General features: G+C 55.6%; 59 protein-coding genes and 3 pseudogenes. 27 read left to right on the top strand and 35 right to left on the bottom strand.

Annotated features, from left to right (window positions below):
* From HBA26_RS16050 to HBA26_RS16040, 3 genes are all read left to right on the top strand, one after another.
* Positions 1 to 696 (top strand): hypothetical protein (locus HBA26_RS16050; RefSeq protein WP_126345616.1); only part of this gene is annotated, 696 nt, incomplete at its 5' end.
* Positions 697 to 907: 211 nt separating this feature from the next.
* Positions 908 to 1,387 (top strand): type VI secretion system tube protein Hcp, encoded by a 480-nt coding sequence (locus tag HBA26_RS16045; RefSeq protein ID WP_041911682.1) that lies wholly within the window; start codon positions 908 to 910, stop codon positions 1,385 to 1,387.
* A gap of 10 nt (positions 1,388 to 1,397) precedes the next feature.
* Positions 1,398 to 1,982, top strand: a complete 585-nt coding sequence (locus HBA26_RS16040) for a hypothetical protein (protein WP_241235451.1) — start codon at positions 1,398 to 1,400, stop codon at positions 1,980 to 1,982.
* A gap of 33 nt (positions 1,983 to 2,015) precedes the next feature.
* Here HBA26_RS16040 and HBA26_RS16035 read toward each other — a convergent pair whose 3' ends face one another.
* The 3 genes and pseudogenes from HBA26_RS16035 to HBA26_RS16025 form a co-directional block, all read right to left on the bottom strand.
* A complete protein-coding gene (locus tag HBA26_RS16035; RefSeq protein WP_126345617.1) occupies positions 2,016 to 2,459 on the bottom strand; it encodes an acetyltransferase in 444 nt (147 codons plus the stop codon).
* 31 nt (positions 2,460 to 2,490) lie between these two features.
* Positions 2,491 to 2,604: pseudogene (locus tag HBA26_RS16030) on the bottom strand (class I SAM-dependent methyltransferase); the annotation flags it as partial.
* A gap of 113 nt (positions 2,605 to 2,717) precedes the next feature.
* A complete protein-coding gene (locus tag HBA26_RS16025) occupies positions 2,718 to 3,242 on the bottom strand; it encodes a lipocalin family protein (protein WP_119916781.1) in 525 nt (174 codons plus the stop codon).
* A gap of 117 nt (positions 3,243 to 3,359) precedes the next feature.
* Here HBA26_RS16025 and HBA26_RS16020 point away from each other — a divergent pair, with 117 nt between their 5' ends.
* From HBA26_RS16020 to HBA26_RS16010, 3 genes are all read left to right on the top strand, one after another.
* Entirely contained in the window at positions 3,360 to 4,085 is a 726-nt protein-coding gene (locus HBA26_RS16020; RefSeq protein ID WP_166720955.1) for a MerR family transcriptional regulator, read from the top strand.
* A 99-nt stretch (positions 4,086 to 4,184) separates the two neighbouring features.
* Positions 4,185 to 4,595, top strand: coding sequence for a hydroxyisourate hydrolase (gene uraH / locus HBA26_RS16015; protein ID WP_048960254.1), 411 nt, complete (start codon positions 4,185 to 4,187; stop codon positions 4,593 to 4,595).
* 103 nt (positions 4,596 to 4,698) lie between these two features.
* Entirely contained in the window at positions 4,699 to 5,658 is a 960-nt protein-coding gene (locus HBA26_RS16010; RefSeq protein ID WP_041911685.1) for a DUF523 and DUF1722 domain-containing protein, read from the top strand.
* Between the two features lie 142 nt (positions 5,659 to 5,800).
* On the opposite strand, the gene HBA26_RS16005 is transcribed toward HBA26_RS16010, so the two are convergent.
* From HBA26_RS16005 to HBA26_RS15995, 3 genes are read right to left on the bottom strand one after another with little or no spacing between them, the layout of a single operon-like run.
* Positions 5,801 to 6,217: an SRPBCC family protein gene (locus HBA26_RS16005; RefSeq protein WP_048960253.1), complete on the bottom strand. Its 417-nt coding sequence runs from the start codon at positions 6,215 to 6,217 to the stop codon at positions 5,801 to 5,803.
* 32 nt (positions 6,218 to 6,249) lie between these two features.
* Positions 6,250 to 7,047, bottom strand: a complete 798-nt coding sequence (locus HBA26_RS16000) for an SDR family oxidoreductase (protein ID WP_048960252.1) — start codon at positions 7,045 to 7,047, stop codon at positions 6,250 to 6,252.
* Positions 7,048 to 7,092: 45 nt separating this feature from the next.
* Positions 7,093 to 8,103, bottom strand: coding sequence for an aldo/keto reductase (locus HBA26_RS15995; RefSeq protein WP_126345619.1), 1,011 nt, complete (start codon positions 8,101 to 8,103; stop codon positions 7,093 to 7,095).
* A gap of 130 nt (positions 8,104 to 8,233) precedes the next feature.
* On the opposite strand from HBA26_RS15995, the gene HBA26_RS15990 reads away from it, so the two are divergent.
* Both HBA26_RS15990 and HBA26_RS15985 read left to right on the top strand, forming a co-directional pair.
* Positions 8,234 to 9,130: a LysR substrate-binding domain-containing protein gene (locus tag HBA26_RS15990; RefSeq protein ID WP_044597397.1), complete on the top strand. Its 897-nt coding sequence runs from the start codon at positions 8,234 to 8,236 to the stop codon at positions 9,128 to 9,130.
* Positions 9,123 to 10,211 carry an AAA family ATPase gene (locus HBA26_RS15985; RefSeq protein ID WP_100171134.1) on the top strand — a complete coding sequence of 363 codons (1,089 nt, stop codon included), beginning with the start codon at positions 9,123 to 9,125 and terminating at the stop codon, positions 10,209 to 10,211. The genes HBA26_RS15990 and HBA26_RS15985 overlap by 8 nt, the downstream gene beginning before the upstream one ends.
* 108 nt (positions 10,212 to 10,319) lie before the next feature.
* On the opposite strand, the gene HBA26_RS15980 is transcribed toward HBA26_RS15985, so the two are convergent.
* The 6 genes and pseudogenes from HBA26_RS15980 to HBA26_RS15955 all read right to left on the bottom strand — a co-directional run bounded on the left by HBA26_RS15980 (position 10,320) and on the right by HBA26_RS15955 (position 14,403).
* Complete coding sequence (locus HBA26_RS15980; protein WP_126345620.1) at positions 10,320 to 10,595, bottom strand: hypothetical protein; 276 nt, start codon at positions 10,593 to 10,595, stop codon at positions 10,320 to 10,322.
* Positions 10,585 to 11,334 (bottom strand): VENN motif pre-toxin domain-containing protein, encoded by a 750-nt coding sequence (locus tag HBA26_RS15975; RefSeq protein ID WP_241235452.1) that lies wholly within the window; start codon positions 11,332 to 11,334, stop codon positions 10,585 to 10,587. Before HBA26_RS15975 ends, HBA26_RS15980 begins: the two co-directional genes overlap by 11 nt.
* Before the next feature lie 74 nt (positions 11,335 to 11,408).
* A pseudogene (locus HBA26_RS15970) lies at positions 11,409 to 12,107 on the bottom strand (AraC family transcriptional regulator); the annotation flags it as partial.
* A 26-nt stretch (positions 12,108 to 12,133) separates the two neighbouring features.
* Complete coding sequence (locus tag HBA26_RS15965; RefSeq protein ID WP_126345622.1) at positions 12,134 to 12,913, bottom strand: MBL fold metallo-hydrolase; 780 nt, start codon at positions 12,911 to 12,913, stop codon at positions 12,134 to 12,136.
* A gap of 122 nt (positions 12,914 to 13,035) precedes the next feature.
* Positions 13,036 to 13,836 carry a lipoprotein NlpA gene (nlpA, locus tag HBA26_RS15960; protein ID WP_028014989.1) on the bottom strand — a complete coding sequence of 267 codons (801 nt, stop codon included), beginning with the start codon at positions 13,834 to 13,836 and terminating at the stop codon, positions 13,036 to 13,038.
* A gap of 147 nt (positions 13,837 to 13,983) precedes the next feature.
* Positions 13,984 to 14,403: a GNAT family N-acetyltransferase gene (locus HBA26_RS15955; protein WP_126345623.1), complete on the bottom strand. Its 420-nt coding sequence runs from the start codon at positions 14,401 to 14,403 to the stop codon at positions 13,984 to 13,986.
* A 186-nt stretch (positions 14,404 to 14,589) separates the two neighbouring features.
* Between HBA26_RS15955 and HBA26_RS15950 the strand changes: the two genes are divergently transcribed.
* From HBA26_RS15950 to HBA26_RS15930, 5 genes are all read left to right on the top strand, one after another.
* The gene (locus tag HBA26_RS15950; protein ID WP_041911692.1) at positions 14,590 to 15,159 is read left to right on the top strand and encodes a helix-turn-helix domain-containing protein; all 570 of its coding nucleotides are present in this window, start codon (positions 14,590 to 14,592) and stop codon (positions 15,157 to 15,159) included.
* A 148-nt stretch (positions 15,160 to 15,307) separates the two neighbouring features.
* Positions 15,308 to 16,429 carry an efflux RND transporter periplasmic adaptor subunit gene (locus HBA26_RS15945; protein ID WP_045260816.1) on the top strand — a complete coding sequence of 374 codons (1,122 nt, stop codon included), beginning with the start codon at positions 15,308 to 15,310 and terminating at the stop codon, positions 16,427 to 16,429.
* Positions 16,429 to 19,539 carry an efflux RND transporter permease subunit gene (locus tag HBA26_RS15940; protein WP_166720954.1) on the top strand — a complete coding sequence of 1,037 codons (3,111 nt, stop codon included), beginning with the start codon at positions 16,429 to 16,431 and terminating at the stop codon, positions 19,537 to 19,539. Before HBA26_RS15945 ends, HBA26_RS15940 begins: the two co-directional genes overlap by 1 nt.
* Entirely contained in the window at positions 19,539 to 20,903 is a 1,365-nt protein-coding gene (locus HBA26_RS15935; RefSeq protein ID WP_126345624.1) for an efflux transporter outer membrane subunit, read from the top strand. Before HBA26_RS15940 ends, HBA26_RS15935 begins: the two co-directional genes overlap by 1 nt.
* Before the next feature lie 121 nt (positions 20,904 to 21,024).
* Entirely contained in the window at positions 21,025 to 21,321 is a 297-nt protein-coding gene (locus tag HBA26_RS15930) for a YicS family protein (protein WP_028014983.1), read from the top strand.
* Positions 21,322 to 21,365: 44 nt separating this feature from the next.
* On the opposite strand, the gene HBA26_RS15925 is transcribed toward HBA26_RS15930, so the two are convergent.
* On the bottom strand, positions 21,366 to 22,316 hold the full coding sequence (locus HBA26_RS15925) for a LacI family DNA-binding transcriptional regulator (protein WP_126345625.1): 951 nt from the start codon (positions 22,314 to 22,316) through the stop codon (positions 21,366 to 21,368).
* Between the two features lie 293 nt (positions 22,317 to 22,609).
* On the opposite strand from HBA26_RS15925, the gene HBA26_RS15920 reads away from it, so the two are divergent.
* From HBA26_RS15920 to HBA26_RS15895, 6 genes are all read left to right on the top strand, one after another.
* Positions 22,610 to 22,924 (top strand): PTS sugar transporter subunit IIB, encoded by a 315-nt coding sequence (locus HBA26_RS15920; protein ID WP_014830072.1) that lies wholly within the window; start codon positions 22,610 to 22,612, stop codon positions 22,922 to 22,924.
* An 11-nt stretch (positions 22,925 to 22,935) separates the two neighbouring features.
* Positions 22,936 to 24,261, top strand: coding sequence for a PTS sugar transporter subunit IIC (locus HBA26_RS15915; RefSeq protein ID WP_028014981.1), 1,326 nt, complete (start codon positions 22,936 to 22,938; stop codon positions 24,259 to 24,261).
* A 17-nt stretch (positions 24,262 to 24,278) separates the two neighbouring features.
* A complete protein-coding gene (locus HBA26_RS15910) occupies positions 24,279 to 25,655 on the top strand; it encodes a glycoside hydrolase family 1 protein (RefSeq protein ID WP_126345626.1) in 1,377 nt (458 codons plus the stop codon).
* Positions 25,656 to 25,660: 5 nt separating this feature from the next.
* The gene (locus HBA26_RS15905) at positions 25,661 to 25,963 is read left to right on the top strand and encodes a PTS lactose/cellobiose transporter subunit IIA (protein WP_028014979.1); all 303 of its coding nucleotides are present in this window, start codon (positions 25,661 to 25,663) and stop codon (positions 25,961 to 25,963) included.
* A gap of 138 nt (positions 25,964 to 26,101) precedes the next feature.
* Positions 26,102 to 27,481 carry a carbohydrate porin gene (locus HBA26_RS15900; RefSeq protein WP_041911699.1) on the top strand — a complete coding sequence of 460 codons (1,380 nt, stop codon included), beginning with the start codon at positions 26,102 to 26,104 and terminating at the stop codon, positions 27,479 to 27,481.
* 147 nt (positions 27,482 to 27,628) lie between these two features.
* The gene (locus HBA26_RS15895) at positions 27,629 to 28,534 is read left to right on the top strand and encodes an EamA family transporter (RefSeq protein ID WP_028014977.1); all 906 of its coding nucleotides are present in this window, start codon (positions 27,629 to 27,631) and stop codon (positions 28,532 to 28,534) included.
* Positions 28,535 to 28,582: 48 nt separating this feature from the next.
* On the opposite strand, the gene nepI is transcribed toward HBA26_RS15895, so the two are convergent.
* Positions 28,583 to 29,773 carry a purine ribonucleoside efflux pump NepI gene (gene nepI, locus HBA26_RS15890; RefSeq protein ID WP_049000261.1) on the bottom strand — a complete coding sequence of 397 codons (1,191 nt, stop codon included), beginning with the start codon at positions 29,771 to 29,773 and terminating at the stop codon, positions 28,583 to 28,585.
* A 207-nt stretch (positions 29,774 to 29,980) separates the two neighbouring features.
* Here nepI and HBA26_RS15885 point away from each other — a divergent pair, with 207 nt between their 5' ends.
* On the top strand, positions 29,981 to 30,979 hold the full coding sequence (locus HBA26_RS15885; protein ID WP_047366712.1) for an aldo/keto reductase: 999 nt from the start codon (positions 29,981 to 29,983) through the stop codon (positions 30,977 to 30,979).
* A 63-nt stretch (positions 30,980 to 31,042) separates the two neighbouring features.
* Here HBA26_RS15885 and HBA26_RS15880 read toward each other — a convergent pair whose 3' ends face one another.
* From HBA26_RS15880 to HBA26_RS15845, 8 genes and pseudogenes are all read right to left on the bottom strand, one after another.
* Positions 31,043 to 32,218 (bottom strand): acetyl-CoA C-acetyltransferase, encoded by a 1,176-nt coding sequence (locus HBA26_RS15880; protein ID WP_028014974.1) that lies wholly within the window; start codon positions 32,216 to 32,218, stop codon positions 31,043 to 31,045.
* Complete coding sequence (locus HBA26_RS15875; protein WP_126345627.1) at positions 32,215 to 32,628, bottom strand: carboxymuconolactone decarboxylase family protein; 414 nt, start codon at positions 32,626 to 32,628, stop codon at positions 32,215 to 32,217. Before HBA26_RS15875 ends, HBA26_RS15880 begins: the two co-directional genes overlap by 4 nt.
* A pseudogene (locus tag HBA26_RS15870) lies at positions 32,615 to 33,836 on the bottom strand (MFS transporter). Before HBA26_RS15870 ends, HBA26_RS15875 begins: the two are co-directional and overlap by 14 nt.
* Before the next feature lie 21 nt (positions 33,837 to 33,857).
* A complete protein-coding gene (locus tag HBA26_RS15865; RefSeq protein WP_059357167.1) occupies positions 33,858 to 34,508 on the bottom strand; it encodes an HAD-IB family hydrolase in 651 nt (216 codons plus the stop codon).
* A 3-nt stretch (positions 34,509 to 34,511) separates the two neighbouring features.
* Positions 34,512 to 34,736, bottom strand: a complete 225-nt coding sequence (locus HBA26_RS15860) for a 2-hydroxymuconate tautomerase (RefSeq protein ID WP_041911708.1) — start codon at positions 34,734 to 34,736, stop codon at positions 34,512 to 34,514.
* A gap of 7 nt (positions 34,737 to 34,743) precedes the next feature.
* Entirely contained in the window at positions 34,744 to 35,577 is an 834-nt protein-coding gene (locus HBA26_RS15855; RefSeq protein ID WP_049137108.1) for a hypothetical protein, read from the bottom strand.
* Complete coding sequence (locus tag HBA26_RS15850) at positions 35,570 to 36,346, bottom strand: AfsA-related hotdog domain-containing protein (protein ID WP_100171145.1); 777 nt, start codon at positions 36,344 to 36,346, stop codon at positions 35,570 to 35,572. The genes HBA26_RS15855 and HBA26_RS15850 overlap by 8 nt, the downstream gene beginning before the upstream one ends.
* Before the next feature lie 10 nt (positions 36,347 to 36,356).
* A complete protein-coding gene (locus HBA26_RS15845; protein ID WP_045260828.1) occupies positions 36,357 to 36,968 on the bottom strand; it encodes a hypothetical protein in 612 nt (203 codons plus the stop codon).
* A gap of 187 nt (positions 36,969 to 37,155) precedes the next feature.
* Here HBA26_RS15845 and HBA26_RS15840 point away from each other — a divergent pair, with 187 nt between their 5' ends.
* Positions 37,156 to 38,076 (top strand): LysR family transcriptional regulator, encoded by a 921-nt coding sequence (locus HBA26_RS15840; protein WP_063155231.1) that lies wholly within the window; start codon positions 37,156 to 37,158, stop codon positions 38,074 to 38,076.
* Here the strand turns inward: HBA26_RS15840 and HBA26_RS15835 are convergent.
* The 11 genes from HBA26_RS15835 to HBA26_RS15780 all read right to left on the bottom strand — a co-directional run bounded on the left by HBA26_RS15835 (position 38,073) and on the right by HBA26_RS15780 (position 48,530).
* Positions 38,073 to 38,525 (bottom strand): DUF1198 domain-containing protein, encoded by a 453-nt coding sequence (locus HBA26_RS15835; RefSeq protein ID WP_045260830.1) that lies wholly within the window; start codon positions 38,523 to 38,525, stop codon positions 38,073 to 38,075. The two genes, HBA26_RS15840 and HBA26_RS15835, sit on opposite strands and share 4 nt — an antisense overlap.
* A 151-nt stretch (positions 38,526 to 38,676) precedes the next feature.
* The gene (locus tag HBA26_RS15830; protein ID WP_126345628.1) at positions 38,677 to 39,681 is read right to left on the bottom strand and encodes an alpha/beta hydrolase; all 1,005 of its coding nucleotides are present in this window, start codon (positions 39,679 to 39,681) and stop codon (positions 38,677 to 38,679) included.
* 161 nt (positions 39,682 to 39,842) lie between these two features.
* Positions 39,843 to 41,234: a hexose-6-phosphate:phosphate antiporter gene (gene uhpT, locus HBA26_RS15825; RefSeq protein ID WP_028014963.1), complete on the bottom strand. Its 1,392-nt coding sequence runs from the start codon at positions 41,232 to 41,234 to the stop codon at positions 39,843 to 39,845.
* A gap of 132 nt (positions 41,235 to 41,366) precedes the next feature.
* Positions 41,367 to 42,677: an MFS transporter gene (locus tag HBA26_RS15820; RefSeq protein ID WP_126345629.1), complete on the bottom strand. Its 1,311-nt coding sequence runs from the start codon at positions 42,675 to 42,677 to the stop codon at positions 41,367 to 41,369.
* Positions 42,670 to 44,175 carry a signal transduction histidine-protein kinase/phosphatase UhpB gene (gene uhpB / locus HBA26_RS15815; RefSeq protein WP_166720953.1) on the bottom strand — a complete coding sequence of 502 codons (1,506 nt, stop codon included), beginning with the start codon at positions 44,173 to 44,175 and terminating at the stop codon, positions 42,670 to 42,672. The genes HBA26_RS15820 and uhpB overlap by 8 nt, the downstream gene beginning before the upstream one ends.
* Positions 44,172 to 44,765, bottom strand: a complete 594-nt coding sequence (uhpA, locus tag HBA26_RS15810) for a transcriptional regulator UhpA (RefSeq protein ID WP_041911714.1) — start codon at positions 44,763 to 44,765, stop codon at positions 44,172 to 44,174. The genes uhpB and uhpA overlap by 4 nt, the downstream gene beginning before the upstream one ends.
* A gap of 82 nt (positions 44,766 to 44,847) precedes the next feature.
* Positions 44,848 to 45,135 (bottom strand): acetolactate synthase small subunit, encoded by a 288-nt coding sequence (ilvN, locus tag HBA26_RS15805; protein ID WP_028014960.1) that lies wholly within the window; start codon positions 45,133 to 45,135, stop codon positions 44,848 to 44,850.
* A 3-nt stretch (positions 45,136 to 45,138) separates the two neighbouring features.
* Positions 45,139 to 46,827, bottom strand: a complete 1,689-nt coding sequence (ilvB, locus tag HBA26_RS15800) for an acetolactate synthase large subunit (RefSeq protein ID WP_126345631.1) — start codon at positions 46,825 to 46,827, stop codon at positions 45,139 to 45,141.
* 106 nt (positions 46,828 to 46,933) lie between these two features.
* Positions 46,934 to 47,032 carry an ilvB operon leader peptide IvbL gene (gene ivbL / locus HBA26_RS15795; RefSeq protein ID WP_126345632.1) on the bottom strand — a complete coding sequence of 33 codons (99 nt, stop codon included), beginning with the start codon at positions 47,030 to 47,032 and terminating at the stop codon, positions 46,934 to 46,936.
* 107 nt (positions 47,033 to 47,139) lie between these two features.
* Positions 47,140 to 47,619: a type VI secretion system tube protein TssD gene (gene tssD / locus HBA26_RS15790; RefSeq protein ID WP_047366721.1), complete on the bottom strand. Its 480-nt coding sequence runs from the start codon at positions 47,617 to 47,619 to the stop codon at positions 47,140 to 47,142.
* Between the two features lie 206 nt (positions 47,620 to 47,825).
* On the bottom strand, positions 47,826 to 48,530 hold the full coding sequence (locus HBA26_RS15780; RefSeq protein WP_126345633.1) for a hypothetical protein: 705 nt from the start codon (positions 48,528 to 48,530) through the stop codon (positions 47,826 to 47,828).
* A gap of 106 nt (positions 48,531 to 48,636) precedes the next feature.
* On the opposite strand from HBA26_RS15780, the gene HBA26_RS15775 reads away from it, so the two are divergent.
* From HBA26_RS15775 to emrD, 5 genes are all read left to right on the top strand, one after another.
* Positions 48,637 to 49,092, top strand: coding sequence for a hypothetical protein (locus tag HBA26_RS15775; RefSeq protein WP_164558229.1), 456 nt, complete (start codon positions 48,637 to 48,639; stop codon positions 49,090 to 49,092).
* A gap of 128 nt (positions 49,093 to 49,220) precedes the next feature.
* Entirely contained in the window at positions 49,221 to 49,310 is a 90-nt protein-coding gene (gene tisB / locus HBA26_RS15770) for a type I toxin-antitoxin system toxin TisB (RefSeq protein ID WP_045260836.1), read from the top strand.
* A 64-nt stretch (positions 49,311 to 49,374) separates the two neighbouring features.
* Entirely contained in the window at positions 49,375 to 49,821 is a 447-nt protein-coding gene (locus HBA26_RS15765) for a GNAT family N-acetyltransferase (RefSeq protein WP_028014956.1), read from the top strand.
* 62 nt (positions 49,822 to 49,883) lie between these two features.
* Positions 49,884 to 50,717, top strand: coding sequence for an EamA family transporter (locus HBA26_RS15760; RefSeq protein ID WP_063437530.1), 834 nt, complete (start codon positions 49,884 to 49,886; stop codon positions 50,715 to 50,717).
* Between the two features lie 175 nt (positions 50,718 to 50,892).
* Entirely contained in the window at positions 50,893 to 52,077 is a 1,185-nt protein-coding gene (gene emrD, locus HBA26_RS15755) for a multidrug efflux MFS transporter EmrD (RefSeq protein WP_039024559.1), read from the top strand.
* Here emrD and HBA26_RS15750 read toward each other — a convergent pair.
* Together HBA26_RS15750 and dsdC are read right to left on the bottom strand one after the other, a co-directional pair.
* Positions 51,980 to 53,068, bottom strand: a complete 1,089-nt coding sequence (locus HBA26_RS15750) for a cellulase family glycosylhydrolase (protein ID WP_063943328.1) — start codon at positions 53,066 to 53,068, stop codon at positions 51,980 to 51,982. The genes emrD and HBA26_RS15750 overlap by 98 nt on opposite strands.
* Before the next feature lie 84 nt (positions 53,069 to 53,152).
* A complete protein-coding gene (dsdC, locus tag HBA26_RS15745) occupies positions 53,153 to 54,079 on the bottom strand; it encodes a DNA-binding transcriptional regulator DsdC (RefSeq protein ID WP_126345634.1) in 927 nt (308 codons plus the stop codon).
* A 203-nt stretch (positions 54,080 to 54,282) separates the two neighbouring features.
* On the opposite strand from dsdC, the gene HBA26_RS15740 reads away from it, so the two are divergent.
* A partial coding sequence (locus HBA26_RS15740; RefSeq protein ID WP_243854845.1) for a gluconate:H+ symporter occupies positions 54,283 to 55,063 on the top strand: 781 nt, incomplete at its 3' end.

Below are 55,063 nucleotides of genomic sequence, written 5' to 3'. Positions count from 1 at the left end.
ATGTATTATAGCGACTCATTAATAACATCAATGGATGCGAATAAAGTATTGGCACTAAAGTTAGATCACGCCTTAACAGGCGTAAAAGATGAAGTATTAAAGCAAGCGCAACTGTTAGATGATGGGGCAACGCGATTAAGCTATCAGCTATCGTGCTTTACTGAAAACTATCAGGATGTATGTTTACGATTACGCAAAGAAGACTCAAGATTTTTGACAGGTATCGTCCAGTTAATAAAACACAGAGACATTATCTATAAGATGCTTTATATTTATATTAAAAGCCTATTAATTAACAAGAGTGAAAAAAGAATACATAACATACAAATAAATCTTATGCGTTTAGGTGTATCAATTTCATCATCGATGCTCTCCAGCCAGGCTTTTATATATTCAGCAACTATTGCAATCTGTAGTAGTGTTCATACTAACATTTGGATGAAAGAAAAGATTACATCGTTTTCTACTTATGCTGTTCTTGGTTTAAAAGTTTATGGCATCGTTGAGCAGGCATCCAGAAGCGCAAACCATCTAAAAAGCTATAATGCTTATTATTATAATCTACTTTATCAGGAAGAACTTGAAATGATGTTTTTCTTGATTGAGCCCATAATAACGAGATCCCCCATGCTTAACCAAGTTTATGCTTCAGACAGCGACATTGCATATGCGATTTCAAGGATGATAAAGGGATGATTAAAGCTATTAAAGACTGGTTAAAAGGCCAATTCATATTCTTCCTGAGAGGCGCAATACCACTTCTATTCGTCATAATATTTGCATTATTTGCCGTAACCTGGTTACCGGAAAAAATCGCAATGAATGCAATATGGTCAATTGTAGTTATTGTAGGCCTCTATATCCTTTTACGTAAAAAGAGATAATTACTATTTAACAGGAGTAAATTATGTCAATTCCCGCACATCTGTGGTTGTTTGATGAAAATGGTTCGCCCATCGTTGGTCCATCATTACTGCCAGCGAGATTAGGATCGTTTGAAATCCGTTCAGTTAACCATCAGGTATGGATCCCTGAGAGCGCGAATACTGGTCGCTTGACAGGCACGAGAGTTCATTCCCCCTTAACCTTGCATAAGGAATTTGATGCTGCAACGCCTGTTTTGTACCGTGCTATGTGTGAAGGAAGAACATTCCAAAAAGCAGTTTTGAAAATGTATCGAATTCTTGACCATGGTATTGAGAGTGAGTATTTCAATATGATAATGGAGAACGTAAAGATCACCTCAATATCACCCCTGCTGCATCCCACCGGCTTGACGAGCACGCATCTAGAAGAGATTCAACTCAGGTACGAGAAGATTACATGGAAGCATTGCGACGGGAACGTTCTCTACACTGACGAATGGAATAACCGTGCTACGTATTAGGGTATCTAAAATGAAAGTACTGCTAATTTTGGCTGCACTCCTTTTCCTTGTTCAAAATGCAGCATCAGCCCAAATGTCCGGCTTCGCAGCCAGGTATTATCAGGATGATGTAACAACACCAGAAGAACCCACAGAAGTGCCCCTCTATCCCACTATTACCATCGGTAAGAAAACCGTACAAATGGAGGTTACTCACCTGTCAGACATCACCGGTTCACCCGTTGAGAAAGACCGTTCCGCGCGCTGGATCTGCCTTCATGACGACGATGGCACGAATTACTGGTTCATCTCGGATAACGGAATGGGGGCAGGATTGTTAACGGCACTAGCCATAGCCAGGGATGGGATTCATAAAGAGTGTGCAAAAACAACGGAACCAGTCAGAGTCTCAGTCGCTAATGTTCCGTTGTTGAATGCTACTCACGGGAATTTAGTTAAACTGTTCGGTCATAAGGAGATCGCCACAAAGAAAGCGATGCTTTTTTATCATGAGACGCCAGTGCAGGATGGATTCATCCAGAGTAATACCGTCTCTTATTCCTTCGATGACGAAAAAGTGCGTGGTGTAATCATCGGGCAAATTACCAGCAACTAGTTCGCAGACTCCCTCTTCCACAGGAACGGGGAGTTAAGCCTGTCCACTCAACCGCATATGCAACAACGGAAACGGATTCCCCTGCCCGTCCAGTTCCGAGCGTCCGACCTGCTCAAACCCCATATGTCGATAAAATGCGACGCCCTGCGGGTTCTGCTCATTCACGTCCACTTCGTTTACGCCAAACTCGGCGATGGCGTGTTTTAGCAACAATTTTCCGACACCCTTCCCTCGGCTCGCGTCATCCACAAAAAGCATTTCAATGCGGTTTTCATCCACGCCCAAAAAGCCGTGAATAACGCCTGCGTCATCGCGAGCTATCACGACCTTGAGGTTAGGCAGATAGGCGTTAAGCAATAACGGGCGCAGCGCCGCAATATCGCTTTCCTGTAAAAAGTGATGGGTGCCGCGAACGGAAGATTCCCAGATCGCGACCAGACGTTCAAAGTGTATGGGGAGTGCGGTTTCTATTTTCATAGGGGGATCATGATTAGAAAACCGAACTATTTCAATCCACTCTTTGCGATCTTTTCACCATCACCCCATCCCTCGGTACCACCACGGTGACGTTTTCCATCGGCACGCCTGCCGCAAGGTGAATATCCTGTAGCTGCTGTAACGCTCCCCACCGGGATGGCAGCTCCGCTCGCCCGTTCATGTCGTCTTTCTCCGTTAGGCTTTTAACGGAAGTCTATCCAGGCGAGCCAGTAATGCCCCTGGAAGAAAGCACGATTTTTACTGCTTCACCCATACCAGCTGATCAACCCGGAAGCCCAGACTGCGCGCGGTGTTCAGGTAATCCTGCTTTACCGCATCCGGGATGGTCGGCGTGCGTGACAGGATCCACAGATAGTCGCGGTTCGGGCCGCTCACCAGCGCGTACTGGTACTTATCGTCCAGCCTGATCACGTTATACCCGCCGTAGAACGGGCCGAAGAACGATACCTTCAGCGCGGCGGTGGTCGGCTCGCCGGTAAAGTAGGCTTTGCCCTCGCTCTCGCTCCACTTGTTCTTCACCGGATCAAAACCCCGGTTAAGCACGCTGATGCCGCCGTCGCTGCGCTCGCCGTAGGTCGCCGTCACCTGTTCCAGACCGCGTTCAAAGCGGTTTTCCAGACGGGCGACTTCGTACCATTTGCCGAGATAACGGCTGGCTTCAAAATTGGTAATAGGCTGCACACCTTTCGGCGGCGTGGGGGATTTACAGGCGACCAGCGTCAGGGCAATCGCAACACCGGTCACAACAGGCCATAGCTTCATGAGAATTCCTTTCATTTGCACGGTTGGAAGTTAAGTGTAGTGCACCGTTTCGGCGCTTCATCCCGTTCGGGAAAATTCGTAGTATATTGAGAGTATTCCTCCACCCTGGACACGGACATGGCTTACTCCATCGGCGAATTCGCCAGACTCAGCGGCATCACCGCCACCACCCTGCGGGCGTGGCAGCGTCGCTACGGTTTACTCAAGCCACAGCGCACGGAAGGCGGCCACCGCCAGTACAGTGATGAGGACGTCCAGCAGGCGCTCAAAATCCTCGACTGGGTAAAAAAAGGCGTCCCGATCGGCCAGGTCAAACCGCTACTGGAACGCCCGACGCCAGGGCGGACCAACAACTGGCAAACGCTGCAGCAGAGCATGCTGCAACGCCTGCAGGACGGCAAAGTCGAGTCCCTGCGCCAGATGATTTACGATGCCGGGCGCGAGTACCCAAGGCCGGAACTGGTCGCGGACGTACTGCGTCCGCTGCGCAGCCAGGTCTCGGCTAACGTCGCCGCCGCCATGACCCTGCGCGCGATCCTCGACGGCATCATCATCGCCTACACCTCGTTTTGCCTCGAAGGCGATAAAAAAGCGCCGGGCGACAATATTCTGCTCAGCGGCTGGCACCTGAACGACCCGTGCGAGATCTGGCTCGAAGCCCTAACGCACACCGGGCAGGGCCACCGCATCGACATTCTGCCAGTTCCGCCAGACGCGCTGGCGCCGGAGATTTTCCCGGAGCGGAAATGGCTGCTGGTCACCAGCGGCAAGCTCACCGCCGGGCGGAAAAAGCAGGTGGAGCAGTGGCAGCAGCAGGTATCGCTTGAAGTGATTATCCTCTGATAATTTTCTCCTGCGGGAATCTTCACGAAAAGTTGAATATTTTCCCGCGCCGCAGATGCTAACGTTTTCCTGTGACGAATAACTCAACAGGAAAACACCATGAAAAAAACTGCCCCTCTGCTGATCCTGGCCTCGATGGCCTTTGCCCCTGCCGCCTTTAGCGCCCCTGCCGGCACGCTAAGCGTCCACATTCTTGACCAGCAAACCGGAATGCCGCCATCAGACGTTACCGTTACGCTGGAGAAGCAGCAGCAGGACAAATGGACCCCGATTGCCAGCGGCAAAACCGACCACGATGGCCGTATCAAATCGCTCTATCCGCAGGATCAGGACATGCAGCCTGGCGTGTACAAAGTAACCTTTAAAACCGCAGAGTATTTCCACGGCAAAAAGCTGGATACCTTCTTCCCGGAGATCCCGGTGCTGTTTACCGTGACCAGCACCAACGAGAAGCTGCACATCCCGCTTCTGCTTAGCCAGTACGGCTACTCGACATACAAGGGCAGTTAAGAGGCATTGATTTTAAAGGATTATAAAAAATAGTTCCGCGAATACTTGGACAAATTAGTCATGTTGTGTAAGTTTTTAGTTATATGAACGGGAGGACAACACCATGACAACGAAACCTGTGCTCGGTATTAGCGGATGTTTGACCGGATCCGCCGTTCGCTTTGACGGCGGACATAAGCGCATGGGCTTCATCATGGATGAGCTGGCCCAGTGGGTGAATTTCAGGCCCGTCTGCCCGGAGATGGCCATCGGCCTGCCGACGCCTCGCCCGGCGCTGCGTCTGATCGTCACGACAGACGGAGAAACGCAGATGCGCTTCAGCCACGCGCCTCACGAAGACGTTACGCAGAAAATGGCCGACTTTGCGGCAGATTATTTGCCGAAAATCGGCGATCTCGCTGGCTTTGTTGTCTGTGCAAAATCCCCAAGCTGCGGCATGGAACGCGTGCGGCTGTATGATGAAAACGGCAACCGGGGCCGCAAGGAGGGGGTCGGGCTGTTCACCGCCGCCCTCCTTGAAACCTTGCCGTGGCTGCCCGTTGAAGAGGATGGACGCCTGCACGACCCGGTGCTGCGGGAAAACTTTGTCGAGCGTGTGTTTGCGCTGCACGAACTTAACACGCTGCGTAAAAATGGCCTGACGCGCCGCGCGCTGCTGGACTTCCACAGCCGCTACAAGCTTCAGCTGCTGGCGCACCATCAGGCGGGTTACCGCGAAATCGGCCCGTTCGTTGCCTCGCTGCACGAGTGGGAAGACCTGGACGCCTTCTTCGTGGCGTACCGGGAAAAGCTGATGACCATCCTGAAAAAACCTGCTTCACGGAAGAATCACACCAACGTGCTGATGCATATTCAGGGCTATTTTCGTAACCAGCTCAACACCCGCCAGCGCGGCGAGCTGCGCGATGTGATCCTGCATTATCGCAACGGACAGTTGCCTATCCTCGCGCCGATCACGCTGCTGAAGCACTACCTGGCCGAATACCCCGACCGGTATCTGATGACGCAAAACTACTTTGATCCCTATCCTGATGATTTGGGTCTGCGTCTGGCAGTCAAGTGATGAAAAAAATGCGAAGGCCCCATTGACCCATAGAGGCCCAAAGCAGTACCCCGTTTAGACGACATCCTCACTGTCGTCTCTTTTTTGCGCTTAACCCATACGATCGGCAAAAAAAAAGCGCCGTAAAACGGCGCTCTGAGGATTATGCGACAAAATTCTTTTTCAACGCTTCCAGCCCATCCTGGTAAATCCCGCTGAACAGGGCCTGGGCCTCTGCGTCAGAAACATTTACCGGCGTGAATTCACCGTACCACTCTACGCGTGAGACGTTGCTGTCGGCCGTTTCATGTACCGTAATGGTGGAAAGATAATCCACCACCGGGAAGGGCGCTTTCATAATCGAGTAGCTGTAGCTGCGCTGGCGGTTATCAAACGCTTCCAGACGTTCAATCACGGTGCCACCATCAGCCGTGGTCAGCGAACGTACGCGCCCGCCTTCAGAGGAGACGCTTTCTGGAATGAACGGTAGCCAGTCTGGCAGGGCATCAAAGCCCCCCATCAGTTGCCACACCGTTTCGGCAGATGCCGGAATTTCAATAGATACTGTTGTATTAGCCATGATTATTCTCTCTTAATATCAGTAATGTAGGATTACATTGCGAGGGTGTCGACAACACCGCCATCCACACGCAGGGCAGCACCCGTGGTCGCGGAAGAGAGCGGTGATGCCAGATAAACGGCGAGGTTTGCCACCTCTTCCACATCCGCGGCGCGCTGAATAATCGAGCTGGGGCGCGCGCTGCGGACAAACTCATCGGCCTGTTCACGTGCGTTACGGCCTGATTTTTCGGCAGCCTCGGCCAGCATCGTTTTCAGGCCATCAGTAAATGTCGGACCGGGCAGAATCGCATTCACGGTGACGCCTGTGCCCGCCAGCCGTTTTGCCAGTCCATGCGAAACCGCCAGGTTAGCGGCTTTGGTGACGCCGTAGTTGATCATGTCACCGGGAATGGCCACGCCAGATTCGGACGACACGAAAATAATGCGTCCCCATCCCTGCTCTGCCATGGCTGTCGCATAGTGTCGCGCCAGGCGGACGCCGGACAGAACGTTGACGTTGTAGAAATGCATCCACTCGTCGTCCGGCACGGTGAAGAAGTCTTTGTCGTTAAATATGCCAAGGTTATTTACCAGCACATCGGCGACAGGCACGGCGGCGATCAGTGCGGCAACACCCTGTTCGGTGCTAAGGTCAGCCACCACACCACGCAGCAGCGCGGCTGGATTTTTTGCTTTAATGCTGGCAATCGCTGTGGCCACGCTGGTTTCCTGACGGCCAACCACCACGACGGTGGCTCCCGCTTGTGCCAGCCCGTCGGCAATGCCGAGCCCGATGCCGGACGTAGAGCCGCTCACCACCGCAATTTTGTCGGTAAGATCCAGTTTCATCATATTTCTCATGTAAGTATTGGGGGCCTGACGACCCCGCGGTGATTAACGAACGGGCAGCGGTGCATTCTCAGCAACCAGACCCTGACGGCGCATCTCTTCCCAGAATGCCGCTGGAATGGTGGCTTTTAGCGCAGCCAAATCCTCAGCCATACGGCCAGGGCGGCTGGAGCCAGGGATCACGGCGGCGACGGCCGGATTCGCCAGCGCAAACTGCAGTGCCGCAGCTTTTACATCCACGTTGAACTGCGCGGCAACAGCCTGAATACGTGCCACCTGCTCATGAATAGCCGGAGAGGCTTTTTGATATTCGAAGTGCTCCCCTCCGGCCAGCACGCCTGAGCTGTAGGGACCGCCGATCACGATATCGACATTGTGCTCCAGCGCCTCTGGCATCAGACGCTGTAAGGCGCGTTTATGGTCGAGCAGAGAGTAACGGCCCGCCAGAAGGAAGGCATCGGGCTTAGGCTCATCCAGCGCCAGCGTCAGCTCGCACGGCTCGACGCGGTTTACGCCCAGACCCCATGCTTTAATGACGCCCTCTTCTCGCAGGCGAGTCAGGGCACGGAACGCACCGGTACGCGCCACATTAAACTGTTCCAGCCAGCTGTCACCGTAGAAATCCTGCGCTGGATCGTGGATCCAGACGATATCCAGACGGTCAGTTTTCAGTCGTTTCAGGCTATCCTCAATAGAGCGCAGCGTGGCATCAGCGGAGTAATCATTGAGAATTTTGTTTTTCAGACCGTGTTCAAACAGACCGCCTTTCTCACCAAAATCACGGGTCGCGGGATCTTCCATCTCGTCGAGCATGATGCGGCCTACTTTGGTGCTCAGCACATACTCGTCGCGAGGATACTGAGACAGCGCTTCACCCATGCGCAGTTCGGAAAGGCCAGAGCCATAAAGCGGTGCGGTGTCGAAGTAACGCACGCCCAGTTTCCAGGCGTCGTGTACGGTGGCCAATGCTTCATCCTCAGGAATGTTGCGGAACATGTTGCCCAGCGGTGCGCCGCCCAGGCCGATGTTTGCAGGTAACAGATTTTTGATACTCATAAGATGTCCTCAGTTTTTGGGTTCAGGTCGGGCGATTTCGCTGTCGCCCTGTGACGCTGATCACAATACCTTGCGAGGTTATGACTTGATAGGACATAATTCGTCTAACTTGAGTCCTTTGAGGTCTGACATGATTGATTTACGACAGCTGAAATATTTCGTGGTGGTGGCAGAAGAGGAGCACGTTGGCCGTGCCGCCGAGCGTTTGCATATCTCTCAGTCTCCGCTGAGCCGCCAGATTGCCCAGCTTGAAGAACGCCTCGGTTTGATGCTTTTTGAACGCAACCAGCAGCGCATACGTTTAACCGCCGACGGGCAAACTTTCCTCGCTGAGACCCGCTCCCTGCTGACCCACGCGAACCGTCTGGAGTCCCTCGGAAAGCGCTTAGGCCGCGGTGAGGATGGGGGGTTGTGTATCGGCTATATTGAAAACGCGATGCACTCCGGTGTGCTCTCTACCGCCTTACGCACACTGCGCCAGTCCCGCCCGGACGTTCATATAGCCCTTTACAGCCAACCACCCGCCACGCAGATCGAAGGGTTGCGTCAGCGCAGCCTCGACTTTTCACTGGTCGACACGCCACCTGCGGAAAGCGAGCAAGACCTGGAATATATTCAGGTGCTGGATGACAAAATGCTGCTGGCATTGCCGCAACATCACCCTCTGGCTCAGGAAGAAGTCCTTTTGCCCGCGCAACTGGCGGATCAGGAGTGGATTGCCGTCATTCACAACGATGATGCTCACTCCCGCGACGAGTTTGTTGCCGCCTGCGTGAAGGCTGGATTTAACCCGACCATTCGTCTGGAGGCGGGTGAACCGCTAACGGCACTGGGGCTTGTGGCCGCCGGGCTTGGACTGGCGCTCATCCAGCACAGCCTGCGTCATAACGCACCGGAAGGGGTGATACTGCGCGAACTAACGTGGATGCCTTACTCAACTCAACTGTGGGCGGCGTGGCATAAGGCCAACCAGCGTCCACTGGTCACGCATTTCAGGGAAATTTTGCGTGGGAACAAAAATGATTAACACCCTGCACATACAAAACTACCGCTCCATCCGCGAGATGTCGCTGGAGCTGGAGCAGCTAAACATCGTCTTCGGGCCGAACGGCACAGGAAAATCCAATATTTACAAGGCGATACACCTGATGCACAGCGCCGCTCAAGGGCAGTTTTCCCAGGCGCTGGCGAACGAGGGCGGCATTCTGAAGGTGTTCTGGGCAGGCAAAACCCGCAGCGACCAGCTGCGGCGGATGAATCTGGCGGTAGAAACTGAGACCTACGAATACGAGCTGCAGGTCGGGTTTGTGGAGAAGCTGCCGTATCCCTCACAGTTTCAGCTCGACCCGGTGATCAAAGAGGAGTCCATCTGGCTGAGCGGCCAGCACCGTCGACCGTCGTCACAGCTGATGAAGCGCAGGAATCAGGCCGTATTTCTGAACAACGTGCATCACGAGAAAGTGACCCACAGCGGCACGCTGTACGAGAACGAATCGGTATTCGGGCAGCTCGGGGAGCCGCATCTTTACCCGGAAGTGTCGCAGATGCGCGAGTCCCTGCGTAACTGGCGCTTTTATCATGAGTTTTCTGTATCAATCGGCTCGGCGATGCGCGCCCCGCAGGTCGGTTTCCGCTCCCCGGTGCTGGCCAGCGACGGCGCCAACCTGGCTGCGGCGTTTCAGACCATCGTGGAGATTGGCGACGAGCTGCTGCTGATGCGCATCCTCGACCAGGCCTTCCCCGGCTGCGTGTTTTACAGCGACAACAGCGGTGGACGTTTTCGCATGATGATGCAGCGCGAGGGGCTGAGCAGGCCGCTGGAACCGGCGGAGTTCTCCGACGGCACCCTGCGCTTTCTGTGCCTGGCGGTGGCGCTGTTAAGTCCGCGCCCGCCGGCGTTTATCGCGTTAAACGAACCGGAAAACAGCCTGCACCCACAGATGCTGCCCGCCCTGGCGAGCTTAATCGCCGAGGCCAGCCGCTACTCGCAGATCTGGCTCACCAGCCACTCGCCGGAGCTGGCGAAGCTGATTGAGAAGCACAGATCGTTTTCGCTGTATCAGCTGTCGATGGCGGAGGGGGAGACGAGGGTGGAGAGGCTGGGGTAGCCTGTAAGAAAAAATCGTCAGGAAGGTCTCGTTTGTAGCGAAGTTATGCCTGGAAAGAATATTTCCCAGGCATATCAAATGTCCATACAACCCGGATGGGCCTGTCAATTAGTGGCGATCTATTGAGGATGATCTTCTCGCTTTGCGTTCATCTATCTTTGCAAAGAGCCATACTCTGGCACCTGCGGCGACGCCAACAATAGCGCTCACCACAGACAAATAACTTAATGATTTTGATGAAAAATCAATCTTTCCAGAGCTTATAAACTCGATCAGCACATTGTTTACAATAAAAATAAATGCAAAAAAACATACGCCGTAATAAAGGGTACTAAGCAGAAAAACCAAAAACGTAGCCCGATGAAACGTCTTTTTATTTGCCATTAACTTTATCCTTAACTTTATCGCCGATTAACTCCCCTCCCAAACCACCAATCAGGTCATTAACTTCCCCAGGGAAAGGTGCCAGCTCACCGAATTTACCGCCAGCCCATGAACCTAATGCTGAACCAATAAGCGATCCCGTATCTGGGCCATCAGTAAAGAATGCCCCTCCCATAGCTATGCCGACGTTTTGCCAGGTATTCCTGCCCGGAGCAAGCATTCCTCCTACGCCAGCACTAATGCTGCTTTTATAATCCCATGATTTATTTTCATTGCCAGGCTGACTCAGACTAAACCACTGGTACCCTCCGTTGGCGATTTCCGCAATCACTCCCCCGCCAACAACTTTACCCACGGACGCCGCAGGTCCTAAATACCAGGCAGCTCCGATCATTACCCCATCCTGGTAACCTTCGACAATCACTTTTGTGATATTAGCGCCCTCAGGTAAGTCGCCTTTCGCCAGTTTATCCAGACCGGTCTGTTTTTCTTCTACAGATAAGCCCTGGCTTTCAGCATATTGATTCCATGACCCCACGGCGTTCATGTAATTATCAAGGCCGGAGGGGAGCGGAATGGAGGTTGCATTATTCTCAGCCGCGTTCTTTCCCCCTTGCGCCCCAGCAGCTGCCGAAGCCGTACTCCCTCCCGCCAATCCACCCGCCATCCCCGCCGATACGGAAGCCAGCGTAACGATCGTCTGCTTTTGATCTTCACTCAGTTTCGACAGGTCTTTCACATCCGGATAGAGCAGGCTGGCTATCGCATGCGCAGCCAGCTCCCCTGACGCGGCCCCCGCAACTCCCGCTGCACCAGCGAGTCCAGACTATGCGGTTCGGTGATGTGCTGCTGCAGGTAGTCGATCAGGCAGTTAATACGTGCGTCACGGGTATCTTTCGGAACCGGCTGGGCGATGAACTGCGCCTGCCCGCCCTCGCGGTGGGGCGGGACAATCATTCGACGGGCAATCTGGTTGGCGACGACGCTGCCAAAACGCTGGCGAATGATGTACAGGCAGCAGTCCAGCGCAGCCGCGGTACCGGCAGAGGTGATGATATTGCCGTCATCCACGTAGAGGGCATTGATATCCAGCTGGACGTTCGGAAAGAGCGACTGGAAATGATGTTCAAACTCCCAGTGGGTGGCGGCCCGTTTACCGTCGAGGATCCCCGCCCAGGCCAGCACAAACGATCCCAGACACAGGCCGACAATTTCCGCGCCGTTGTCTCTCGCCAACACCAGGCTGTCGAGCAGCGCCTGAGGCGGCCGTTCAAGGACGTGCTGCCAGTAGGGAACGACAACAATGTCGGCCTGCCCGATGGCGGTGTAATCCTGCGTGGCGTTGAGGGCAAACCCGTCTTTCGAGGTAAGAAACCCCGGCGTTTCGGCGCAGATCGTCACGTTAAAGCGCTTTTCGCCGGAGACCGAATCACCAAACAGAATGCAGGGAACGGAGTAGTGGAACGGGCTGAACCCGTCTACCGCGACAATCGCGACGTTGATTAGCGACATCTGTCTCTCCTTTCCCGTTAACGCACTCAGAATATAACGGTTTCGCCATCCTGGGGAATGCTCACCACATCGCTCACCTGGTTGGCTTCGACGTACTCACGCAGCGCGCTGCGGGTCAACAAGCAGTGGTTAATCGCCTCCATGTGGCTCGCGACGATTTTAGCCTGCGGCAGCAGGAAATGGACGTTAAGCACATCTTCCTGTCCCATAATAATGGGCCCAAAGCCGATGGCGTGGGCATAACCGGCGTTCAGTACCACCACATCCGGCTGGTGTTTTTGCAGATCGGCTGCCACCTCTTCGCGCCAGATGGTATCCCCGGCAAGATAGAGCGTCTTCTCATCAGGATGACGCAGCACCACGCCACAGGCCTCGCCCAACCGCTCCGCCAGTTCTGGCACGGCGTAAGCGCGGTCGGTCCCGTGCTGGCCGCCGTACGTTTTCGCAATCCGAACCTCCCCGAAGGTGGTCTCGTCGGTCATGATCGTCAGGTTGGTAAATCCCTGGCTGCGCAGCAGCGCGGCGTCACGATCGTTTTGCACGTAGATCGGTTTGTCTTTGGCGATCAGCTCTGCCGCGGTGCGATCCCAGTGATCGTCATGGGTATGGGTGACGATCACCGCGTCAGCGTCCAGCAGCGTATTGACGTCGACGGGAAGTTCGACCGTCGGGTTACGGCGTTCGGCATGCGCCGTACCGGGAAAGCCCGGATAAGCGCCTTTCGGGGCCAGCATCGGGTCGATTAAAAGGCGTTTTCCGGCGTAGGTAATCAGCAGGGTGGCATTGCGAATTTGGGTAATGTTCATGGGCTATCCTCCGGTTGGTGTGATAAGGAGGATAGCCAGCCGTCACAATTGGTGCTGTGGGCTAAAGGGCGATTACCGATGGTATCGGGCCATTTTCATCACCGCGTTTTCTGCCGGCACCTTTACCAGCCCGGCACCGCCCCGCCGTTGAAGATCGTCTCTGCCGCTTTCGCCACTTCCGGTGACTGATACGACTGGATAAACGCCTTCACGTTCTCCGCGTCTTTGTTGTCTTCGCGCGTCACCACGATGTTCACGTACGGCGAGTTTTTATCTTCAATAAAGACGCTGTCATGCACCGGCGATAGCCCGGTTTGCTGAATATAGGTAGTGCTGATGATGGCGACATCCACTTTCGGGTCGTCCAGCACGCGCGGCAGCTGTGCCCCTTCCAGTTCCATGATTTTCAGCTGCTTAGGGTTGGCGGTAATATCCAGCGCCGTCGGCAGCAGCCCGGTGTCCGGCTTCAGGGTGATGAGCTTCTCTTTTTGCAGCAGCAGCAGCGCGCGGCCAAGGTTGGTCGGATCGTTTGGAATGGCGATAGTCGCCCCGTCCTTCAGGTCAGAGACGGATTTGATTTTGCGGGAATAGCCGGCCATCGGGAAAACAAAAGTATTGGCCACGGCGACCAGCTTGTAGCCATGCGCCTTGTTATCTTCTGCAAGGAACGGGCGATGCTGGAAGACGTTGGCATCCAGCTCTCCCTGGTTGGTGGCATCGTTGGGCAATAGCGAGCCGCTGAATCCGACCAGCTCCACGTCCAGGCCATATTTTTCTTTTGCCACCTTTTTGGCGACTTCCGCCACGTCCTGTTCAGCGCCGTTGATGACGCCCACTTTTATGTGTTTGGCATCGCTGCCACTTTGATCGCACCCTGCCAGCAGCAGGCCAGCGAGAACCAGAGCACCCAATCGACGTTTCACGAGAAAGTTCCTTTTGCTGAATGTTGTAGTGACTATATCGACAACGAGGCGGTGAAATAAAAAACGAAAAAGAATCAATAAGAAGGATAAGTTATATGCGGGTATGGCCGGGTGACGCTGCGCTTACCCGGCCTACGGATTCAGAGCTTAAAGGGCTTTCGCCAGGTAATGTCGCTGCATGCCCGGGTACGGATAATCCTGCAAAGACATCTGCAGCTGGTACCCCTGTTTTTCATAGAACGGGCGCGCCTGGAAGCTGACGGTATCCACCAGCGCATGCTTGCAGCCTTTGCGTCTGGCTTCCTCTTCCGCCGTTTTGATAAGCTGGCTGCCCACGCCCGTACCCCGCACGGTGTCGCTGACCCAGAGAAAGTCGATATTCAGCCAGTCGCCTTTACGCACTCCAATGAGCCCGCCGAGCATGACGCCTTTATCGTCTCGTACATAAACGCCAATGTCGCCGCTAAAGTTTGTCAGATCGATAAACTGTCCGTTATAGGCTCTTAACCCCACAAATAGCTCTTCTTTTTCTGCGAGTGTTACATTATAAGTAATGCTCAGGTGCATATTTCTCTCCTTATTTTCCGCGCAATTTGAATATCTCACAGCTTAACCTTCATAAAAACTCCTAATTTCCTCCATTTTTTTAATACAGAAACATTCACTCAATAACTAAATAAAAAAAGCCTTTCCAATACGCACCCAAAACGTATACTGAGAACGATCATTCTCACTTTTACACGGTAGACGACGATGAGCACAAAGCTGGAAGAACGACAAAAACAACGTCAGGACGAAATCATCACCGCCGCGCGTCGCTGCTTTCGCGCCAGCGGATTTCACGCCGCCAGCATGTCGCAAATTGCCAGTGAGGCGAAGCTTAGTGTCGGGCAAATTTACCGTTATTTCAGTAACAAAGATGCGATTATTGAAGAGATGATCCGCCGCATTATCGACTCACGCATCGAAGGGATGCAGGACAAAACGGTGGTGGAAGGGATGCCGCAGGCGCTCGCCTGGCGTCAGACGCTCAACGAAGACGACGATGCGTTGATGCTCGAAATGTCTGCCGAGGCGACCCGTAACCCGCAGGTGGCGGCCATGATGATCGCAGCCGATGCCCGGATGTTTACCAACGCCTGTGCGCACCTGAAAAAACAATTTCCCCATCTGAGCGATGAACATATTCGCTGCTGCGTGGAAATTACCGCGGTGATGATCGAAGGCACGATTTACCGTCGACTCGCGCCTTTAAAAGTACCGTCAGAACAATTAGAGCCTATCTATCAGAATATTTTAAATATGCTTTTCTCTGCGAAGTAATCGCATGTGAATAATTAACGGGAATAAGTAATTTCCCAACTTAACATTTCCGGCCATGCCGGAGATGCGGTATCGCTGTGCCTTTAAATAGCCCCCCTCCCTGTTGATCCTTTAACAGGGCAGGCATCGTTCACCCTGGAAAAAGATTATGAAAACCATAACAACCTCCATCGCGGCATTACTCCTCCTGACCGGGTGCGATAATGCGCAAACATCTGCTCCCCAGCATCCTCTTCCGGATGTGGGGATTGTCACCCTCATGAGCCAGCCGGTCTCCGTCGTCAGCGAACTCACGGGCCGCACCACCGCCGCCATGAGCGCCGAAGTGCGCCCGCAGGTGGGCGGCATTATTCAGAAGAGGTTGTTCACCGAAGGCGATACCGTGAAGGCCGGACAGGCGCTGTATCAAATTGACCCTTCCAGCTACCGCGCGGCGTTTGATGAAGCCGCCGCGGCGCTGAAACAGGCCCAGGCGCTGGTGCAGGCCGACTGCCAGAAAGCCCAGCGCTATGCGCAACTGGTGAAAGACGACGGCGTGTCGCGTCAGGACGCAGAAGACGCGAAGTCCACCTGCGCGCAGGACAAGGCCAGCGTTGAATCAAAGAAGGCCGCGCAGGAGAGCGCGCGCATTAACCTCAACTGGACCACCGTCACCGCGCCGATTGCCGGACGCATCGGCATCTCCTCCGTCACCCCCGGCGCGCTGGTCACCGCCCAGCAGGATACCGCGCTCGCCACCATTCGCGGGCTGGACAGCATGTACGTCGACTTAACTCGTTCCAGCGCCGATCTGCTGCGTTTACGCAAGCAAACCCTTGCCACCAATAGCGATACGCTAAGCGTGTCGTTAATCCTCGAAGACGGCAGCACCTACAGCGAGAAAGGCCGCCTGGCGTTAACCGAAGTGGCGGTGGATGAATCAACCGGCTCGGTCACGCTGCGCGCCGTCTTCCCGAACCCGCAGCATCAGCTCCTGCCGGGCATGTTTGTACGCGCCAGGGTGGATGAAGGCGTCATGAGCGACGCGATCCTCGCGCCGCAGCAGGGCATCACCCGTGACGCCAAAGGCACCGCCACCGCTCTGGTGGTCAATGCCAGCAACAAGGTCGAGCAGCGTCAGCTGGAAACGGGTGACACCTACGGCGACAAATGGCTGGTGCTGAGCGGGCTGAAGGCGGGCGACAGGCTGATTGTGGAAGGTACTGACAAAGTCACCGCCGGGCAGGAAGTGAAGGCCGAAGAGATGAAAGCCAACGGAGGAAACGCCTGATGTTTTCCCGTTTCTTCGTGCGTCGCCCGGTCTTTGCCTGGGTTATCGCTATTCTTATCATGCTCGCCGGGATGCTGGCCATCCGCACGCTGCCGGTCGCGCAGTACCCGGACGTTGCGCCGCCGTCGATCAAAATCTCCGCCACCTATACCGGTGCCTCCGCGCAGACGCTGGAAAACAGCGTGACGCAGGTGATCGAGCAGCAACTGACCGGGCTGGATAACCTGCTCTACTTCACCTCCACCAGCAGCTCGGACGGATCGGTGAGCATTACCGTCACCTTCGAGCAGGGCACTGACCCGGACACCGCTCAGGTGCAGGTGCAGAACAAAGTCCAGCAGGCGGAATCGCGCCTGCCCACCGAGGTGCAGCAGTCCGGGATCACCGTCGAAAAATCCCAGAGCAACTTCCTGCTGATCATGGGCGTGTACGATAAAACCGACACCGCCAGCAGCTCGGATATTGCCGACTGGCTGGTGAGTAATATGCAGGATCCGCTGGCGCGCGTGGAAGGCGTCGGGAGCCTGCAGGTGTTCGGGGCGGAATACGCGATGCGCATCTGGCTCGATCCGGCGAAGCTGGCGTCCTACTCGCTGATGCCGTCCGACGTGCAGAGCGCGATTGAAGCGCAGAACGTGCAGGTCTCCGCCGGTAAAATCGGCGCGCTACCCTCGTCGAACGCCCAGCAGCTGACCGCCACCGTCCGCGCCCAGTCGCGCCTGCAGACGGTGGATCAGTTTAAAAACATCATTGTGAAGAGCCAGTCCAACGGCGCGGTGGTGCGCATCAGCGATGTCGCCCGCGTGGAGATGGGCAGCGAAGATTATACCGCCACCGCGAAGCTCAACGGCCACCCGGCGGCGGGTATGGCAGTCATGCTCTCACCGGGTGCGAACGCGCTCAACACTGCGACGGCGGTGAAAGACAAGATTGCCGAGTTCAAAAAGTCGATGCCGGAAGGCTACGACGTGGCCTACCCGAAGGACAGCACCGAGTTCATCAAGATCTCCGTTGAGGACGTGATTCAGACCCTGTTCGAAGCCATTGTCCTCGTAGTGGTGGTGATGTACCTGTTCCTGCAAAACATCCGCGCGACGCTGATCCCCGCGTTGGCGGTACCTGTCGTTCTGCTGGGTACCTTCGGCGTGCTGGCGCTGTTCGGCTACTCCATCAATACCCTGACGCTGTTTGCGATGGTGCTGGCGATTGGGCTTTTGGTGGATGACGCCATCGTGGTGGTGGAAAACGTCGAGCGTATTATGCGCGACGAGGGGCTGCCCGCCCGGGAAGCCACCGAGAAATCGATGGGCGAAATCTCCGGCGCGCTGGTCGCCATTGCGCTGGTGCTCTCTGCGGTATTCCTGCCGATGGCCTTCTTCGGCGGCTCGACCGGGGTGATTTACCGTCAGTTCTCGGTCACCATTATTTCGGCGATGTTCCTCTCCGTGGTGGTGGCGCTGACCCTGACGCCCGCGCTCTGCGGCTCGATTCTGAGCCACACGACGCCGCACAAAAAGGGCTTCTTCGGCGCGTTTAACCGCTTCTACAGCAGGACCGAGCGCGGTTATCAGAACAAGGTGCTGCGCGCTCTGCGCCGTTCCGGCGGCATGCTGGTCATCTACGCCCTGCTCTGCGGCGCGATGGGCTTCGCCATGCTTAAGCTGCCGGGCAGCTTCCTGCCGACGGAAGACCAGGGCGAAATCATGGTGCAGTACACCCTGCCAGCCGGCGCGACGACGGTACGTACCGCCGAAGTCAGCCGCCAGGTGCGCGAGTGGTTCCTCACCAAAGAGAAAGCCAACACCAACGTGATCTTCACCATTGAAGGCTTCAGCTTCAGCGGCAGCGGCCAGAACGCCGGGATGGCGTTTGTCTCCCTGAAGAACTGGTCAGAGCGTAAAGGCGATGCAAACACGGCTCAGGCCATCGCCCTGCGTGCCACGCAGGAACTGAGCACCATCCGCGATGCGACCATCTTTGCGATGACGCCGCCTGCGGTGGACGGCCTGGGCCAGAGCAACGGTTTTACCTTTGAGCTGATGGCCAGCGGCGGCACCGACCGCGATGCGCTGCTGAAACTGCGTAACCAGCTGATTGGCGAAGCCAACCAGGACAGCTCGCTGCACGCCGTGCGCGCCAACGATCTGCCGCAGATGCCGCAGCTTCAGGTGGATATCGACAACAACAAGGCCGTGTCGCTGGGGCTGTCCCTGAGCGACGTCACCAACACCCTCTCCAGCGCCTGGGGCGGGACCTACGTGAACGACTTTATCGATCGCGGCCGCGTGAAAAAGGTCTACATCCAGGGCGACAGCGACTATCGCGCCGTGCCGTCCGATCTCAACAAATGGTATGTGCGCGGCAGCGACAGCACCATGACCCCGTTCTCCGCCTTCGCCACCACGCGCTGGGAGTATGGCCCGGAAAGCCTGGTGCGCTACAACGGCTCGGCGGCGTATGAGATACAGGGCGAAAACGCCAGCGGCGCGAGCTCCGGCACGGCGATGAGCAAAATGGAGCAGCTGGCAAACAGCCTGCCGTCCGGCAGCACCTGGGCGTGGAGCGGTTTGTCTTTGCAGGAAAAACTGGCAAGCGGTCAGGCGATGAGCCTCTATGCCCTTTCCATTCTCGTGGTGTTCCTGTGCCTGGCGGCGCTGTATGAGAGCTGGTCGGTGCCGATTTCGGTCATCCTTGTGATCCCGCTTGGGGTGCTGGGCGCGGCGCTTGCCGCCTCCCTGCGCGGCCTGAGTAGTGACGTCTACTTCCAGGTGGCGCTACTCACCACTATCGGCCTGTCGTCGAAGAACGCCATCCTGATTGTCGAGTTTGCCGAAGCCAAAGTCGCAGAAGGTTACTCCCTGACGCGCGCCGCCCTGCGTGCCGCCCAGACGCGTCTGCGTCCCATCATCATGACGTCGCTGGCGTTTATCGCAGGGGTGACGCCGCTGGCCGTTGCAACCGGTGCAGGTGCCAACAGCCGCGTGGCAATTGGTACCGGCATTATCGGCGGAACGCTGGCCGCGACGCTGCTGGCGATCTTCTTCGTCCCTTTATTCTTTGTACTGGTGAAACGTCTGTTCTCCGGTAAACACGCGAACCGGAGGTCATAATGTTTCGTGTCACTGTTTTAGCGTTAGCCCTGCTGAGCGCAGGGTGTGTGTCGTTAGACCCTACCTATCAACGCCCGGACGCTCCCGTCCCGGCGACCTTGCCCGGCGCGCACGGCGAAGCCACCGCCGTGGTGAGCCAGTGGCAGCAGGTGATGAACGACGCGAGGCTGAAAAGCGTGGTGACGATGGCGCTGAACAGCAACCGCGACGTGCAAAAAGCGATCGCGGATATCGACGCCGCCCGCGCACAGTACGGTGAAACGCGCTCGTCCCTGTTTCCGACGGTGGACGCCGAGCTGAGCCACACCCGCAGCCGCACGCTGGCAAGCGGTTTTGCGACAAGCGACGAAGCCAACGGCGCGGTCTCCAGCTTCGAGCTGGATCTGTTTGGTCGCAACCAGAGCCTCTCCCGCGCCGCGCGTGAAACCTGGCTTGCCAGCGAGTTCACCGCGCAGAACACGCGCCTGACGATGGTTAGCGAGCTGACCACGGCCTGGGTGACGCTGGCGGCGGATAACAGCAACCTGGCGCTGGCGAAATCCACAATGGAGAGCGCGGCAAACTCGCTGAAGATTGTGAAGCGCCAGCAGGAAGTGGGCGTCGCGGCGACTACGGACGTTAGTGAAGCGATGGCGGTTTACCAGCAGGCGCGCGCCAGCGTGGCAAGCTACCGGACGCTGGTGATGCAGGATAAAAATGCCCTCAATCTGCTGGCGGGCGATACGGTGCCGGAGAACCTGCTGCCCGGTACGCTGGAGAGCCTGAGCAACAACGCCATCACGCTGATCCCGGCGGGCGTCAGCTCCAGCGCGCTGCTGCGCCGCCCGGACATTCAGGAAGCGGAACATAACCTGCTGAGCGCCAACGCCAATATCGGCGCGGCGCGCGCCAACTTCTTCCCGACCATTTCACTGACCGCCAGCGCGGGCGTCGGCAGCGACTCGCTCTCCTCCATGTTCAGCCACGGGATGAAGGTCTGGTCATTCGCGCCGTCCATCACCCTGCCGCTGTTCAGCGGTGGCAACAATCTGGCGCAGCTGCGTTATGCAGAAGCCGAGAAAAAAGGGTTAATTGCGACCTACGAAAAAGCCATCCAGAGCGCGTTTAAAGACGTGGCCGACGCGCTGGCGCGCCGTGAAACGCTCAGCGAGCAGCTTGATGCCCAGCGAGAATACATGGCGGCCGAGCAAAAAACGCTGGATGTGGCAACGCGCAGCTATAAGGCGGGCGCGGGGGATTATCTGACGGTACTGACCGCGCAGCGGTCGCTGTGGTCGGCGCAGGAATCGCTGATTGCGCTGCAGCAAACCGACCTGGAGAACCGCATCACGCTGTGGCAGTCGCTGGGCGGGGGGATCCAGTAACCTTATCGGTGGGCGATTCTCATGCGCAGAAAAGAGAAAATCATACTTTCGACTGGAATCGCTACACTGAATGTAACGATATATTTCATGGGAAACCTGTGACGTCTAAAGGGGGTTGTTGATGAAAGCTGCGCACCTGGTCTGCCTGCTGGTTTGTCTGCTCTTCGCCGCGTTTGTCCATGCTCAGGAAAAGGACGATCCGGCGAAAGAGGCGCAGATTAAGCAACAGGTCCTGAAAGATATTAAGAAAACCTGTACGCCACAGAAAAAGCAGAGCGATAAGGCCTGGCAGGAGATGATTTTGTCGTCCGAGGCCAATCAACTGCTGATCAAAAACGCCATCACCGCCGTGAAGCGCGACAACCTGGACGCCTACTGGGCTGCGGTTGGTCAGGTGGATTGTCTGGAAGATTATTGAGTTCTCGCCGGGTGGCGCTGCGCTTACCCGGCCTGGAAAATGTTTTAACGCTTCCGCACGTCCGGAATGATGAGATCCCCGCGCAGAACATAGGACCCGAGCATCTGCGTTTTCTCCGTCAGCCAGCTTACGATACGCGCCGCCATGGCATCCATGGAATATTCAATCGCCGGGATCACCGGAACACCCGGCAGGTGCAGCGATCCGGCCAGGCTAAAGACCATAATGTCGTCCGGTACGGATTTATTAAACGCCTGCAGCTGCGGGATCACCCGCTGGGCTTCCTGCTCGTCCGCCACCAGCAGCGCGTTGAAGTTCAGCGTGGACGCGTTGTTGAGTAATTCCTGAAGCGCAACGGACGAGGAGGTCGCGTCCATAAAGACGAGGTTGCGATTAAAGGGCAGGAAATTTTTCTCCAGCGCGTGCTTATAGCCAAGCAGCACCTGGTCGGCAAACCCGCTGCCGTGCGGGTGGATCAGCGCAATCTGGCGACGCCCCTGGCTGGTCAGATAGTTACAGGCGGTTTCGGCGGCAAAGGCGTGATCGAACTGAATGCTGTTGGCGTTATCAGCCTCCATGCAGTCCACCAGGATGACGTTTTCCATATCCACGTCCAGCGGGAAACGGGCGCCAATCACCAGAATGTCGTCACACAGGCCGCAGGAGAGTTCTTCAAGAGCATTCATCACTTCCGCTTTGCTATGGGCGAAGCGCAGCAGCAGGTGTTTTTGATGCTGGCTGAGCTGTTTTTCCAGCGCGTAAAGATAACCGGTGGTCTGGTTAATGTTTTCCTGCGCGCAAATCACCCCAATGCAGCCCGTCGACTGGCTCAGCAGCGACTGGGCAATCACGTTGGGACGGTAGTTCAGCTCATCCACCGCCTTCAGCACGGCCTGACGGCTGGCTTCCTTAACACCACGTGACCCACTCAACACTCGCGATACCGTGGCTTTAGACACCCCGGCCAGACGTGATACATCATTGATTGTCGACATCTCTTTCCCCTGGCAGGCTAACCTCGCGCCTGCAAATTCCATGACCGCTACGGCTCACATTATAGCCAGAACGGAGTATATCCGTTTCCGTTTTTCATGGAAACCGATTTTCCGTTTCCACTCAAAATGATGTCAAAACAGCCAAATTATGTGACACACATCCGGTTAATTAGCCTCATAAGTATTGGATCTTGATGGTTATCACAGTTCTGCCTTTTATAAATGGAAACCGGTTTCCGTATCATGTCCAATCATTCTCGCAATAACTATTTACATTTAGAGGATGGTTGTCGATGTTCAAGATTATGCTGTGTTGTTCTGCCGGGATGTCCACCAGCCTGCTGGTCAGCAAAATGGTCGATGTCGCGAAAGAACGTGGTTTGCCGGTGAAGATTGATGCGTACGGTGTTTCCGAATTTGATACGCAGTTTCCGCAATACCAGGTGGTACTTCTCGGACCGCAAGTGAAATACATGTTACAGACACTCTCAGACAAGGCGGCTACGAAAGGCATTCCGGTGCAGCCCATCGACATGATGGACTACGGCATGCAACGTGGCGATAAAGTACTGGACTATGCTCTGTCGCTCATCGAAGCGGCACACTAAAAGGTGTTCACATGAGTTCGTTATATCAATCCATGGTCGCGGTGATTGAGCAGTCAATTACCCCGCTGGCCGCAAAGCTGGGTCAGCAAAAGTATGTGATTGCCATCCGCGACGGCTTTACCGCCGCGCTACCGTTTATGATCATCGGCTCGTTTATGCTGGTGTTCATTTTCCCGCCGTTCTCGGCGGATACCACCAACAGCTTCGCCCGCGGCTGGCTGGATTTCTCCCAGACCTACCGCGAGCAGCTGATGCTGCCGTTTAACCTCAGCATGGGCGTGATGACCTTCTTCATTTCGGTGGGGATTGGGGCGAGCCTGGGGCGTCAGTTTAACCTCGACCCGGTGATGTCCGGCCTGCTGGCCTTTATGGCCTTCCTGCTGGTCGCCGCGCCGTATGCCGACGGTAAAATCTCGACCCAGTATCTCTCCGGTCAGGGCATCTTTACCGCGCTTATCACCGCGATTTACGCCACCCGCGTCTATGCGTGGCTGAAGCAGAACAATGTGACCATCCGCCTGCCGAAGGAAGTGCCCACCGGCGTGGCGCGTTCGTTTGAGATCCTGATCCCGGTGATGGTGGTGATCGGTACTCTGCACCCGCTGAACCTGTTCATTGAAGCGCAGACCGGAATGATCATCCCGCAGGCGATCATGCACCTGCTGGAGCCGCTGGTATCCGCATCCGACTCCCTGCCCGCGATACTGCTCTCCGTGCTGCTGTGCCAGATCTTCTGGTTTGCCGGTATTCACGGCTCGCTGATTGTCACCGGCATCATGAACCCGTTCTGGATGGCGAACCTCTCCGCAAACCAGGCGGCGCTCGCCGCAGGCGCGGCACTGCCGCACGTTTACCTGCAGGGCTTCTGGGATCACTACCTGCTGATTGGCGGCGTAGGCTCCACGCTGCCGCTGGCGTTCCTGCTGCTGCGCAGCCGCGCCACGCACCTGCGCACCATCGGCAAAATGGGCATTGTGCCGAGCTTCTTTAACATCAATGAGCCGATTCTGTTCGGCGCGCCGATCATCATGAACCCGATGCTGTTTATCCCGTTCGTGTTTGTTCCGCTGGTCAATGCCTGCCTGGCGTACGGCGCAACGAAGCTCGGCTGGCTGGCTCAGGTGGTGTCATTAACCCCGTGGACCACCCCTGCCCCGATTGGTGCCTCATGGGCGGCAAACTGGGCGCTCAGTCCGGTGATAATGTGCCTGGTCTGTATGGTGATGTCCGCGCTGATGTACCTGCCGTTCCTGCGCGCCTATGAGCGTACGCTGATGAAAAACGAAGAGCAGAAGGCCCAGGCAACCGTCGGTACCGCTGAAGCCGCAAGCAATTAAGTCAAAGAGGAAAGGACATGAAATACGCATTTCCCGATAACTTCTGGTGGGGCAGCGCAAGCTCCGCTCTCCAGACCGAAGGGGCAAGAGAGGGGGAAACCACATGGGATTACTGGTTTGCCCGCGAGCCGAACCGTTTTCACAACGGCGTGGGGCCGCAGCACACCTCCACGTTTTATCAAAACTGGAAAACGGACATTCAGCTGTTAAAGCAGCTGAACCACAACAGCTTTCGTACCTCGATTAGCTGGGCACGCCTGATCCCCGACGGTATCGGTGAAGTGAACCCGGAAGCGGTCGATTTTTACAATCAGGTCATTGATGAGCTGAATGAACAGGGCATCACGCCGTTTATCACCCTGTTCCATTTCGACATGCCGATGGCGATGCAGGAGATCGGCGGCTGGGAAAACCGTGACGTGGTGGACGCTTACGCCCGCTATGCGCAGATCTGCTTCGAGCTGTTCGGCGACCGCGTGCTGCACTGGTTTACCTTCAACGAGCCCATCGTCCCGGTGGAGGGCGGTTATCTGTACGACTTCCACTATCCCAACGTGGTGGATTTCCGCCGGGCCGCCACCGTGGCGTATCACACCGTGCTGGCCCACGCGAAGGCCGTTCAGGCTTACCGCGCCGGACATTACGCGGGTGAGATCGGCATCGTGCTGAACCTGACGCCGTCCTACCCGCGCTCGCAGAACCCGGCGGACGTGAAGGCGGCGCACATCGCGGACCTGATGTTTAACCGCAGCTTCCTTGACCCGGTACTGCGCGGGGAGTATCCGGCCGACCTGGTGGCGTTGCTGAAATCCTACGATCAGTTGCCCGCCTGCAAGCCGGAAGACAGCGCGTTGATTGCGGAAGGGAAAATCGACCTGCTCGGCGTGAACTACTATCAGCCGCGCCGCGTGAAGTGTCGCGACAGCGCGGTGAACCCGCAGGCGCCGTTTATGCCGGAGTGGTTCTTTGATAACTACGAGATGCCGGGCCGCAAGATGAATCCGTACCGCGGCTGGGAAATCTACGAGCCGGGTATTTACGATATTCTGGTTAACCTGCGCGACAATTACGGCAACCCTCGCTGCTTTATTTCTGAAAACGGCATGGGCGTCGAAAATGAACAGCGCTTTATTGAAAATGGCCAGATTAACGATCAATACCGCATCGAGTTTATTTCTGAGCATTTAACGTGGCTGCATAAAGGGATTAGCGAAGGGTGCAATTGTCTTGGCTACCATATGTGGACGTTTATTGATAACTGGTCGTGGTGTAATGCCTATAAAAATCGCTACGGATTTATTCAGCTCGATTTAGAGACGCAGCAGCGCACCATTAAGAAAAGCGGAGAGTGGTTTGCCGCCACCGCCTTAAATAATAGTTTTGAAAAAGAGTAATAATGATGATCGCACTAGAAGAAGCCGTAATGGAAATTATCGTCAACGCCGGACAGTCCCGCAGCCTGTGCTTTGAAGCGCTGCACGCGGCGCGTCAGGGCAACTTTGACGAGGCCAAAAGCCTGCTGCACGAAGCCGACGGCTACGCGCGCCAGGCGCACAAGATGCAGACCAAACTGATCGAGCAGGATGCAGGCGAAGGCCGCCAGCCGATGACGTTAATCATGGTGCACGCGCAGGATCATTTAATGAATTCCTTATTAGCGCGTGAATTGTCTGAAGAAATAATTCATTTATATCAGAGATAGTCTATGGCGAAATAAAGTTAATGTAATACCTCTGTACCCTAAATAGAGATCCACTTGTTCTGATGATAGCGACATACTCTGTCAGATCGGAGCGGGATGGTTATTGTCTGAATAAAATTAAACTATATTGAGATAACCATGAATACGATTAAAAAACTTCCATTAACCATGGCGGTTATCGCCGCGCTTTGCCCAATTTCCGTACTCGCACAAGAATTTACCCAGGAGCAAATCGACGCCATTGTGGCGAAAGCGGTAGATAAAGCTCTGGCCGAGCGTCAGGCCAAAATGGATGCGGCGGTTGCGAAAAAAGCGGACGTGGTAACCGAGCCGCAAAGCGCGGCGCAATCCCCGGATATGGCGATCCCGTTCGGCATTAAATTTACCGGCTACGCCCGCTACGGCGCGCACTTCCAGGCCGCCGATCAGAAATACGTGGCGGTGGACGGCTCCTACAACGGCGCGTCCGCGATTGGTCGTCTGGGTAACGAAGGTAACGGCGGGGAATTCCAGCTCTCCAAGGCCTTCAAAGGGGACAACGGCGCCATCTGGGACATCAACGTGATGATCGACCACTGGGGCGACGAGGTTAACCTGAAAAAAGCCTACGCGGGGGTGACCAACATTATGGCCTCCAACCCAAATGCCTACTTCTGGGCTGGTCGTGACTTCCACCAGCGTCCGCAGCAGGGCATCAACGATTACTTCTGGATGAACCACGACGGCCAGGGCGCCGGGGTGAAGAACTTTGACATCGGCGGCGTGCAGTTTGACGTGGCTGCCGTGGCGGCAGTCGAATCCTGTAGTCCGGAAGTGATGGAAGATGAAGCGAACCCGTCGCGCATCACCTGTACCGGCGGTTCCGGCACGGGCGACAAGGGCAACTACGCCGCGACCTCCAAAATCCACGGCATGAAGCTCGGCCCGATCGACATGGAGCTGTACGCCAACTACGGCTTTGATTCGAAAGCGGTTGAAAGCGACGAACGCCTGAACGCCTGGCAGGGCGGCGTGGTGCTGAGCCACACCAACGACAGCGGCGTGAACAAGGTGATCGCCCGCTACTCCGATAACGCGGATAACAGCGTGTTCAACAAAACCGAAGATCTGACCACGGTCTACGCCAGCTTCGAAGGGCTGTATAAATTCACCCAGGCCACGCAGGTGGAGTACATCCTCGCCTTCCACGACTACGACAACAGCCGCGATAAGACTGATAACCGCAAGAACTACAACGCCATCGTGCGCCCGATGCACTGGTGGAACGACGTTCACTCCACCTGGCTGGAAGCAGGCTGGCAGCACGTTGACTACGATAACGGCGGCGACAACAAGGGCTGGAAGCTGACCCTGTCGCAGAACATGTCTATCGCCATGGGGCCTGAGTTCCGTCCGATGCTGCGCTTCTACGTCACCGGCGGCAAAGTGGATAATGAACGCACCGCGCGCGTGAACAATACCAAAGACGAGACGCTCGACGACTTCAACGTCGGCGCGATGTGGGAGGCGTGGTTCTAAGGTCAACAACATGCCGGGTGGCGCTACGCTTACCCGGCCTACGGTTTTCCCCCTCTCCCCATGGGAGAGGGCCGGGGTGAGGGCATCAGGCCGCACACAACCATGCTATGCTGTTGGCCAATTAACGACAACATAGCAGGGGAGAAAATGGGTTCCACACGTAAAGGGATGCTGAACGTCCTGATCGCCGCCGTTTTATGGGGCAGTTCCGGAGTTTGCGCGCAGTACATCATGGAGAAAAGCCACATTTCTTCGCCTTACCTGACCATGGTTCGCCTGCTGTTTACCGGCGTGATCCTGCTGACGCTCTCCTTCGTTCACGGCGACAAGATTTTCTCGATCATCAAGCATCGTAAAGACGCCCTCAGTCTGCTGTTTTTCTCGCTGGTCGGCGCGCTCACCGTGCAGCTCACCTTCCTGCTGACGATTGAAAAATCCAACGCCGCTACGGCGACCGTGCTCCAGTTCCTGTCGCCGACCATCATTGTGGCGTGGTTCGCCCTGGCGCGGAAAACGCGTCCCGGCGTGTTTGTCCTGTCAGCGATTTTTACGTCGTTGATCGGCACCTTCCTGCTGGTGACCCACGGCGACCCAACCTCGCTCTCCATCTCCCCTGCCGCGCTGTTCTTCGGCATCGCCTCGGCGTTTGCCGCCGCGTTTTACACCACCTATCCGTCAGCGCTGATTGCCCGCTACGGCACGCTGCCGATTGTCGGCTGGAGCATGTTGATTGCCGGGTTAATGCTGACGCCGTTCTACGCCGGGCGCGGCACCACTTTCGTGATTGACGGCGGCCTGCTGCTGGCGTTTTTCTACCTGGTGGTGATCGGCACGGCGCTGACGTTCAGCCTGTACCTGAAGGGCGCGCAGATGATTGGCGGGCCGAAGGCGAGCATTCTGAGCTGCGCCGAGCCGCTGAGCAGTGCGCTGCTGTCAGTGGTGTTGCTGGGCGTGGCGTTTACGCTGCCGGACTGGCTAGGGACGCTGCTGATCGTGTCGTCGGTGGTGCTGATTTCGATGGATTCGCGTAGAAGGGTTAAGGCATCGGCGTAGCCTGATGCCCTCACCCCAACCCTCTCCCACGGGAGAGGGAGAAAAACACTACTTCGCCTTAACCTTCCCCGCCACCAGCAGCGCGGTCAGCAGCATCAGCGTGCCGGAAATCACCAGCGGTGACGTCAGCCCCAGATGGTCGAGCGCCACGCCGCCAATGGCCGCACCGCAGGTGTTCGCCAGCTGGATCACCGCCACCTGAATCGACCCGGCTTTTTCCGCCTGATCGGCAAGCGTTCGGGTGATCCACGTCGACCAGCCCACCGGTACCAGCGCAAAGGCAAAGCCCCAGATAATCGCAATCGCCGAGGCAACCCATTTGTCGCTACCCCACAGAATCAGCACCGTGGCACTCACCGCCAGCAGCAACGGCGCACCCGCCAGCGCCACCTTCAGGGAGCGCTTCAGGAACTGGGACGACAGCGACGTGCCGATAAAGCTGGCGATACCGAAGCTCAGCAGCACCAGCGTCAGGCCGTCCACGTCAAAGCCCGCCATGGTCATAAACACCGGACGGATGTAGGTGAAAAAGGCAAACTGCCCGGCAAAGGCCATAAAGATGGCGGTCATCCCCGCCAGCACGCCCGGACGCTTGAGCAGCGCGAACATGTTCTGTTTGTGGTGCGCCGCTTCGCCCGGCAGGGACGGCAGCGCCTTCCACACCCAGATAATGCAGAGCACACCCATCACTGCCGCCGCGTTAAAGACGTTACGCCAGCCGATAATCCCACCAAGGAAGCTGCCCAGCGGCGCGGCAATCACCAGCGCAATAGAGACCGCGCCGAAGATAACGGACAGCGCTTTTGGCACGGTGCGCGCGGGCACCAGGCGCATGGTCAGCGAGGCCGACATCGCCCAGAAGCCGCCTAATCCCAGCCCCAAACAGGCGCGACCGAGCAGCAACAGGGTGAAGCTTTCCGCGAAAGAGACCAGCAGGCAGGAGAGCGTCAGCAGCACGCTGAACAGAATGACCACTTTGCGGCGATCAATCGCGCCAATCACCTGCGTGATAAACAGGCTGGCGAACATCGCCACAAAGGCGGTGACGGTAACGGACTGCCCCGCCACGCCTTCGGAAATGCCCAGATCCTGCGCCATCGGCGTCAGCAGGCTCACCGGTAGAAACTCAACGGTAATCAGGCAGGCGACGCAAAACGCCACGGAGAAAACCGCCGACCAGTTGGGGCGTGAAACCTCTTTGGTCTGCGGTCTGGTTGTGGGCTGGATATGTTCTGTCATGGCATCACCTGAAGATAAAAACGTGCGGAAAAGTCGCGCAGTTTATCATCAAAAGTGTGACGAATTTAACGTTTAGACAACTTTTGTCGTTTTTAATAATTCGGAAGGCAGAGCGGCGGTGACTGATACCTTTTCAGCATAACGAAAATGAAAATTCAGTAACCACAATTGAGGTGAAACAATCATAGCGTCTGAAAAGGAGAAACTATGAAAACACGTACTTTATCTCAAAATCTTACCGTCAGTGCCGTCGGCTACGGTGCCATGGGTCTGAGTGAATTTTATGGCCAGACTGATGACAAAGGTTCACTGCAGGTATTGCATAACCTCATCGATCTGAACGTGACGTTTATTGATACCGCAAATTTATATGGCCGTGGCCATAATGAAAGGCTAATCGGTCACTTTCTTGCCGGGCTGGATAAAAACACTCGCGACCAGTTCAAAATCGCCACGAAGTGCGGCATCGATCGTTCTCCTGACGAGTCCTACGCCCGCACCATCAACAATACGCCGGACTATATCATCCGCTGCTGTAACGAATCCCTTAAGCGGCTTGGCGTGGAGCGAATCGACCTCTTTTATCTTCACAGAGTGAGTAACGCAACCCCGATCGAAGAGAGTATGGATTGTCTGCGCACCCTTGTTAAAGAGGGCAAGATCAACCACATCGGCCTTTGCGAAGTGTCGGCTTCAACGCTGCAACGGGCGCATGCGGTGCATCCGGTCACCGCATTGCAAACAGAATATTCTCTGTGGACACGAGACATCGAGGAAAACATTTTGCCGGTCGTGAAAGCGCTAGGTATCGGCCTGGTGCCCTACTCACCTCTTGGCAGAGGCTTCCTGACGGGAAAATACCTGAACAACAACGATTTTGCAGAAGGTGATTTCCGCAAGAATAACGAACGATTTGTTCAGTCCAGTCTCGATCATAATCGCCAGTTGCTCGATATCATTACCCCGCTGGCGACAAAATACGGCTGTACCGCAGGTCAAATTGCGCTTGCCTGGCTGTTAGCACAATACGATCGGCTGGTTCCCATTCCGGGTACTAAGCACGTCAGCTATCTGGCCGAGAACGCGCGCGCTGCCGATATTGTGCTTGAGAAGAGCGATATCGAATCGTTGAACAACCTTCATCGCCGGGTAGCGATTAAAGGCGATCGTTATTCTGCCGAGGGTATGAAGGGCGTGAATGCCTGATACGGCATCTTGAAAATAAAAAAACCGGGTTTCCCCGGTTTTTTTATATCTACGGATACGCCGTTAGCGATAAACGCTCAACGCGACGCCTTCCCCGCCGCCAACGCACAGTGCGGCAACGCCACGCCTGGCATCATTACGGATCAGGGAATGAACCAGCGTCACCAAAATTCGGCAGCCGGATGCACCTATCGCATGCCCAAGCGCGATTGCCCCGCCGTATGGATTGATACGATCCGGGGAAATCCCGGCCCGCTGAATCACGGCCAGCGCCTGGGCGGCAAACGCTTCGTTGGATTCGAGATGATCGACATCCTCAGGCTTCCATCCCGAGCGGGAAAGACAGTCGGCAATGGCCTGAATCGGGGCTGCACCCATTAATGCCGGCTGGATACCGGAATTGGAAAATACGCCCAGCGATGCCAGAACCGGCAAACCACGTGCTTCGGCAGTCTCACGCGTACAAAGCAGGACCGCCGCGGCACCGTCATTCAACGATGAAGCATTTCCCGCCGTCACCGTACCCTCTTTTCGGAAGACAGGCTTCAGTTTCGTCAATTTTTCGATACTGGTTGCACGGGGTCCTTCATCCCTCTCCACGCTGATCGTTTCACCTTTTCGCGTCTGCCACTCTACCGGGACAATTTCACGCTCAAAAATGCCACGCGCCTGCGCTTCAAGCGCATTGTGGTGAGAGACAAGGGCATATTCATCCTGCATTTCGCGGCTGATACCAAACTCCGTCGCAACATTCTCTGCAGTGATACCCATGTGATAATCGTTGAAGGCATCCCAGAGCCCGTCAGAAACCAGGCTATCTTTGAGAGTAATATCACCCAGCCGCGTTCCGCTACGCGACGTCGTGGCGATATGCGGCGCGTTGGACATACTCTCCTGACCACCGGCGATAACAAACTCAGCCTCCCCCGTCTGCAGCGCCTGCATGCCAAGATGGACCGCCTTAAGCCCGGACCCGCACACTTTGTTTACCGTCAGACATTGCGTATCTACGGGCAATCCAGCATTCAGTGCCGACTGTCGGGCCGGGTTCTGGCCGCACCCCGCAGTAAGAACCTGTCCCATAATGACCTGAGAGATATCACTGGCTTCTACGCCAGATTCTTTCAGGAGCGCCTGAATGACGCGGCTTCCCAGATCAGAGGCTGAATGCTCCGCAAGCGCGCCCTGAAATGCGCCCGTCGCCGTGCGGCGGGCTGCAATAATAACAATCTCGCTCATGCGTCACTTCCCTTCAGTCCTGGCAAAGTATGGCCCGTCGCGGCCATTGCCGCGCGGTATGCAGTAAGACCATTCATGCAGGCGGGAACGCCAGCATATACCGCCATCTGTATCACAATTTCAAGCAGCTCTTCCGGCGTCACGCCGGTATTGAGCGCGCCTCGCATATGCAGTTCTAGCTGCGGCATGGCATTACCCAGCGTCACAAGCGAGGCGACGGTCAACATTTCGCGCGTTTTGAGATCCATTCCCGGACGACCCACCACATCCCCAAACGCATAGTCGGTAATCAGGGCGGGCAGCCCCGGGTCCAGCTCGCTCAGGCGGCGGGTGACTTTATCCGCGAGCCCCGCTTCAAGACGGTCCATAATCTCTCTGCCATAGCGCGTGCGGTCATTAATTTGACTCATAAGATTTCTCCATACGGGATTGTTTTTGCGGTCAACGTTGCCGGAATAACCGCGACAAGCAGAACGGACAGACCGATGGCCGTACCGGCGACGATATACAGGAGCGGCATTGAAAATGATGAAACCATCCAGGCACCGACTGACGCACCGATACCAATGGCGGTATTGAAAAATGAAACGTAGATTGCGGAGGCCGGGAAGGCTTTATCCTCTGCCATACGTAAAACCCACGTCTGGAAACCGACAAATATTCCTGATACGGCGACACCCCAGACAACCATACTGGTAAATATCAACGCAGCAGAGAGCGAGGAACCAGACAGGCCCAGGAACAGCAGCACTGCACAGATCAGCAGTACAGACAAAGAGACCGTCAGCTTGAGATACTTATCAATCAACACGCCGGTCAGGAAATTACCTGCCAGACCCGCGATGCCGTAAACAAAAAGCACAGCAGGAATAATGGTGGTGGACAGTAAACTCTGCGTGTGTAGCCAGGGTTCAATGTACGTAAAGGCAGCAAAGTGAGCCGTCACAGCCAGCAAGGTTGCTGAGTAAATTTTCCATAATGTTGACGATTTCAGCACGCCTTTAAGCGCATCCAGCCCGAGCGCACTTTTGCTGGTAATCCTGGGAACAAGAACGCTAATACCCACAAAGGCAATTACGCTCAGCGCGGCCATCAGCCAAAATGCCTGCCGCCAGCCGAAGTGAATACCAATATAGTTGGATACCGGTACGCCAAAAACGCTTGCTGCGGAAACACCACCAAATACGATTGACGTCGCCGCCCCTATATATCTGGCAGGGACCATAGCCACCGCCGTTGCGCCGATCATCGCCCAGAATGCGCCGTGAGCGAGCGCTCCCAGTACGCGGGCGCTAAGCAGCATGCTATAGACGTTTACCGTCGCAGCCATAACGTTAGAGACCAGAAGTACCACGGTAAGCACAAGTAAAAGCCGCTTCCTGGACACATTCCCTAAAAAGATGGAGGCAAACAGCGCACTCAACGCCCCCACCCAGGCATAAAGCGACACGGTCATGCCCACCGCAGATTCCGAAGACTGTAGCCCCTCTGCGATTGGCGTTAATAATCCGACTGGCGCCAGTTCAGTGGTAACAATAGTAAACGTTGAAATAGCCAGAATAAATAAAGCAAGCCATGACCTTAACGTCATATTCTGCGGAGTGAGTTCTGAAGTCATACTACTTACCTCAATAAGGATTTAAATAATGTGCCAATTTTTTTCAGTTGCATATCTGGTAAGCGCGGAATGCTCTCCCACACAGACGGGATGGCCAGTGGCTTCCAGCATTGGAATATCCGAAAGATCGTCGCCGTAGGCATAACAATCCACGGGGTTAATTTCTTTATCATCGCAAAAGGCGATAAGCGCGTCTTTTTTACCTGTTCCAATTGTTTGAGGCAGGCCGATTTCACCCGTCAACTCACCTTCGTCATTTATTATCACCGGCGCACAGAGTACTTCCGTTACTCCAAGATATTTTGCAATGGGTGAAAGAATCGGAAGCATAGAGCCCGATATAAATACGGTATACATGTTCTGGTTCTGATGTTTTTTAAGGGCTGAAACAGCACTCTCAATAAAAAACTCGCTTTCCAGCTTACGCCTGAACCACTTCTCACCCATTTCTTCCAGATAACGACAAGACACACCTTTAAACTGACGATAATAATCTCTGTTCAGGGCTTCCCTTGGCACGCCGTTTTTCACGTCGGTGCGAAAACGAGACATATAGCGTTGAAGACGATCGTTTTGATTATTTTCCCTGCACCAGAAATCATAGAAATCAAACATGCTTTTAATATTTATAAGCGTTTCATCAACATCAAAAAAAGCGGCATGTTTACGCAAACTTTATTCCTCGTAGTTTTTTCTTCGACTCTTAACCGGAAAATCTCTATCCGTACCAGACACGCCTGCATCCGCCCAGCGGGAAGGCGCAATTTCTGAAACCACCACGGAAATTTTATCCAGCGGCGCACCCGTGTTTTTGTGAACGGCAAATGTAATATCTTCCTGGAGTCTGATGATTTGATTTTCATCTTTCGCAGGCCAGGTCATAACATGAACAAATGGCATGTTTTTCTCACTCTATAGTTGTAAATTCATCGAAGGAACGGCCTTTGAGTTTTAAATGGGCATGGATATCGCCTCCAAGACCATAAAAGCCAATTGCACCGCCGTAGCTCTGACGCGAGCTCATATAAAGTACGACTACGTTAATAATTCTGTTTCCTTTCCTCGCCGGCGCCGGGAAAGGATCGGTTAACTCTGCCCAATATTCGGCATTACCTTCGCTATCGGTTATAAATACGTTGGGTATTCCCAGCGGACCTGGCCTGCTCGGATCCTCCGAGGCTAGATCGTTTTCCCTGAGACTCATCACGGTGTAAACGCTATCCGGAACAAGGCTCCGGAACGAAAACGTGAACCGGGCTCGTTTCTTATCTTCGGACAATGTGACCTCAAAGGTGCCTTCTGCCTCGAGCCAGGCAGCGAGGGTCACTGGCTCGATCTCTCGCTTTCCATCGCTGCTGCGATAATCCGCGATATAGCCTTCATGAAGTGGCAGGCCAGGCCTTATTTCATTATTGGCCTGCGGCCGCTGTTCTGGTGCGAAAATCATCCGATAGTTGTTCATCGGAATGGGTAAAGGAAGAGTATGAAGAATGATGTCCTTCAACGCGTCCTGAGGCATCTTTTCGAGATCGCACAGAATGTTATAGGGTGCGACTTCCCCAAATGCCGGAAGCGGGCTGTCCGGAGAGACAATGACGCTTCGCCACTGCAGTCCGTTATCCCCTGGCACCATGCCAACCACGACAAAATTACCCTTCCCGTCCATGACCTCCGCAGGGGGGTAAAGCGGCCCCTGCGTGGTCGCAGCCAGACGGTATTTCTGGCTACGTAATTCAGGCATGCGTTACCCCCTGAGTCACCCCTTGCTGCTCAACAATGGTCGCCTGCATGGCAACCTCAGCCAGAGATTTCTCTTTCTCTGTAATCAGGGCGGAAGGATAGACGGTGAACGAGACATCCATTGTCGCGCAAAGCGTTTGGTGCTGAGTGACGCGAACCTGAGCCTTGAAACGCCCCCGGCGGTCGTTAATATCTTTTTCAAGAAATTCAAAGTGGACCAGCGCCGGTAAAGGGAACAGGAAACTGGCGAAATTGATTGCCATGCTATTAATGACGTAATAGCGTCCACTTTCCTGCTGGTAAATAAATTCTTCGGTGACACCGATAAAGGCCTGTCGGCTGGCTTCAACCAGGAGCATTCCCTGAATATGCTGCCCCGTCTGATGATCCGCCATCAATTCGCAACGCTCATCGATTAACAGCGGCATCGCATAAAGATCGTGGTTATGCTCAGCTTGTTCCGCAGGTCCTATAAGTACATTCTGTTCCAGTCTTTTATGGCAAAAAGCATTTTTTTTGTCGCTAACCAGTTTTTCCAGAGAGCACATTTTTAACTTATTACCATGAATCGCATTTCTTGCCTGATTTGAAATTACCTTTCCGGCAAAATCCTTGCGCACGCCCTGTCCAACAATAATTTCATGTTCTTTATCAATGATATTCGCAGGGATTTGAGTCAATAATTCTAGCTGAGATATAGTCAGTACATCTTTACCATTAGCAAATTCATTAAATTTATCGCCAACAACTACCAACTTTTTACAGTTCATTCATTGTCCCTCAACAACAGCAAGCACGATAGATACGTGTATAAAGGCCGTCATTACCGCCAGTAATAAAGTTATCGCCGGCCTGTTGAATGATTTCCTGATAACGCGCATTGGTAAATGCTTCTTTATATGCTGCTTTATCGCCGTTGAATGAGGAGATGAACATTACACCCGGAACGCCGCTGATCAGTGAATGAAATGCTTCGAAACTTTCAATCTTATCTTTGTTATCTCTTACAACATTAAAAATGGTTTCATCGCGCCACTGACGGTACTGCTGATAGTTATGCGCAGGCACTTCGACGTGTCGGAGTTGAATATAATTTGATTGTGGCAAGCTATTTTTATTATCAATTGGGGATTCAACAAACTTAAGCAGTTCGCGACGGATATCGGCAGAAAGAACTTCAGAGAAACGATGGAACATGGATTCCATTTCACTTTCAACCCATGCAATTTCTTTAATATCGTTGAATGCGCGTAATTCCAGCAATTCATTAACGCCGTTTTCTTCACAGGTATAGTAGCGAACGTTTTCATTGCTTTTTAAGGAAGTAAATTCTTTTTCAGAAAAAGTGTTTTTTAATGGGAAGCGTGATACCAGTACATATTTGGACGACATAATTACTCCGAGTATTGATTAAGTGAGGATTCGGATAGAAATTTATCAATACAGGAAACTATTGGAATTGTTAAATTTGTAATATATTTTTTGTATTACTGTTAAAACGGGTTTTGCTGCCAGCATTTAGCGTGTAATATCGAAATGGAAAAAAGACGAAATACCTTTTCGCATTTAGGACCCACGTATGGCTACAGCAGAACATTTAATCAGCAATAACCTGCCCAGTATCAAACAATTACAATGCTTTCTCGCTGTTGCACATGAACTGAACTTTCGTAAGGCTGCCGAACGTCTGCGCATGACTCAACCGCCTCTGACGCGTCAGATAAAATGCCTTGAAGCGGTGTTGAAACGTCAGTTGTTCAGTCGCAGTACGCATGACGTTAGCCTCACTGAAGCAGGCCGAGCGCTGGTCGTTCAGGCAGAAAAAATACTCAAAGACATCAGCATCTTAAAAGAAGATCCTCACTCTTCAGAAACGAATCTGCGCATCGGTCTCACGCGCACGCTTAATTTTGAATATATTGAACCTGTAAATACCCAGCTTCAAAAAATGAACGCCGGAGATGACGTTGAAACGCCCGACCTGACGTCAGCACAGCTGCTGCAAAGCTTGTCTAAAAATATGCTGGATCTGGTGCTGACCGGGGAAAAGGGAACGGGTCATGAAGACATTGTTCAATACCGCTGGGTCTGCCAGGAACCGTTGCTCATCGCAATGCCTTCTTTACATCCTGCCAGTCTGAAAGAGAAAGTCTCGCTGGAAGACATTAGCGATCTTCCACTTTTTTGGTTTTCGAGAAGCGCTAATCCGTCATTCTATGATAAATGCGAAAGCTACTTTGACACGCTGAAAACGCCGCTGAAGCGTATTAAAGAGCCGGATGATTCCCTCGTGATGCTAAGCCGTATCGCAAGAGGGAAAGGGTTTGCGCTGCTGCCTCAGTCAAAATGCACCTTCAATCAGGAGGGGCTATGCTATCGCGAACTAACGGACGATGAGGCAAAGAGATTAAATATTGATATCTATGCCGCAACTCGCCTCAATGAAAACAGAGAGGAGATCCTGAACGCTCAGAATATCTTGTGCGGCAAAAAGGCTTAATGCAGATAAAACACACCTTCTTCCGGCAGAAATAGCTGGTTATAGCGCAGCTGGAAGACGTTCAGCTCCTGCGGATCGGGCTCCATTTCGCGCATAAAGCCAAGTGCCAGACGAATTTGCGCATCGGTAATGGGTGCGGCAAGGCGGGCTTTACGCAGCATACGGTGCCAGGTATGCAGATTCTCTTCGCTACCGTCGACAATGCAGACCTGCCAGATGAGCAGCACCTGCGCGGCGTTTTGCAGATGCGCCTCGTCAGGCCGCTCAAGGTAGCGGATAAATTCATTGCCCGGTGTTTTACCGAACTGGTCAATCATCGACTCGATCGGCATCGGGGTAATCCCCAGCCGTTCGCTTAAACGTTTGATGGCGCGGCGGGAATCTGAGGTCAGGACGCGAAATCCCACCACAAACACCACGGCAAGCGTTGCCAGCATTATCCAGACCATGCGTTCTCCTTAGACTAGCCGCTCATCATAGCGGGAAACGCAGCGTGTCGACAGCGGGTACGGCCAGAATAGTGAACCGAAAAAAGCTGGATAAATGCGATGAAAGCAACCCCGCGCAGGCGTGGCTGCGCGGGCTGTTGCTGGAGACCCGTCAGCGCGCCTGAAGCCCCTTCAACAGCGCCTCGTGAAAGCGTGCGGGATCCTGCATCTGCGGCGCGTGGCCCATGTCGTTAAATTCCACCAGCGTCGCGTGCGGGATGCACTTCGCCGTCTCTTTGCCCAGCACCGCATAGTTGCCGAGCGTCTTGCGGATCTCCGGCGGGGCGAGGTCTTTCCCGATGGCGGTGTTGTCCTTCGTGCCGATCATCAATAATACCGGCATCTTCAGGTCGCTAAATTCATAGATGACCGGCTGGGTGTAGATCATGTCGTAGAGCAGCGCCGAGTTCCACGCCACGCGCGCTTTGCCCGGCCCGTTGTTCAGCCCGGCAAGCATGGTCACCCAGCGTTCGTACTCCGGCTTCCACTCCCCGGCGTAGTAGGTGTTTTTCTCGTACTGACGAATGCCGTCGGCGCTGACCTTCAGCTCGCGCTGGTACCACTGGTCAACCGTGATATGCGGCACGCCGCGGGCTTTCCAGTCTTCCAGGCCTATCGGGTTCACCATCACCAGCTGCTCTACCTGCTGCGGCCACATTAGCGCGTAGCGGGTCGCCAGCATGCCGCCGGTCGAGTGGCCGATAACCGTCGCGCGATCGATGCCAAGCGATGTGAGCAGCGCGTGGGTGTTGTCCGCCAGCTGCTGGAAGGTGTACTGATAATGGTCCGGCTTGGTGGATTTACAGAAGCCGATCTGGTCGGGTGCGATCACGCGATACCCGCTGGCCGACAGCGCACGGATTGTGCCGTCCCAGGTGCCAGCGCAAAAGTTTTTGCCGTGCATCAGCACTACGGTACGTCCGTTGGGTTTTTCCGGCTTCACGTCCAGGTAAGCCATATCCAGAGACTGGTTTTGCGAGGTAAAGGTAAAGTGTTTTACCTGCCAGCCGTAGTCGAAACCTTCCAGCTTCTCGCCGTAGGTGGGGGCATCCGCGGCCATTGCGGGGGACGCCAGCGCCATCAGCAGCGCCAGGCAGGACAATCGTCGGGTTAACATGCAAGCTCTCCATTAGCAAAAGGGGCTAAGGCTGCACGAAAGGCGGCAGCAAAAAACACTGTAGAGCATGGAGAGGAGTGGGTGTGTAAAGCGGGGTAAAGGTAGGACGAGCAAATAAAAAAAGCCCGGCGGTCAGCCGGGCAAAGAAGTTACCTGCACACTCAGGCCGCTTTTAATTTCTGCGCGCGGTTCTCGCGGCGAATTTTACGTTCTTCCAGCACCGCGACCATCGCCATCAGGACGATACAGCCAATCGCTGCCGCATCCAGCGCCGCGAAGGTGCCCGCCCAGCCGGTGAGGCCGAAAATCGGCGTACCGTCGGCGATCATCCCCAGGCCAAGCTTGGCGAAGCTGTCGCCGATCAGGTAGGCGAAGGTGCCTTTAATCCCATCGGCGGCGCCGATCGCTTTTTTCGGCACGAACCCTACGGCCGCCACGCCAATCAGCAACTGCGGGCCAAACACCAGGAAGCCGAGCGCGAACAGGGACGCCAGGTAAACGTACTGGTTGCTGGCGTGCTGGTAGATGCCGAGCGTGGCGATAATCAGCGCCAGCGCGACGCAGGCCACCAGCGCGCGACGGCCGTTGGCGAGGTCGGAGAGCCAGCCCCACAGCAGCGTGCCGACCAGCGCGCCCACTTCGAACAGGGTGAAGCCCTGAATCGCCACCTCTTTCGAGAGCTTCAACTCCTGGAAGGCGTACACCGTTGACCACTGGTCGATGCCGATGCGCACCACGTACAGGAAAATGTTTGAGAAGCACAGCAGCCAGATCACTTTGTTTTTCAGCACGTACTCAACAAAGATCTGCCATTTGGACATCTCGTTCTCTTCGGTCTCTTTGTCCTCTTCGCTGATCTCCTCCCCGAACAGCTCTTCCGCTTTGCCGAGACCGTAGGATTCCGGGGAGTCGCTGCCGAAACGCAGGCCGATAAAGCCGACGATCAGGGCGATAATCGACGGGAAGATAAACATGCCGATCACGTGGCCGTCGAACAGATAGTTCGCGCCAAACAGCGCCACGCCTGCCGCACCCGCCCCGCCGAGGTTGTGGGAGATGTTCCACATGCCGAGGTACGAACCCCGCTTGCGGCGCGGCGTCCATTTGGTGATGGTGGAGTAGCTGCACGACCCGCCGGTGCTCTGGAAGAAACCGCTCAGGGCGTAGAAGGCGATCATCAGGAACAGGCTGACGGAGCCCGCGCCCATGCTGGCGCTGAAGCCGAGCATACAGATGGCGGAGAGGATCAGCATAAACGGCAGGAACTGCTTGGTGTTTTTACCGTCCGCGTAGTAGGACACCACCGTTTTCCCCACCCCGTAGGTGATGGAGAAGCCCAGGCCAATCATCCCCAGCTGCGTCATGCTCAGCCCGTAGGTAGAGATCATGTCGTTCTGCGCGATGTTAAAGTTTTTGCGGATCAGGTACATGGTCAGGTAGCCGATGAAGACCACCAGATAAGACTGCATGAACGGTTTGAACCACATCTTGCGCCGCACGTCGAGCGGCAGATCCAGGGTCGGCTTGCGCACCTGGTTTAAGAAGGCCAGCATGGTTGGTTTACTCCTGAGCTGATTTTTGCAGCATTGTAAAAATCAGCCGGGAGAGATGCCTGAGACAGCGTCCAGGTGAAACCGGGAAAATTTCCTAGTTTTGTGCCACTCGGCAACAAAAGGTGAGGCGCGTCACGCTTCGCGCGGCGCCTGGGCGTGCAAAAACGGCAGCAGCAGCAGGGCCGAGATGCCCGCCGCGATGGCGATCGCCGCGAAGAATCCGCTCCAGTGCCAGATGTCGATCACCCGCGCCAGCGGCCAGCCGGAGAGCGACGCGCCGAGGTAGGCAAACAGCCCGACAAAGCCCGTCGCCGCGCCTGCCGCCTCTTTGTGCGAGCACTCCGCCGCCGCCATGCCGATCAGCATCTGCGGGCCAAAGACAAAAAAGCCGATGGTGAAGAAGCACGCCGCCTGCATGACGTAGCTGGCGAACGGCATAAGCCACAGCGAGCCCACGGAGAGTAAAATCCCGGCGGCAAAAATCAGGTTCATCGGGCCGCGGTTGCCGTTGAACAGCTTGTCCGATCCCCAGCCCGCCACCAGCGCGCCGATAAACCCGCCCAGCTCGAACATCGTCACCGCCGAATTAGCGGTGACCAGATCCACACCCAGCGTCTCGGACATGTACAGGTTGCCCCAGTCGTTGATGGCCGCGCGCACCACGTAGACCAGCACGTAGCAGAGGGACAGCAGCCAGATGTACGGATTTTTCAGCACGTACTTGGTGAGGATCTCCTGGCGGGACAGCCCGGCGCCCTCCTGCTGCTGGGCGATCTCCATCTCGTCGTGCCGCCAGTCGCCCACCGCAGGCAGGCCGACGGTTTGCGGCCTGTCGCGCAGGCGCCAGCAGAGGAACAGCCCGGCGACAATCGCAAGAGCACCGGCAATCATCATCCCCGTGCGCCAGCCGTAGTGCAGTGCGGCAGCCCCCACCACCATCGGGATCAGCGCCCCGCCGACGTTATGCGCGGTGTTCCAGATCGCCCACCAGCCGCCGCGCTCGTTGCGCGAGTACCAGGCGGTGAGCAGGCGGGCGCAGACCGGCGCGCCCCAGCCCTGGAAAAAGGCGTTCAGCGCCCACAGCAGGGCGAAGGCCCACAGCGAGGTGGAGAAGCCGAACAGGATGTTCACCACGCCGGTGACGATCAGCCCAACGCCCATAAAATAGCGCGCGTTGGAGCGGTCGCTGACGATGCCGGAGAAGAACTTCGACAGCCCGTAGCTGATGTAAAACAGCGTCGCCAGCAGGCCGATATCGGTGCGCGTCATCACGCCGCTGGCGAGGATTTCCGGCGCGGCGGCGTTGAAGCTTTTGCGGGTGAAGTAGAACAGGGCGTAGCCAAGCCAGATGGTGATCAGGATATGGCGACGCCAGTAGCGGTAGCGGGCGTCGATTTCCGCCTTGTCGCGCAACGGAGCCGCGCTGGTTGGGGTTTTAAACATGGTACGTCCTTAACGGCAAACTGACGCTGACGCGCGTCCCGTGGGTGCAGGAGAGGGTCAGCGTGCCGCCCAGAGCCTTGACGCGCTCGCGCATCCCCGCCAGGCCAAACCCCTGCTGGCCGGAGCCCGGCGGCAGGCCGCAGCCGTCGTCGTCAATCACCAGCATCAGTCGCTCGTCCTGCTGCCAGCCCTGGATCGTCACCGCGCTGGCATTGGCGTGTTTGACGATGTTGTTCAGCCCTTCCTGACAGACGCGGAACAGCGTCACGCGCTGGCCTTCGCTCAGCCCAGGCTCGTTAATACGCCAGTCGAGATGGCTGACAATGCCGCGGCTTTCGAGCTCCATCTCACGCATCAGGGAGCGTATCGCCTGCTCCAGCGACAGGTCATCAAGCTGGCGCGGACGCAGCCGTCCCAGCAAGCGGCGAACGGCGTCATAGACACCCAGCGAAAGCTGTTCGATATGCGCCCCACCCTGCTTCACCACCGCGTTTTCCGCCGCCAGGCGCTGAACAATGCCCGCCTGCGTGCGGATGGCGGTAATGGTCTGGCCGATATCGTCGTGCAGCTCGCGGGCCACCTCCTGCCGCACGCTCTCTTCCGTCTCCAGAAGACGCTCCGCCAGACGACGGTTGCGCGCCAGCTCGGCTTGCAGGGACTGGTTCAGCTCGCGCAGGCGCTGAATGCCCGCGCCGAGCAGCAATCCGGTCAGGCTCTGGGCCAGCAGCGAGAGCAGCAGATCCACCGGATGATCGTGCCAGGTCTGGCTGGCGATCAGCGCGATGGCGTTCATCAGCGTGGCGATCAGCGCCCCCTGCCAGCCGTAGTGCCAGGCCAGAGCGATGATCGGCAGCGCCAGGCAAAACGGCGTGAAGCGCGAAAGCTCGGCGGGCAGACCAAGCTGCAGCCACAGGCTCACCATAAACAGCAGCAAATACCAGATGAGGTGCCGGGCGCGCCAGTTCACCGGTTGGGAGACCAGCGCGGGGCCGAGCGGCTGCCAGACGGTGCTGGTGAGGTAGTGCCAGAAAACCAGACAGGTCGGGGCGAGGGTCAGACCGCCGGTCAGAGTCAGAAGCAGGGCGTTAAGCATCTCCTTCTCGCCTAACCACGGCAGGGATTGTAACAGCGCGGCGGCAATCAGCGCCGCCCCCTGACGCAGCAGCGTGCGCCAGTCGCGCTGGTAGCGGTAGCGGGAAATCAGGGCAACGGGGAGAAGCGTGAGCAGGCTTCCGGTCATCAATAAGGGAAGATGCGCGAGGGCCACCTCCTGCGCCAGCCAGACCAGCATCAGCCACTCTGCGCCGAGCAAAACGGGCCAGTATCCGCGCGGGCACTGGAGCATTAGCCCCAGACGCAGGCCGAAGGGAAACAGCAGCACCGCCAGCTCCGGGCGTTCCACCAGATGCAGACTGATGCTCCACAGGCAGAACCACGCGGCGGAGAAGATAAAAAAGCTGGCAACGACGGCGATCAGCCGCGAAAACACGGGACTCATTGCCAGCTGTCGAACATGCGGCGCGCCAGCTCGACGTCGTTGCTGACGTTGAGTTTTTCCATCAGATTGGCGCGGTGGACGTGCACGGTTTTCGGCGACAGATCCAGCTCGGCGGCAATCTCTTTCACCGACATGCCCTGGGCAAGCTTCTCCGCCACCTGGCGCTCGCGTCTGGTGAGCGGATCCTGACGTCCGGCCGCCAGCTTGATGGCGATATCCGGCGTCAGGTAGCAGCCGCCGGTGGAGACGGTGCGCACGGCAGCGATCAGCTCGTCCGGGCTACAGCGTTTGGAGAGGAAGCCGCGTGCGCCCGCGTTGAGCGCCTGCTCGACCAGCGCCGGGCTGTCGTGAACCGAGAGCATGATCGTCGCCATCCCTTTCGGCAGCTGGCTCAACAACTCCAGCCCGGAGAGATCCGGCATCGAGATGTCACAGATACAGACCTGCACCCCGCGCCCCGGCAGGCCCGCCAGCGCCTCGTGACCGGAGCCAAACTCGGCCACGACCTGAAAATCCGGTTCGAGGTTAAGAAGCTGGGCAAAGCCGGAGCGGACGATAAGGTGGTCGTCGATGAGAGCGATGGTGGTCATGTGTGTTCCTGCGATCTGAAAAAGCCGGATGACGCTGCGCTTATCCGGCCTACAAGAGCGAAAGACGCTTACCTTAAGCGATTTACTCGAAAAACACCGCAATTTTGTTAAACATGGTGGGATCGGACTGGTTGCGCGCCACTTTGGTGACGTCTTCCAGCTTGTCGATCTGCGCTATCATCTGCTCCAGACGCTGATCGTCGTTGACCAGTAGCCAGATGCGGCTGTGCTCGCTGCCCTGAATCGGCAGGCAGAGAATGCCTTCCACGTTAAACGCCCGGCGGGCAAATAGCCCGCAGACGTGGGTCATAACGCCAGGGTGGTTGCGGACGGTGAGTTCCAGAATGACGTTATCATGTTGTTTCTGCATGGCTTATTCCCCCACCATCTCAGTATTTGCCGCACCCGGCGGCACCATCGGATACACTTTTTGTTCAGGGTCGATACGGACATGGATCAGCGCCGGGCCGGGACGAGAAATCGCCGCCTGCAGCGCCGCGTAGGCGTCTTCTTCCGCGTTCAGATCGCAGGTGTGCAGGCCAAAGCCGGCGGCAATCTGCATAAAGTTAATCATCCCCGGATAGGTCGCCGCAAACACGCCCTGCTTGTAGAACAGGCTCTGCTGCTGGTGCACCAGGCCCAGCGCCTCATTGTTCATCAGGATGATTTTCACGTCTAACTGGTTTTCGGCCGCGGTCGCCATCTCCTGAATGTTCATCATCAGGCTGCCGTCGCCGGAGAAGCAGATAACCTTGCGGTCCGGGTTGGCGAGCGCCGCGCCTACTGCCGCCGGCAGGCCGAAGCCCATGGTGCCGAGGCCGCCGGAAGTCAGCCACTGGCGCGGACGGTTCAGCGGATACGCCTGCGCGGTCCACATCTGGTGCTGGCCCACGTCGGTGGTGATAATCGCGCTGTCGTCCACGCAGGCGGCCACGGCGTTGATCAGCCCATAGTGGCTCAGCGGGTCGCCTTCAGTTGGGATTGCGCCCGGGAACTCGCGCTGCAGATCGGCCACCAGCTGGCGCCAGTCGGCGCGGTCGGTCGCGTCCGTCTGCGGGATCAGCTGCGCCAGCACTTCGGCCACGTCGCCCTGAATCGCCACGTGCGGCTGTTTGATTTTACCCAGCTCGGCGCGGTCGATATCCACGTGAATGATTTTGGCGTTCGGGCAGAATTCCTCGGTTTTGCCAATCGCTCGGTCATCAAAACGTGCGCCCATAACAATCAGCAAATCCGCCTCTTGCAGGATGTAGTTGGTGCTGCGCGCACCGTGCATGCCCAACATGCCTAATGACAACGGATGCGCTTTAGGCAGCATACCCAGTGCCATCAGGGTCATGGTGGTCGGCAGGTTGGCTTTTTCAGCAAACTGGCGGATTTCATCCGCAGCGTTAATCGCCCCGCCGCCCAGATAGAGCACCGGGCGTTTGGCGGCGTTAATCATGGCGGCGGCGTCGCGCACGCTTTCAGCGCTGAATTCCGGCGCGGGGGCACGCTCGCCCGGCTCCGGCAACACGTCGATCTCGATCTCTGCGGTCTGGACATCCTTAGGAATGTCTATCCACACCGGGCCCGGGCGGCCAGACTGGGCGATACGGAACGCATCGCTGATAACCTGAGGCAGCTCGCTGATATCGCGAACTAAATAGTTATGTTTGGTGATGGGGATAGAGATGCCGTAGGTGTCCACTTCCTGGAACGCATCGGTGCCGATCATCGAGGACGGCACCTGGCCGGTAATGCAGATCAGCGGAATGGAGTCGAGGCGCGCGTCGGCGATGGCGGTCACCAGGTTGGTTGCGCCGGGGCCGCTGCAGGCCATACAGACCGCCGGTTTGCCCTGCGTACGCGCCATGCCCTGAGCGATAAATCCTGCCCCCTGCTCGTGACGCGCCAGCACGTGGCGGATCTGCGTGCTTTGGCTCAACGCATCGTACAGCGGCAGCACGGTTCCACCCGGGATACCCGCAACCGTGGTGATGCCCTGTCGTTCCAGTAAATGAACAATCAGCTGCGCGCCTGTAAAACACGTCTTTGTGGATGTTGTGCCCGAACTTGCCATGCTCCAGTCCTTTTCTTCTGGGCCGACTTTCCGGGGAGGGTCCTAAACGAAAAACCCCGCCCGGTTTGCGCCGGCGGGGTTTTGGATTCGTGTGTTGATCCAGTCCCTACGGCGTATTGCCGACGACCACCACCACACGCACGACGACCACTGCGGCAGGTTGCGCAGTTTTTAGTAGGGTCGAAGTGAAGATGGATGAAGTCATTGGGGACCTGTGTTTGGAATCATTGATTGAATTTATACAAACACAGGTTTTCGGGCGTGACAATGGAAATATTTTCATCTGCGCAAAAATGCGTCAGGGATCACGTTTCAGTACGTTGCTCGCTCATTCCAGGAGTCACTATACATGACATTGCCGTCGCAATGCTTCCAGGTGATTTTCTCATAGCGTATGAGAACCGTTTCAAGGTGTGTTCCCGTGTTTGCGCCGGGATACAGGTCAGGTGTGATTGAAGTTATTTTCACATTCTCCAGGAGGATATTAAAATATTCCTGTTCTAAACCCGCCTCATTAATCTGATACATCTTAATGGTGGCTGACTGGAGTGTTCTTCCCGTACTCAGCGCGCGAAAGAGAAGCGGGGTTACACGATCAAATTCTTTCTGGAACATGATGGGCATGTGTATGCGCGTGCCCGTCAATTTCCCGGTATTCCCGTCGACTGGAATGTTGACATTATGAGTGAATGATTTGAGTTCAATTGCACCTTCACGCCCTGTCACAAGGCAGGGGCCAACCATGGGGGAACCATTTTCATCTGTAAGAAATAAATAAGCCGGATTTGACATAAAGAATACCTTTTTTTAAAAATCAATCGTACTTATCAAAACGACCAAAAATTATTGGATGAACAAGAATAAATACACCGATAGCAATAAATGTGAGTAATACCCAGTGGTCAGGTATCAACCATAGAAAAAAAGAGGCGCATACAAAAACATAAACGGGAAATAAAATATCCGTAAATAGAATTGATAACAGACTCTTAAACACGCTACTTGTCCCTTAAGTCGTCATAAATCGCTTCAAAATCCCTGTAGAAACCCATTTGAACCTTCTTAATCAGTTCAGACAGGAATGGTTCAATAAAGTAATAGAGCATTTCCAGTTGTGCGGCATAGAGGGTAGCGTAATACTTTGGGTCCAACGTTTTCAGGCGACGAGCAGCAAGCGCGCACTTCTGGTCCGTGCCAATCAATTGAAATGCCATGACAACGTTCGGTACGCGACGTGCAAGCCGTTCGACGACGATTTCTGAGAGCAGGCCAGATTTGGAAAGATATATTGCCAACCCCCATGCTATTGCTAAACGCGCTGCTTTGCTTGTCGGGATATTTTTAACAAATCCGGTTACTTGTGAACCCGTCTTGCGGGCGCGATTTTGTTCATTTCCATTTTTAGAGTCGTTTAGAACACTTTTAAAATAAAGATAGAGCATCTGTGCTATTACATCGCGATAACGGTAAAGAGACACAATGGAGAGGTACATTCTCTTTTCTTCTGAGAGAAGCTCATCACATACATCGTGATAGCTGGGGATTAAGCATGATGAGTACCAGCTTACACGCTCCATTCCTGAATAGATATCAGAGCCGATTCCCTTTAATGCTTTCCATGTCCCGGCAACGCCTTGCTGTCCATAAATAGCCAACTGTCTGTCGTCCTGGAACTTCATCTTCAAATAATCCGATGCTTGCATAAGATATCCATATCATGATTGTGGCTATAGAAATATACAATGAAAAGCAGTGTAATTCAAACTGGTGAATTGCCTAAAAAATACATTCACGAGAAAAATAATTCGATTGAATATTATTTTTTACGGCTATATCCGATGCGGTTTTAATATCCTGGCGAGTCTGTTTTTTATATTAAATGACTTATTTGGTGCTGCATCTCGTAAAACTATCCTGGTTCCCCTGCATAAAATTGATTTCTTAAGAAGCCTGACCAGGCCACCGCTTATCCCGGTATTTTTTTGTGGGCAGACCAGAAAACAAAAAACCCCGCCGGAGCGAGGTTTTTATCAGGGTTTTGCGGTTGGTCGCCGCAGAACACACTGTGTTACGTCAACGGAAAAAGTATACGCGATAGAACTCGAACGCGCAATTCCGGCACGGATTTTAACGTTTTTGAGTATGGATCACCTTCCAAATTTTGTCCAAAAAATACTGTTCATGCATACAGTATTTATCTATACTGAGGGTGTTCGCAGTGAGCGAGGGGGCCGCAGTTTACCGGCGCAACGAAGTCCTGGCTGAAACGGGTGGTGCCGTCAGTGCCTTAACCCCTGAAGTGAGCACACTGTGTTACGTCAATCCAGGTGCTGGCAACAGGCGGCGGAAAGGTACGCCAGCATCGTGCTCCTTTTAACCAAAAGGAGACGCGTATGAGCGTAGTGGATATGGTGATACTTATCCTCAAACTCATTGTTGCAGTACTGCAACTGCTTGATGCTGTCCTGAAATACGTTCGGTAATTCAGGTTCAAGTCGCACCTGAGAGGGGCGGGCAACCGCCCCTCTTTAATAACGAGGGAATGCTATGTCGCGTCTGTTAATTGAGCCTGTCACACCGGATGAGCCGGGGTATATCGCCCTGAAGGCGGAAAGTATCGCGCTGAATTTCAACATGCTGCGCAGGCTGGAAGAGAACTGGCTGCGGGGTGAGAACCGCTTTAACGCGCCGGGTGAAAAGCTGCTGGGTGCGTTTCTTAACGGCAAGCTGGTGGGCGTGTGTGGCCTCAACCGCGATCCGTTCAGCCAGCAGCCGCGTGCCGGACGCATTCGCCATCTCTACGTCAGCGAGAAGTGCCGCGGGCTGGGCATTGGAAAACAGCTTTTAACCGTAGTGATGGCGGATGCCAGCATCTGGTTTGATTTTCTGAATACTCACGCGCCGGACAGCGCGTACGGATTTTACAATCGAGCCGGTTTTACGCTGGTCTCAGACGAACCACGGGTGACGCACCGCCTTTTTTGTGCGGTGTAACCGGCTGGCGGCATCAGGATGTGAATGTTACAGTTGAGTGACAATTCATCACCCAATACGCCATGACCATCACCGTTTTCTGCATTTTGCTTTTCGCCGCACTGCTGCATGCCAGCTGGAACGCTATCGTTAAAGCCGGAACGGATAAACTCTACTCTGCGATCGGCGTTAGCGGCTCAGCCGCGATTATTGCCCTGATTTTACTGCCCTTCTCACCACAGCCTTCTGCGGCAAGCTGGCCTTTTTTGATCGTCTCCTGCGCCTTACAGGTGGTCTACACCGTGCTGGTGGCGAAGACCTATCAGGTCTCGGACATGAGCCAGACCTATCCGCTGATGCGCGGCACCGCCCCGCTGCTGGTGGCGCTGATCAGCGTGCTGGCGCTCGGCGACCATCTCTCCTGGCTCGCCTGGTCCGGTATCGGAGTCATTTGCCTGTCAATTCTGGCGATGGCGATGAATGGCCGCATGCAGTCACGCAGGGGGATCTGGCTGGCGCTGCTGAATGCCTGTTTTATCGCCGGGTATACGCTGGTGGACGGCACCGGCGTGCGGCTGTCGAACACCGCGCTGGGCTACACGCTCTGGACCTTCTTTATGAACGGCTTCTGCCTGCTGGGCTGGGCGATGGTGGCGCGTCGGCGCGAGGCGTCCAGCTACCTGCGCCTGCACTGGAAAAAAGGGCTGCTCGGCGGCGTGGGAACCATGGGCTCTTACGGTCTGGCCCTCTGGGCGATGACGCAGGCGCCGCTGGCGGTGGTCGCCGCGCTGCGTGAAACCTCGATTCTTTTCGGGGCGCTGATCGCCTTTGTCCTTTTAAAAGAGAAGGTTGCGGGCCTGCGCATCGCGGCAGCGCTGGGTATTGCTGTCGGCGCAATTCTGCTGCGTCTGGCGTAAATCGCTGGCAACATTAGTTGCCGTTCTTGTTTACAAATCCTGCCTTTCCCGGTTTTTTCATTCACCGCAACAATGCTTAAATTGTCATCTGTCTGTGGTAGATTCCTCGCGCATTTATGGGAATGCGTAGTCACTTATTCTTCATTTCTCTCTTTTGGCAAAAGTATTCAGCGACATGAAAAAGCAAAGGAACGTTAACTTATTGTTGATGCTGGTGTTACTGGTGGCCGTCGGTCAGATGGCGCAAACCATCTACATTCCGGCGATTGCCGACATGGCAAAGGAACTGAACGTCCGCGAAGGCGCGGTGCAGAGCGTGATGGCAGCCTACCTGCTGACCTATGGCGTTTCACAGCTCTTCTACGGCCCGCTCTCCGACCGCGTCGGGCGTCGCCCGGTGATCCTGGTGGGCATGAGCATTTTCATGGTAGCGACGGTGATTGCCATTACCACCCACAGCCTGACCGTACTGATTGCCGCCAGCGCCCTGCAGGGCGTTGGGACGGGTGTCGGCGGGGTGATGGCGCGAACTTTACCGCGCGATATGTATCAGGGCACCCAGCTCCGCCACGCCAACAGCCTGTTAAATATGGGCATTCTGGTCAGCCCGCTTCTCGCTCCGCTGATTGGCGGCCTGCTGGACACAATGTGGTCCTGGCGCGCCTGTTACGCCTTTCTGCTGGTGCTCTGCGTAATTGTCACCTTCAGCATGGCGCGCTGGATGCCGGAAACCCGTCCAAAAGACGCGCCGCGCACGAAGCTTCTCACAAGCTATAAGACGCTGTTCGGCAACGGCGCGTTTACCTGCTACCTGCTGATGCTGATTGGCGGCCTGGCGGGTATTGCAGTGTTCGAAGCCTGCTCCGGCGTGCTGCTGGGCGCGGGTCTTGGCCTGAGCAGCATGGTGGTGAGCATTCTGTTTATTCTGCCAATCCCGGCGGCGTTCTTTGGCGCCTGGTTTGCCGGGCGTCAGAACAAGCGCTTTTCAACCCTGATGTGGCAGGCCGTGATCAGCTGCCTGCTGGCGGGTCTGATGATGTGGATCCCGGGGCTGTTTGGCGTGATGACCGTCTGGACGCTGCTGATTCCGGCGGCGCTGTTCTTCTTCGGCGCGGGAATGCTGTTCCCGCTCGCCACCAGCGGCGCGATGGAGCCGTTCCCGTTCCTCGCAGGCACGGCGGGCGCGCTGGTGGGCGGTTTGCAGAACATCGGTTCCGGCGCGCTGGCCTGGCTCTCGGCCATGATGCCGCAGACCGGGCAGGCTAGTTTGGGCCTGCTGATGACACTAATGGGGCTGTTGATTTTACTGTGCTGGCTGCCGCTGTCGTCGCGCGTTCCGCATCACGAGCAGCCGGTTTAACCGCATGATGGCCCGGCTTCTCGCCGGGCTTTTCACAGACGGGCGCAATCATCGCCTGCAATAACGGCTCCGGCGCAGGCCGCCAGGCCCCCTCTTCCCCGTCGTAAAACTGGAAATCCGCGTTAAGCGCATACGGGATTTTCGCCTTTTGCAGCTCGCAGGCCATAAAGGTGGCGAAGGCCATTTGCGAAGCGGTTGGCGTGAGGTGGTTTGACTCCCCCACGCCCCAGCCCCCGACCCAACTGACGTGCCCGGTTTTTTGCTGCCAGCGCAGCGCGGTGCTGATGCGGTTACGGATAGCCGCCTTCTCCGCCGCCGTGCCGGACGTCCACGGGTATTTACCGCTATTTTTCAGCGGCCCCCACGGGAAAATATGCCACTCCGCCAGCAGGTAGTTTTGACTGTGCGCAGGCAGCTTCAGGCCGGATAAATCCTCCGGCGCAGCGCGCAGGCGCGGCGCAATGAAAATCATGCGCTGCGGGTCGATGTCGTGGATCGCTTTAATGGTTTTTTCATACACGCGGTTTAACGACGCGAGGTTGTGGTTAAGCTTGTCGGCTGGCTCATAAATGAGATCAAAACCCAGCAGCGGATAGCTCTGGCCGAAATAGTGCGCCACGGCAATCCACCAGTTGATCGTCTCTTTCTCGTTATCGGCTTTGGGGTCGTTTTTATATTCATCGGCCTGATAAGCGATAATCGGGATCACGCCATACTGCTCGCAGGCTTCCACTAGCTTGCGCAGGTGGATCAGCCGCGCTTCCGTCGGCTCATCGGCGACGCGAATGCGCACGTGGGTAATGCCTTTTGCGCGAAAATCGCGAACCACCAGCGGGTCGAACTCGCGTATGCCGCGCTCGGTGCGCGCCCAGTCCACATCCATCCCGACGCCAAGCTGCTGCGCATAACGGGCAGCCGTCAGCGGCGGCTCAGCGGCAATGGCCCAGCCGGAAGAGATCAGTAACGCGGTAGCAATGAGAGGCTTTAACACGGTTTACCCTGGATAAATCGAAAGCATTACCTGTATTTAGCATGCTTTTTCACATTTGGTGTAGCGCGAAAGCGTAATAATTCTTCAACCTGCCAGTTCTCTCAGCCAGCCGATAAAGGCGTCTATTTTCGGCCACTGTCGGCCCGAAAGCGTCGAAACATAGTAGTGCTGATGGCATTTCAGGGTCTTGTCACCAAACGGGGCGATCAGTTCGCCCCGTTCAAGCCGTTTTTGCACCAGCCGCTTTCTCCCCATCGCGACGCCGACGTGGTTGATGGCCGCAATAATCGCTAAGTCGGAACGATCGAAACCGATACCCGACGATGGCGGCATATTCACCGCAAAGTGCTGAGCCCAGCTCAGCCACTCATCCGTACCGGAATCATTGCTCCAGGCCTGACGGTCATGCAGCAGCGTGCAGTGGCTAAGGTTATCGGGGTTTTTCAACAGCTCATGCTCGCGGGCATACTGCGGCGAGCAGACGGGCAAAATCTCTTCGTCCATCAGGAAGTGATGAGACAGATGGTTTGGCGGCGTATCGTCGAAATAGAGCGCCAGATCGACCCCCGTTCGCTGCATATTGATGTAATCATTGCCGGTCAGGACGGTGAGCGAAATCGACGGATAGCGGCGGTTAAAGTCGCCCAGCATGGGTACCAGCCAGCACTGAGCGATCGACGGCCGGGAGTAGACCGTCAGCGTGCCGGACAGCGCCTGGTTTTTGATGTCCAGGATCTCCTGATTCAGGGTGTCGAGGGACGATTTTAGCGTCCAGTAAACGCGCTTTCCCTCCTGCGTCAGCTCGACTTTACGGTGCGAACGGACAAACAGCTGAATACCGAGCTCTTCTTCGAGCAGGTTGATGCGGTGGCTCACCGCGCTGGGGCTGAGCGACAGCTCCTCCGCCGCCAGCGCGAAGGATTCATGTCGAGCCGCCACTTCAAAGGTGTACATTTTCGACAGCTGCCAGCCGTTGAGCAGCCGGTTTCTGGCTTCATTTGCATCGGTCATCACAATTCTCACGCGTGGTTTCTGCGCTCAGCATACTGTTTAAGGGTGAATATATGTGAACCTAATGCGGTTTAAGTGCGTTTTTTAGAGCGCAGTCACTCAGTTGATTCAATCTGGCTCACCTGAACGCCAATTTATATCGTTTGTCAGCCCACGCCGCTTTTCGTCCAATACCCCCAGATGACATAAGGGTGAGGTGAGATATGGGATCTCAGGTCTGGGTTGTGGCAACGCTGCTGGTCAGCATTGTGTTGATTGTTTTAACCATCGTTAAGCTAAAGTTTCACCCGTTCCTCGCGCTGCTGCTGGCGAGCTTTTTCGTCGGCGCAATGATGGGAATGAGCCCGCTGGATATGGTAAACGCCATTGAGAGTGGGATTGGCGGCACGCTGGGCTTCCTGGCGGCCGTGATTGGTCTTGGGACCATTCTCGGCAAGATGATGGAGGTTTCCGGCGCGGCAGAGCGCATCGGGATTACGTTGCAGCGCTGCCGCTGGCTGTCAGCAGACGTGATTATGGTGCTGGTGGGCCTGATCTGCGGCATTACGCTGTTCGTGGAAGTGGGCGTGGTCCTGCTGATACCGCTGGCGTTTTCCATCGCCAAAAAGACCCACACGTCGCTGCTCAAGCTGGCCATTCCGCTCTGTACCGCGCTGATGGCGGTGCACTGCGTGGTGCCGCCGCATCCGGCCGCGCTGTTTGTGACCAATAAATTAGGGGCGGACGTTGGAACGGTCATTGTCTACGGTTTGATGGTCGGCCTGATGGCCTCTCTGGTCGGCGGCCCGCTGTTCCTGAAGCTGCTCGGCAATCGTCTGCCATTTAAACCGGTTCCGGCGGAATTTTCAGACCTGAAGGTGCGGGAGGAGCATACCCTGCCGTCGCTGGGCGCCACGCTGTTTACGGTGCTGCTGCCGATTGCCCTGATGCTGGTGAAGACCATCGCTGAACTGAATATGGCAAAAGACGGCACGCTGTATACGC

Source organism: Enterobacter sp. 725m/11 (genome assembly GCF_011683705.1).
Classification (GTDB): domain Bacteria; phylum Pseudomonadota; class Gammaproteobacteria; order Enterobacterales; family Enterobacteriaceae; genus Enterobacter; species Enterobacter bugandensis.
This window is presented reverse-complemented; position numbering and strand designations above follow the sequence as displayed.

What these genes read in the sequence shown, in the direction of transcription:
- HBA26_RS16045 (WP_041911682.1), top strand. Translation starts at nt 908, where the DNA reads ATGTCAATTCCCGCACATCTGTGGTTGTTTGATGAAAATGGTTCGCCC.
- HBA26_RS16040 (WP_241235451.1), top strand. Translation starts at nt 1,398, where the DNA reads ATGAAAGTACTGCTAATTTTGGCTGCACTCCTTTTCCTTGTTCAAAAT.
- HBA26_RS16035 (WP_126345617.1), bottom strand. Translation starts at nt 2,459, where the DNA reads ATGAAAATAGAAACCGCACTCCCCATACACTTTGAACGTCTGGTCGCG.
- HBA26_RS16025 (WP_119916781.1), bottom strand. Translation starts at nt 3,242, where the DNA reads ATGAAGCTATGGCCTGTTGTGACCGGTGTTGCGATTGCCCTGACGCTG.
- HBA26_RS16020 (WP_166720955.1), top strand. Translation starts at nt 3,360, where the DNA reads ATGGCTTACTCCATCGGCGAATTCGCCAGACTCAGCGGCATCACCGCC.
- uraH (WP_048960254.1), top strand. Translation starts at nt 4,185, where the DNA reads ATGAAAAAAACTGCCCCTCTGCTGATCCTGGCCTCGATGGCCTTTGCC.
- HBA26_RS16010 (WP_041911685.1), top strand. Translation starts at nt 4,699, where the DNA reads ATGACAACGAAACCTGTGCTCGGTATTAGCGGATGTTTGACCGGATCC.
- HBA26_RS16005 (WP_048960253.1), bottom strand. Translation starts at nt 6,217, where the DNA reads ATGGCTAATACAACAGTATCTATTGAAATTCCGGCATCTGCCGAAACG.
- HBA26_RS16000 (WP_048960252.1), bottom strand. Translation starts at nt 7,047, where the DNA reads ATGAAACTGGATCTTACCGACAAAATTGCGGTGGTGAGCGGCTCTACG.
- HBA26_RS15995 (WP_126345619.1), bottom strand. Translation starts at nt 8,103, where the DNA reads ATGAGTATCAAAAATCTGTTACCTGCAAACATCGGCCTGGGCGGCGCA.
- HBA26_RS15990 (WP_044597397.1), top strand. Translation starts at nt 8,234, where the DNA reads ATGATTGATTTACGACAGCTGAAATATTTCGTGGTGGTGGCAGAAGAG.
- HBA26_RS15985 (WP_100171134.1), top strand. Translation starts at nt 9,123, where the DNA reads ATGATTAACACCCTGCACATACAAAACTACCGCTCCATCCGCGAGATG.
- HBA26_RS15980 (WP_126345620.1), bottom strand. Translation starts at nt 10,595, where the DNA reads ATGGCAAATAAAAAGACGTTTCATCGGGCTACGTTTTTGGTTTTTCTG.
- HBA26_RS15965 (WP_126345622.1), bottom strand. Translation starts at nt 12,913, where the DNA reads ATGAACATTACCCAAATTCGCAATGCCACCCTGCTGATTACCTACGCC.
- HBA26_RS15955 (WP_126345623.1), bottom strand. Translation starts at nt 14,403, where the DNA reads ATGCACCTGAGCATTACTTATAATGTAACACTCGCAGAAAAAGAAGAG.
- HBA26_RS15950 (WP_041911692.1), top strand. Translation starts at nt 14,590, where the DNA reads ATGAGCACAAAGCTGGAAGAACGACAAAAACAACGTCAGGACGAAATC.
- HBA26_RS15945 (WP_045260816.1), top strand. Translation starts at nt 15,308, where the DNA reads ATGAAAACCATAACAACCTCCATCGCGGCATTACTCCTCCTGACCGGG.
- HBA26_RS15940 (WP_166720954.1), top strand. Translation starts at nt 16,429, where the DNA reads ATGTTTTCCCGTTTCTTCGTGCGTCGCCCGGTCTTTGCCTGGGTTATC.
- HBA26_RS15935 (WP_126345624.1), top strand. Translation starts at nt 19,539, where the DNA reads ATGTTTCGTGTCACTGTTTTAGCGTTAGCCCTGCTGAGCGCAGGGTGT.
- HBA26_RS15930 (WP_028014983.1), top strand. Translation starts at nt 21,025, where the DNA reads ATGAAAGCTGCGCACCTGGTCTGCCTGCTGGTTTGTCTGCTCTTCGCC.
- HBA26_RS15925 (WP_126345625.1), bottom strand. Translation starts at nt 22,316, where the DNA reads ATGTCGACAATCAATGATGTATCACGTCTGGCCGGGGTGTCTAAAGCC.
- HBA26_RS15920 (WP_014830072.1), top strand. Translation starts at nt 22,610, where the DNA reads ATGTTCAAGATTATGCTGTGTTGTTCTGCCGGGATGTCCACCAGCCTG.
- HBA26_RS15915 (WP_028014981.1), top strand. Translation starts at nt 22,936, where the DNA reads ATGAGTTCGTTATATCAATCCATGGTCGCGGTGATTGAGCAGTCAATT.
- HBA26_RS15910 (WP_126345626.1), top strand. Translation starts at nt 24,279, where the DNA reads ATGAAATACGCATTTCCCGATAACTTCTGGTGGGGCAGCGCAAGCTCC.
- HBA26_RS15905 (WP_028014979.1), top strand. Translation starts at nt 25,661, where the DNA reads ATGATCGCACTAGAAGAAGCCGTAATGGAAATTATCGTCAACGCCGGA.
- HBA26_RS15900 (WP_041911699.1), top strand. Translation starts at nt 26,102, where the DNA reads ATGAATACGATTAAAAAACTTCCATTAACCATGGCGGTTATCGCCGCG.
- HBA26_RS15895 (WP_028014977.1), top strand. Translation starts at nt 27,629, where the DNA reads ATGGGTTCCACACGTAAAGGGATGCTGAACGTCCTGATCGCCGCCGTT.
- nepI (WP_049000261.1), bottom strand. Translation starts at nt 29,773, where the DNA reads ATGACAGAACATATCCAGCCCACAACCAGACCGCAGACCAAAGAGGTT.
- HBA26_RS15885 (WP_047366712.1), top strand. Translation starts at nt 29,981, where the DNA reads ATGAAAACACGTACTTTATCTCAAAATCTTACCGTCAGTGCCGTCGGC.
- HBA26_RS15880 (WP_028014974.1), bottom strand. Translation starts at nt 32,218, where the DNA reads ATGAGCGAGATTGTTATTATTGCAGCCCGCCGCACGGCGACGGGCGCA.
- HBA26_RS15875 (WP_126345627.1), bottom strand. Translation starts at nt 32,628, where the DNA reads ATGAGTCAAATTAATGACCGCACGCGCTATGGCAGAGAGATTATGGAC.
- HBA26_RS15860 (WP_041911708.1), bottom strand. Translation starts at nt 34,736, where the DNA reads ATGCCATTTGTTCATGTTATGACCTGGCCTGCGAAAGATGAAAATCAA.
- HBA26_RS15855 (WP_049137108.1), bottom strand. Translation starts at nt 35,577, where the DNA reads ATGCCTGAATTACGTAGCCAGAAATACCGTCTGGCTGCGACCACGCAG.
- HBA26_RS15850 (WP_100171145.1), bottom strand. Translation starts at nt 36,346, where the DNA reads ATGAACTGTAAAAAGTTGGTAGTTGTTGGCGATAAATTTAATGAATTT.
- HBA26_RS15845 (WP_045260828.1), bottom strand. Translation starts at nt 36,968, where the DNA reads ATGTCGTCCAAATATGTACTGGTATCACGCTTCCCATTAAAAAACACT.
- HBA26_RS15840 (WP_063155231.1), top strand. Translation starts at nt 37,156, where the DNA reads ATGGCTACAGCAGAACATTTAATCAGCAATAACCTGCCCAGTATCAAA.
- HBA26_RS15835 (WP_045260830.1), bottom strand. Translation starts at nt 38,525, where the DNA reads ATGGTCTGGATAATGCTGGCAACGCTTGCCGTGGTGTTTGTGGTGGGA.
- HBA26_RS15830 (WP_126345628.1), bottom strand. Translation starts at nt 39,681, where the DNA reads ATGTTAACCCGACGATTGTCCTGCCTGGCGCTGCTGATGGCGCTGGCG.
- uhpT (WP_028014963.1), bottom strand. Translation starts at nt 41,234, where the DNA reads ATGCTGGCCTTCTTAAACCAGGTGCGCAAGCCGACCCTGGATCTGCCG.
- HBA26_RS15820 (WP_126345629.1), bottom strand. Translation starts at nt 42,677, where the DNA reads ATGTTTAAAACCCCAACCAGCGCGGCTCCGTTGCGCGACAAGGCGGAA.
- uhpB (WP_166720953.1), bottom strand. Translation starts at nt 44,175, where the DNA reads ATGAGTCCCGTGTTTTCGCGGCTGATCGCCGTCGTTGCCAGCTTTTTT.
- uhpA (WP_041911714.1), bottom strand. Translation starts at nt 44,765, where the DNA reads ATGACCACCATCGCTCTCATCGACGACCACCTTATCGTCCGCTCCGGC.
- ilvN (WP_028014960.1), bottom strand. Translation starts at nt 45,135, where the DNA reads ATGCAGAAACAACATGATAACGTCATTCTGGAACTCACCGTCCGCAAC.
- ilvB (WP_126345631.1), bottom strand. Translation starts at nt 46,827, where the DNA reads ATGGCAAGTTCGGGCACAACATCCACAAAGACGTGTTTTACAGGCGCG.
- ivbL (WP_126345632.1), bottom strand. Translation starts at nt 47,032, where the DNA reads ATGACTTCATCCATCTTCACTTCGACCCTACTAAAAACTGCGCAACCT.
- tssD (WP_047366721.1), bottom strand. Translation starts at nt 47,619, where the DNA reads ATGTCAAATCCGGCTTATTTATTTCTTACAGATGAAAATGGTTCCCCC.
- HBA26_RS15780 (WP_126345633.1), bottom strand. Translation starts at nt 48,530, where the DNA reads ATGCAAGCATCGGATTATTTGAAGATGAAGTTCCAGGACGACAGACAG.
- tisB (WP_045260836.1), top strand. Translation starts at nt 49,221, where the DNA reads ATGAGCGTAGTGGATATGGTGATACTTATCCTCAAACTCATTGTTGCA.
- HBA26_RS15765 (WP_028014956.1), top strand. Translation starts at nt 49,375, where the DNA reads ATGTCGCGTCTGTTAATTGAGCCTGTCACACCGGATGAGCCGGGGTAT.
- HBA26_RS15760 (WP_063437530.1), top strand. Translation starts at nt 49,884, where the DNA reads ATGACCATCACCGTTTTCTGCATTTTGCTTTTCGCCGCACTGCTGCAT.
- emrD (WP_039024559.1), top strand. Translation starts at nt 50,893, where the DNA reads ATGAAAAAGCAAAGGAACGTTAACTTATTGTTGATGCTGGTGTTACTG.
- dsdC (WP_126345634.1), bottom strand. Translation starts at nt 54,079, where the DNA reads ATGACCGATGCAAATGAAGCCAGAAACCGGCTGCTCAACGGCTGGCAG.